Genomic DNA, 57,671 nt, shown 5'->3' on the forward strand with positions numbered 1-57,671 from the left:
TTGTTTCGTTCACTAGCTAGGCTAGCTACTTAAAACTTTATTGATTACGTTTTGCTTGTTCAGTTTTCAAGGTTCATTTGCTAGTTACTCTCAAGTAACTTTTTATAATTTAACATATTGTTAACATATTGTCAACTGTCTATGTTAATATTTTAAAAGTTGTTCGTTTGTTTCGTAACAACGTGTTTAAATATATCATCATAAAATAAAGTTTGCAAGCGTTTCATTAAAGTAAAACTATTCTTATTATTTAAAAGTGAGTTTCTTCTATAATAAAGGTGAAAGCAACTTTATATAAAGTAATGCTCTATGAATAATAAAAAAGATGAATAGAGTAACAATAAAATTTTTTATTCAATCATAAAAAACTCCATTGTTAGAATCCTTACTTAACAATGGAGTTTTTTTCAAAGTATATTTAATTTATCGTACCCAGATGAAATATGCTAGGAAGACAAAGAATAAACCATACATCATAGGATGAATTTCTTTTCTCCGTCCCGCTAACAACATTGTGATTGGGTAGAACACGAAGCCAATTGCAATACCCGTAGCTATAGAATAACCAAGAGGCATCATTAATACCGTAAAGAATGCAGGTACGGCAATCTCAAATTTATCCCAATCAATTAAACGTAATGACGAAACCATTAATACCCCTACAATTACTAGCGCAGGTGCTGTTACTGCTGGCGTTACTACTGCTAATAACGGAGAGAAAAATAAAGCTACTAAGAAAAGTACTGCTGTTACTACCGCCGAGAACCCAGAGCGAGCCCCAGCTGCTACCCCCGAAGTTGATTCTACATAGGCAGTAGTCGTAGATGTACCAAATAAAGAACCAATTGTTGTTGCAAGTGCATCTGCCATTAATGCGCGACCTGCACGTGGTAATTTATTATCTTTGACTAAGCCAGCCTGTGTTGCCACAGCCATTAAAGTACCTGCTGTATCAAAGAAATCTACAAACAAGAATGTTAATACAACTACTAAAAACTTCACGTTAAATAATGATTTAATATCTCCAAGTGGTTCTAGTGCCACCATGAATGTAGAATCCACACTTGGAATAGCAGAAACAATTGCTGTTGGAGGTTCAATAATACCTGTCACCATACCAATAATTGCAGTAATAACCATCCCTAAGAAAATACCGACACTGCGTAATTTAATAATCAGAATAACAGATAGAACGATGCCGAATACCGCTAGTAATGTAGAGCCAGTGAAAGTTCCTAAAGTTACTAATGTAGCTGGACTATCTACAACAATTCCTGCACCTTGTAAACCTACGAAAGTAATAAACAATCCTATACCTGCCGAAACAGCATATTTAAGCTGTACTGGTATAGCGTTAATAACTGTTTCGCGAATACCTGTTAGAGATAGGATGATAAAGATAATCCCAGAGAAGAAGACGCCAGTTAGACCAGTTTGCCACGGAATACCATAAGCTCCAACTACAGTAAAGGCGAAGAATGCATTTAATCCCATACCAGGAGCTAGTGAAATTGGGAATTTAGCGAAAATACCCATTATTAAAGAACCAACTGCTGCAGCTAATGCTGTTGCTACAAAAACAGCACCTTTATCCATCCCTGCATTTTCTAGAATACCTGGGTTAACAGCTAGAATATATGCCATCGCAAGAAAGGTTGTAATACCGCCTATTATTTCGCGGCGGTAATTAGTTCCTAATTCATCAAACATGAAATATTTTTTCATTATAAAAAAATCCTCCGTATGGTCGTCCTCAATATCGAAAACAAAAAAGACACGCTGACTAATCTACTAGTCGCATGTCTACGATATATTTCATCCACATTAATGTGTGAAATAAATTAGGGTTTATACATTCGCATATAAACCTCAATCGTAGTCAAGTTATTTACGGTAACTTGGTAGAAACTCACGGGCCCTATCCCCGACATTATACGACGACTTATTTAATTTACATTCGTAATATATCATTTCACTTTTTAGATTTCAACCCTATTTCCGAACAATTTTATAAAATAAAATACGAAAGTTCGTGTAAATTTCTTATTTAATGTTCATATTTTAATAAACTGCTACTAAAAAGCCTAAGTACTGAACAATTCTCCGAACGCAAACAATAAAAAACCCCTTAGAACTCACTCGAATTCTAAAGGATTTTATGGAAGGACTCAATTGCAGACAATCTTTAATTCATCACTTTACTTTGCAAAACCTGAATTCTTTTTTCTAACTTCTGTTTCCAATCTTCCGCCAATGCATCTACTGCTCCGATATGTTTCATCGCATCCGCATCTTTGTTTTTAAAATATACTTCGTTGCAATACAAAACCGAAACTTGGGCAGGATGCTTTTCTACTAATTCAATATTCGAGCTCGCACAGATTGTCCCCTCTTCTAGTACACGCCCAAGGAAGCCAGTATAACCAGTTTCAATCATACGTTTCAGCAATGTGTTTGATTCAGTATATTTGTCGATCGTGCTACAGGGAACACGCCCTTGTGTAATTTGAATGACAGCATCTCCTATTTTATAAATATCACCAATACAAGTATCCGCTTCTAGCATATTTGTAACCGTTAGATTTTCACCGAAAGCAGCAGTTGGTAGTGGTTTACCAAGTTCTTGTTCCCATTGTATGTAATGTTCCGCAGGATATAAACAAACTGCACGATCAGGACCACCATGATGTTTTTTATCAGCAACATCATCTCCGTCGAAGCCATGAGCTGACAAATAAACTTCTTGATTTTTTTGCTTTTCAATACCTGTAATCATTGAACGCCCTTTACTATCAATCAATTCTTTTGGCATCCCAACTGCTAATGTATGAATTATTGGTTTATTTTTTTCCATTTGAATCCCCCCCTAATCCGAATAGTATCATTTCTTTTGCATTCATTTAGTTTACTACACACAACACTTTACCAGCAATTTTTCCATGTTGAGATACTTTATTTAGCATAAATTCAGACATAGTGAAATCAAAAAAGCCCTAAAAACCTCTCAGGGCTTTTAGGGCGTTTGCTACTATTCCCACTCAATCGTTGCTGGTGGCTTAGATGTAATATCATACACTACACGGTTAACGTGTTTTACTTCGTTTACTAGACGGACAGAGATTTTTTCTAGTACATCCCATGGGATACGTGCCCAGTCAGATGTCATACCGTCGATAGATGTTACCGCACGGATACCGATTGCGTAATCATACGTACGTGCATCGCCCATTACACCAACTGAACGGATATCAGGTAATACCGTGAAGTATTGCCAAATGTCACGATCAAGGCCAGCATTGGCGATCTCCTCACGTAAGATGAAGTCAGATTCGCGAACGATTTCTAATTTTTCTTCTGTTACTTCACCAAGTACACGGATACCTAATCCAGGACCTGGGAATGGTTGACGCCAAACGATTTTTTCATCCAGACCAAGCTCTAAGCCTAATGCTCGTACTTCATCTTTGAATAAAGTTTTTAGTGGTTCGATTAATTGGAATTGCATATCTTCTGGAAGTCCACCAACATTATGGTGAGATTTGATTGTTTGTGCAGTTGAAGTACCTGATTCAATAATATCTGTATAAAGAGTACCTTGAGCTAAGAAATCCATACCTTCAAGCTTTGATGCTTCTTCATCAAATACGTAAATAAATTCATTACCGATAATTTTACGTTTTTTCTCTGGATCTGATACACCCGCAAGCTTGTCCATGAAACGTTTGCGAGCATCAATTTTAATAAGATTCATATCGAAATCTTCAGTAAATGTTTTCATTACTTGCTCAACTTCACCTTTACGGTTTAAGTTGTGGTCTACGAACATACAAGTTAATTGGTCACCGATCGCTTTGTGGATAAGAACAGCTACAACTGAAGAGTCAACACCACCTGAAAGCGCACATAATACTTTTTTATCGCCTACAATTTCACGAATTTTTGCGATTTCAAGTTCGATGAAGTTGGCCATTGACCAATCACCTTTTGCTTCACAAACATCGAATACGAATTGACGTAATAAATCATTACCATAAACAGAGTGACGTACCTCTGGGTGGAATTGAACAGCGTATAGTTTACGTTCTACGTTTGCCATTGCTGCAATCGGACATGATGCGCTCGTTGCGATCACTTCAAATCCAGCAGGAACTTCTGTTACATGGTCACCATGGCTCATCCACACGATTTGCTCAGTTGGTAACTCACCAAATAATTTATTGGAAGCAGTTACTTTGATTTCAGCTTTACCATATTCACGAGTTTCAGCGCCTTCTACTTTACCACCATTTGTATGCGCCATTAATTGCATACCATAGCAAATACCTAGGATTGGTAGGCCTAATTCAAAAATGGCTGGATCCACATGGAAAGCATTTTCATCATAAACAGAGTTTGGACCACCTGAAAAAATAATACCAGCTGCGTTCATTTCTTTAATTTCTTCAGCAGTTACTGTATGTGGATGTAATTCACTGAATACACCAAACTCACGGATACGACGAGTAATTAATTGGTTAAATTGGCTACCGAAGTCAAGTACAACGATTTTTTCTTGCTCTTTTAATAAAGGGCTAGCTGTCAAAATTTCCACCTCTTCTACTATTATTAAAGGATCATTCATTTGTTCAAAGAAAAACGCGAAGAAAGTAAAATCTTTCTACGCGTTCAAAAAGCTCATGATGATTTATAAAGGCGAATGCGTAGCAAAGTAAAGTGATTTACTATACCTCTCACCTAGCGAATACATCCGCCTTCATAGAGAAATCATTTGTGGTGATTTCGTAGAAACATCCGAACCTTATTATCGAACTTATATGAAAGCAATCCTTGCATTTAATTTTTTTCATTTTACTCTTTGTCTAAGTTAAAATCAACCGATAGTGCGATTGATTAAATATTCCCAACTTTCTTTCAGCTTCATGAAATCCACTTCTTGTTTATCCTTCCCATAAACATGTTGCTCATAAACAGCCGTTAGCTTTTGCATTTCATCTGTTTCTAAGGATGCATCCACACGTTCGGCAAACATGTGCAACGTTTCTCCATCTCTCATACGCAGTCCAATACGTGATAATTGCTTCAGAAGAATATGATAAGAGGAATCAAATGTAGACCAGTCGGCAGTCTTTTTACGATATGCTCGCACATGCATTTTAGGCAGCCATGTTTTGCGCTGCAAGTATAATGCAATCCCACTAATCAGTAATAATATTAAACCAATTCCCCAAACATAAGCGAACTTCTTCATCCATGCCCAGAGCATATCCAGACTAAACGTTGATTTACTTTGCTCTTTATTGGACACTTGTTCCTGCTGTTGTGGCTGTTCAGGTTTTTGCTCTGGCTGTAGAATTTCTTCCTGTTCTGATGTATCTAATGGTATATCATAATCAATGTTAGCATTGCCACTAAAGCCTATTGTAGGTTCAAACTCCATCCAACCTGTCCCAGGTATATATGCCTCTACCCATGAGTGTGCGTTGTCATTGGTAATTCGATACTCTCGCAGACCATCTGTCATTGGCCCTGCCGTACCAGGCGCAAAACCTTTGACCCAGCGAGCCGGTATGCCTATTGAACGCAAAAGCACTACCATTGACGTTGAGAAATTATCACAATACCCTACTTTTGTATCAAATAAAAACTGATCGACATAATCTTGATTTTCTGCCGGAATAGCCGCTTGGGTTTTATCATACCTAAACCCGTTTGTCCGAAAATAACCTTCCACTGCCTTAATTTGATCGTAAACCGTAGTTTCATCCTGTGTTATCGCCAACGCCAAATCTCTTACCCGTTGTGGCAATTCCACTGGCAACTGCATAAAGCGATCAAAAGATAAATCTAACGTTTCAAGTGTGGCTGGCAGAGATAATTGCAACTGTTCCATACTATAGACTGGCTCACTATATGATAATGTATAGTTTGATAACGATTTAGATGTATCATTCTGCTGCTCTATAGTCATCCGTTCCGTCTGCTCATCCTGAATAAATAATGTGGAATCTTGTGCCGAAACAGATAATAAACCATATGTTTGGATTAAAAATGGCATCGAGGCCGCAATGTCCAATTGAATTTGACGCTCGTTTTCAGGTAATCCCACTTGTAATGAGGTCATAATCGGCGCATTTGACTCATATACATTTTTCCCAAAGTTCCCCTCTGACAAAATCCATCCCTTTGAGGTATAAGTATCCTTCGTTTCAACACGCCAATAATGACGATCACGAGAAGAAGCAGTAAAAATTAATGTATTATCTCCTTGGAAAGGTCCACCTAATTGACTATCGTCTTGACCATAGCCGACTGATTTCATGCCTGCTCCATTCCCATCTTGCCCAGTAACACCTTGGATAAATGGCACAGGGTCTGCCCATGTCGGCCCTGTCTTTGGTAAAAAGAAGGCGATACTACCAAAAAGTATTACGGAAACAAGCATCGGAATAACAATTTTCCATTTTCCAAACGCATTGCTCGTTGCACCCGCTTGAAGCCATAAACGTTTGACAAATAGGACTCCTGTCATCATTAATCCTAGTATAACCACTTTAACAATAGCTGTTTTACCATTGTATTCACTAAACGTATCTAACGTAGCAATAAAGAATACTGTCATGACAAAAAAGTAAAATATATTTTTCCGCACGGAGACCCAATGGTGAATTAAATAAACAAGCATCCATATTAATACTAGAAATAGCACTGTTCTAAAAGCATCGGATACTAGTCCAAAATCACCTGAAATAATGGCGGCCATATTGCCTTTCCATTCTGCTAATAAGAAGGATATGGTCTTTCCAGAGAGCACTGGGCTTTCGCTATAAATAAAGACAATACACCAAATAATATAACCTAACTTTACAATTCCTGATAATACAGGATGCACTCGGAATAAACTTAAAGCTAGAGACAAGCCAATAAAGACTAGGAAGAGATGAAACCCTCCTGTATTAGTTAATTGCATAATGGGCATTAGCCATTCACGCAATATAAAGAAAACGATAATATAGGCGACTGCCAACTCTAAAAATTCTCCTAACGACTGTTTCACGGCTTCATCACCCCCGTGAAAACATGATAAAAATCTGTTGGATCTACATAGACCATTTGAATATGTTTATAACGTAACGTAACCTCAGATTGCACAGGTGGCTGTTTTGTCACGACAAAACAAATACAACTTTTCACTATATTCGCAAGAGTATGTAGGAATTCATCTGATACTTCATTAGTTACATAAAGCAATGTCGCAACTTGCTTAAAGGCTTGCTGGTCATAAAATCGAAATTTTACATTCTCAGTAGGTTTGATAGCTGCCAAATGATACATAACCTGATCTAACTGCTTTTCACCTTGTATAACCGGAAACACCTTCGTCATTTCTCCAGCAGCAATAAAGGAAATATCACCAAGTTCCTGCACGATCATATTGAGCATAGATGCAACTAGTTCAATCTTATCCTCAAATAACGTTGATTTCTTGGCATCAAGCACTAACATTAACTCAGAGGATTGTCTATCCTCAAATTCCTTCGATTGTAAGGTTTGGGTTTTTGCGAAAGATTTCCAATGAATCCAAGAAAAACGATCCCCTGGAACATATTCTCGTAATCCAACAGACATAGTAGTATCCTTAACTATGGAATAAGGGGACATCATTGGCCCAACATCATATTTTGTTTGCAGTGCCGAATATTTCATTTCTCTGAGCCTTGGATAAACTAAAATAGTTTGTTCTTTCTCAGCCACAACCATTTTTTTGGCCCAGCCAAAAAAATCATAGAAAGCTATCGTAACACCCAAATAACGGTGTTCACCACGAGGCATATTTACTAGTTCATAATGCCAGTTAAATTTTTTTCTAAAGCCCACAAATTTGATAGCAGCTGAACTTTGTAGCTTGGCCTGTACTAATCCCTCACTATCTACAAGTTCCTCCATCATCATATAAGCAAAAGGGAAACGTGTTTTTCTCTCGACCGAAATCGTTACCTTCCCTGACTGACCACGTTCTATGTGTGAAGGTTCAATTTTGCGCTCTACTACTAGGATACTTTCCCTAACAACAAAGAAAAATAAGGCGTACACTAAAAATGGACTTACGGTAAAAAACACAAACCAACTAACAAAACCACCTTGGAACATTGCAAAACAAAATGTTACAACCATTAAGAAAACCACTAATAGGAAATGTTTACTTTTCTCCAAAAAAGCTTTCCATTGCCTCATTGTTCTGCAAACCTTTTTGTTGGTACTGGCGTTTTGGCAATGATCCGTTCAATAATTTCATTGGCCGTTACATTATCGTAGCGAGCATCTGGTTTTAAAACTAGGCGATGACTGAAAACAAAAGGTACAAGGTATTGGACATCATCAGGTATGACATAGCTACGCCCTTTCATAAACGCGTAAGCTTGCGAAGCCTTCATTAAGGCTAATGTAGCCCGGGGACTTACTCCTAAATAAACATAGCTGTTTTCTCTAGTTTGAGTAGCAAGCTCCACCATGTAATTTTTTACTGAATCTTCAACGTACACTCCTTGAACAAGCTCTTGTAATTCAATTAATTGAGCTACTGACAATACAGCGTCGATCTTTTCAATTGCTTTGCCATTTTCCGCTCGACGTAAAATTTCTACTTCTTGCCCTCTAGTAGGGTAGCCCATCTTTATTTTCAACAAAAAACGATCAAGCTGGGCTTCCGGCAATGGATAAGTACCTTCGTGTTCTATCGGATTTTGCGTGGCCATTACAAAGAAAGGCTGATTAATGGCAAGTGTTTTACCATCAATTGTAACAGATGCTTCTTCCATCCCCTCTAGTAAAGCTGATTGCGTTTTTGGCGAGGTACGATTAATTTCATCAGCTAAAATAACATCGCCCATTATCGGTCCTGGACGAAATTCAAACTCCAAAGTCTTTGGATTATAAATAGAGATTCCCACTACATCGGAAGGTAATAAATCTGGAGTAAATTGAATTCGTTTAAACTGTGCATCAAAGGATTTGGCTAATGAACGAACCATCATTGTTTTCCCAACACCAGGCACATCCTCTAACAATACGTGCCCCCTCGCTAATAAAGCAACAAGGCTCAGCTCAGCCACCTCTCTCTTTCCAATCATTACTTTCTCTATATTTTCTAGCACATTTTGTATTTGAGAATTCATAAATTAAAAAACCTCCATTCCACCGAACAATTGTGTGAATTGCACGATAACTTATCATAAGCATATCGAAATATGTCTAGTAAAACAATTATCAGAAACTCCTTCCCTTTGATAACACTTAATAAACAAGGCTCGTTTGAACATAGTCAAACAAGCCTTGTTTATTATACAACGTCACTAATCATTAGAATGTTACAATTCTAATCTTTTTAACCATATCTCTTCCAAAGATGTAGAATTTTCTTGTGTAAAAATTTCAGTGATCGGACCAGAAATAATAATTTCCCCATCATGTAAAACTAATACATCATCTGCTATTTCTTCAGCAAATGACAGCAAGTGAGTAGAGAATATGACCGTATTTCCTTTTTTCTTTTCCTCTATCATCACATGTTTCAGTTGTGCTATCCAAAATGGATCAAGACCATTTGTCGGTTCATCCAAGATTAGCAAGGATCCACTTCCAAGTAAACTTTGCGCAAGATTTAATCGTTGAAGCATCCCTTTAGAGAACTGTTTAGCTGGTTGATTGCGAACATCCCACAAGGAAACACGCTTCAATATACGCTCTTGCTCATCTTGATCTACTTGTTTTAAAGATGCCAGCAGTTTAAAAATTTCTGCCCCCGTTAGCATGATTGGAAAATTTACGTCATCAGGCATATAACGAATTACTTGCGGTTTATGCCATATCATTTCTCCAGACTTTTTCTTTTCTTGTCCCGTTAGTAAACGGATCAACGTACTCTTCCCAGCTCCATTGCCCCCAACCAATGCTAGAATTTTACCCGAATGTAGTGTAAAGGTAGCTTCTTTTAAGCCTCTACCATTTCCATAGACATTGGCTACATTTTTTGCTTCTAATAGAATCATCGCTTTGGGTCCTCCTTTAAAAACTTCGTAGCCAGTATAAGTGGTAGAATGATCCAAAGAAGCGTCACTATCACATACATCACATGACCCTCAGGTGACGAATAAAATTTCGTTACACCATAAAATGCTGGACCAAGCACACTAGCCTGATGGGTGAATATAAAATAACCAAAGCGTAGCCATTCTACTGGATTAATATGTATCGATATAATGGTAAGTTTTTGTAAAACATGACCCGCTACAACTGCACCAAGAGCCATTAAAGCATAAGAAATGAGCAGTAAAAAAAAGGACCATACAACAAGTGACAGGGCTAGTGCAAATAATCTTGTTTTAGCCATTGCCCCCAGTACAATACCCAATGAGACAAATATAAAGATACATAATAACGTAAGGATTACTAAAATAATCGGTAACTGTACGCCATCCAATAGACCACCTAATGTTAAGACAACACCAAACGCCACAAGCACTACTAATAAAAAAGCAAGTGATATAGCCACATACTTCCCTATAATATATTGCGCTATTTTCATGGGATATGTTTTTAATAACGAAAACCAACCAGATTCTATATCGCCAGCTAAACTCATACTTCCAATGGTGATAATGAATAAGGGCAATAGAAACAATAACACATTTAAAAATGATGCTGTTTGACGTGTAAAGCCCTCCATATCAGGTAATGCCATTCGTTGAATGACTATAATGGCTACAAATACAAATGTAAAAAGAAAAGCTACTAGTTGCATCCAATGGCTTCTTAAAATTTGCTTTAGCTCTATTTTCACAAACATCATTTATGAATCCCCCAATTAAACGTCAGCAAATCTTGATAGGCTAATAATTGCCCCTCTCCTTCATTGGTCATCCATTCCTGTGCCTCAGCCTCTGTCGCAAACGCAAGAACGCCATAGTTCATCGGCGTCCAATAGCTTGGATTATATACATAGGTAGCTTTATAAACATCAATCCATTCATTATTTGCTTTATTTTTAATATAGGCTGCGCCAATTTCACCCTCACCATTTAGCGTAAGATAATCCATCAAACATCCAATATCATCAAAAATCTTATAATCTCCATTTGTTAATACAATTTGTCCAGCATATTCTTGATGAACGATACTCATATTACAAATTTCACAAATATCTGTTTCACTGATAATATCACGTGGGTTATATACTTTTCCGCTGCAACCGCCCAATATTGTACTACATATAACTAGAATGGTTATCCACCTTATCATACTAACATTCCTCTTTTCCACAGCCAAAATCCACCCATAGTTACAACCAAACCAATAATGAATTGTAGGATGTTAATCGAAAGCCCCTTCTCTTTCGTATGGCTAATTAATCTCGGTTCGTTATCTACAAGTAAATTTTGTTCTGTCTTATTCACTTGCTGATCAAGTGACGTCAGGATCATAACACTCGGTGATGCCACAAAAAATTGATAAACTGGTTGTCTCACCATCCATTGACCAAAGCTCGAAACAGCTACATATGGAACATCTCCAAAACCATCTCCTGCAACATCTATCCCTCTATAATCATCATAAAAATTGCGAACTAATCGCAAACCTTGTTGGTCTGATCTTGCTGTCAATATATTTCCAGTAAACTGATTATCCTTTATAATAGAGTGCTTATCTACCTTTGTTCCTTCTAAGGCAGTCTGATTCATCTGAAACCGATTTTCTTGTATTTGTATAACTGAACATTTTTGCAATGCTACGCCCACCCGATTATTTTGAAAGCTATTTTTTCTTACCTTTGCCTGTTGAGTGTCATACATTAAAAGACCATAGCTATTGAAATCATTATGGTTTCTAACTGTATTACTGGCTATTTCTAAGTCAGTAGTCATCATTACCATAAGACCTGTAACATTTTGAAAATATGAATTGAAATCCACCTTGACATCACTTGAATACATAAAATGCGTCCCATATCGACTATTTGTCACTTCGTTTTGACGCACATCGATTTGTTTTGCTTCTTCTACATATATTCCGTCTTGCACAAGATCAATAGCATTGTGTTCAATAGCAATGTCCTCACTTTTAAACACAGCAACCCCATTGCCTTTTTCAGCATAATGTAACTGATTACCAACAATCTTATTTTCAACTATTCGAATATGCTTAGAACGTTGAATATGGATACCCACTTGTATATTCTTTATCTCAATAGCTTTCAGTTTTAAATTCTCCGTTTCATTAACAACAATTCCTTTGTTTTTGGCAGAAATCATTATATTTTCGATAGAGACATTAGCCGTATGGTCAATTTTTAGTGCAGGTTCAGTATTTTGAGAATAAAGTTCAACCCCTTTTTCACCTAGGAGTTTAATCGGTTTCTTTACTATAAAATTTCCTTGGTAACGACCGGCAGGAATATGAACAATTTCTCCTGGTTTCGCTTGATCAATAGCCAATTGAAGATCAAACTCCGCATTCGCTGTTTGACTTGCCCATAGAAAAAACAATACGAACAAACATATTCGTTTCATCACGTTCACCACCTTATTCAGCATAAAAAGACTAGAGGAGAGCCCCCTAGTCTAGGCTTTTAATGGCCATGTCCCTCTTGCCCATGATTCATTTCATTTGAATGCATAGAACTAGAATCTCCACTTTCTTCCTTAGCCTTTTTTTCCATCATTTTCTTACGTCGTTCCAATGCGTCATCTTTAATTTTTTGTAGTTCTTCAACATAAGCATTCGGATTTTCTTGGATGTATGTATCTGCTTCCGCTTTGTTCACGAAGTAAATATAGCCCCAGTTCATCGGAGATTTCAGCTCTGTTTTCACAATTGTTACATCTTCGACCTTCGCCCACTCCTTCGTCACAAAATCACGGACGAATTTGGCATTTTTCTCTTCATTGGCAACCTCTGCATTTAACAAACAGCCAATATCATCATAAAATGCAATAGTTCCATCTTCTTTGATCGCTTGCGTTGAAAATACGCCCATCTCATGATCCTTCATGTATACCTTCATATTACACATTTCACAAACTGTATCTTCCTTTGGCTCTTGTAACCGTGAATCGACAAGCGAAGCAACTTGTACAGAATCATCCACTACTTCCGTTTCCATTTCGGTAGCATCTTGCTCTGATCCCTTCTCCTTTACCTGTGGTTTTTCGCCATTACATGCTGCAAGTAAAAATAATAATAATAATGCTGGTAACCATAATTTTTTCACAAATTTTTTCCTCCAATTTTAATTTTGTGTTGCCATATTCTACAATACAGATTAGTTGTGAAATTAGTAAAAAATCGAGGTGAAGATTTGGAAAAATTATCTTGAACATTCAATGAACATCTTCATTTCAAATAATTTGAATTTAGTGCTTCTTTTTCACTCGCATCAAAAACTCCCCACATGTTTAGCTGTGGGGAGTTTAGTCTTTATATGGAAGAACGGTAACTATTAAGTAACTTCTTTTGTCTGCTTAAACGACTAAGTTTTAACGCAGTTTCATTTAATTCGCGACGAATTTGCAAATCATTCGTACTATCCATATGGATGGGCGCAGTTTGCTGATGCTGTTTCTGTTGATTTGGTGTATTGATCGAACTGCGCTTCTTCTCTTTATTTCTTTGCAAACTATTTTTAAATAAATTTTGTGGATTTTGCCCAAAATTATGGCTAATATCACCTGCATGTAGATACTGATTTTCCTGACGAAAAACACTACTTGTCGTTGCATTTACTCTAGAAGTCCTCATATTAAGTTACCCTCCCTTACATTTTATAATCCTTATAGGTAATTATATCGAAATTATATGATGATATTTAACAACATAGAACCAAATTGCATAAAAAAAGAGAGAAAAGAGCTATTTTCAAAAGTGAGATTCACTTTTATAACCCTTTTCCCTAATTTTACTTCCAAAAAACATCAAATATTGTAATAGGCATATGGCGTTTATGTTGTGAACGCAAATAATACCCTTCTAGTAATTGGCGAGGTTCTTCTGGGATTTCCTTTCCCTCTAAATAATCATCAATTTGATCATAGGACACACCAAGAGCCACTTCATCTGGCAAAGATGGACGATTTTCCTCCAAGTCTGCTGTTGGTACCTTCGTATAAAGATGCTCTGGACAATTGAGTTCTGCCAATAACTGCTTCCCTTGTCTTTTATTTAAACGAAAGATTGGCATTAAGTCAGCTCCTCCATCACCAAACTTAGTATAAAAACCTGTAATAGCCTCTGCCGCATGATCCGTTCCTAATACAACTGCTCCATTCATTGCAGCAATCGAATATTGCACTTTCATACGCTCCCGCGCTTTTTCGTTCCCTTTGACAAAATCATTCAGCTCAACACCCGCATTTGCTAGGGCCTTCACACTCGCATCGACAGCATCTTTTATATTAACTGTATAAGACCCCGTTGGCTTTATATAGTCGATAGCGTCCTGACAATCTTGCTCATCTGCTTGCACTCCATACGGTAAGCGAATCGCCCAAAATGAATATTTCATTTCACCAACTTCTTTATTCAATTCATCAACAGCTAGTTGCGCTAGTTTTCCTGTTAACGTTGAATCCTGACCACCAGAAATACCAAGAACAAATCCTTTTACAAAACTATAATGTTTCGCATATTCCTTTAAGAAATCAATGGATTTACGTATTTCCTCCTGCGCATTAATAGTTGGTTGTACACGTAATTCTTCAATGATCTGTTGCTGTAAAGTCATCGTTCCATCACTCCCTATTTACATTTGCTTAACCATGTTATGAACTTCTTCAATATTGCGCATTTTATTATCCCAGCATTTTTGACTTAAATCGACTGGATACTCTTCAGGATTCATCGCACGTTTATATTCATCCCATAGCAGCTCTAAATTTCCGGCTGCATAGTCACGCATTTCCTCAAGCGTTGGGTTTGTATAGTTTATTTCGCCATGATGAATCACATGCTGATGTAAATTTTTCGCTTCGAAATTCGTGACAAATTTAGATACAAACGTGTGAATTGGGTGGAACATTTTAATACGGTCCTCCTCCTGAGGATTTTCATCCTGCATCGCGATGTAATCTCCCTCTGCTTTGCCATTCTTTTTATCGATAATACGATATACATTTTTGAGACCTGGCGTTGTTACCTTTTCAGCATTCGCTGATATTTTAATGGTATCCTCCAATTGACCTTCACTATTTTCAATGGCAACCATTTTGTAAACAGCTCCTAACGCAGGCTGGTCATAAGCTGTAATAAGCTTCGTACCAATTCCCCACACGTCAACTTTTGCCCCTTGAGCTTTTAAATTTAATATGGTGTATTCATCCAAATCATTTGAAACAATAATTTTCGCATCATGGAAACCAGCCGCATCTAGCATGCGACGAGCCTCTTTTGATAAAAACGCAATGTCTCCACTATCTAAACGTATACCAATAAAATTAATTTTGTCACCTAATTCTTTGGCTACTTTTATAGCGGTTGGAACACCAGATTTCAAAGTATTGTACGTATCTACAAGAAAAACACAATCTCTATGACGCTTTGCATAAGAATGGAAAGCATCGTAATCATTTTTATACGCCTGTACCAAAGCATGAGCATGTGTGCCAGACACCGGGATGTTAAACAGTTTACCTGCTCGTACATTACTAGTGGAAGCAAAGCCACCTATGAATGCTGCACGCGTCCCCCAAATAGCTGCATCCATTTCCTGAGCGCGTCGTGTACCAAATTCCATGGCCACTTCATTTTTAATAATTTGTTTAATACGGCTAGCCTTCGTTGCTATTAATGTTTGATAATTAACGATGTTCAATAATGCTGTTTCTATAAGCTGAGCCTCCACTAATGGAGCTTCAATTCGAACAATTGGTTCATTGGCAAAAACAAGCTCTCCCTCTACCATCGAATACATATCACCTGTGAATCGAATATCTTTTAAATACTCAATAAAGTCCTCTTTATAACCAACTTCCTCACGTAAATACGTAATATCAGATTCACTAAAACGGAAATTGCGTAAATAATCCAGCATTCGCTCTAGGCCAGCAAATACTGCATAGCCATTGCCAAAAGGTAATTTTCTAAAATACAACTCAAAAATTGCTTTTTTATTATGTATCCCATCAGCCCAATAGGATTCGGCCATATTGATTTGATATAAGTCTGTGTGTAGCGCTAAGCTATCGTCTGCATAGTTTGATCTCACAAGAAACCCCTTCTTCCGCTTTGATAATTAGTCCTAGTATACACTATATACCCAAATTCTTGCGTATGACATTCTCACTCCTCCATGTTAGGTTTTCTAACATTAATAGTCAGAAAATTTAGAACTGTTCATATTTTAGACACAAATTTTAGTACCGCTTTCATTCCCATTCTGAAACCTTTTTCTCACGAATATTTCGAGAACAAAAATAATTCATGTAATAAAAACTAACACGAACTTCCAAAAAGTAATTGCACTCCTGTTCAAGGCAATTTATCATGTAAATTAAAATTACGCAAGGAGCTGGTACAGATGAAAAAAATCGAAGTAATCATTCGTCCTGAGGTTTTTGGAGCCGTTCGGGACGGTCTTGCACAACAAGGAATTGCAGGGTTAAGTGTCTCTGAAATCGCAGGTTGTGGTCGTCAATTAGGGCGGACTGGTTTATTTCGTGGTAATACGTATGAAATCGAATTTTTACCTAAATTGAAATTAGAAATGATTGTAGATGATAGTAAAGTGGATGGCATTGTAGAAATACTATTGCGTGAAGCAGCCACTGGCAAGGTTGGGGACGGGAAAATCTTCATTTATCCAGTAGAACAAGCGATTCGTATCCGAACAAAAGAAGTCGGATCAATTGCAGTAGAATAAGGGGGCGATATAGATGGAAGAAATAATATTATCGGTTAATTTAATTTGGGTGATGTTAGGCACAATTTTAGTCTTTTTTATGCACGCTGGATTCGCTATGGTAGAGGCAGGATTTACACGTTCAAAAAATGCTGTTAACATCATCATGAAAAATTTTCTTACCATTTCCCTAGGGGGAATTGTTTATTTTTTATGTGGCTATGCCATTATGTTTGGTGACACTGTAGGTGGTATTTTCGGCATAAGCGGCTTTGCTTTAAACGGAGTCGATGATCTTTCATTCTTTATTTTCCAAGCAATGTTTGCTGCAACAGGAGCAACTATTTTATCTGGCGCTGTAGCAGAGCGTACTAATATTTTTGCTTATATAGGAATTATTATACTAATGTCATTAGTTGTTTATCCAGTTGTAGGCCATTGGGTTTGGAGTGGTCAAGGTTGGTTGACTGATTTAGGCTTTGTAGATTTTGCCGGCTCGACAGTCGTTCATTTAACAGGTGCTGTAGCCGCTTTTGTCGCAGCAGTTATGGTTGGACCACGACTAGGTAAATATGAAAACGGTCGAGTAAATGTTATTACAGGTCATAGTATACCATTAGGAGCATTAGGCGTATTTTTACTATGGTTCGGTTGGTTTGGCTTTAATGGTGCATCCACTTTAGCTGCTGATCCTGAACTTGTTCCAAATGTCATTGCTAATACATTTTTTGCAGCGGCCGCTGGTGTCGTAGCAACCGCCTTCTATACGAAGTTCCGTTATGGCCATATTGACGGCTCCCTCACATTAAATGGTGCACTAGCAGGACTAGTAGGAATTACAGCAGGTGCAGCGAATGTCAGCATTATCGGTTCTATTATTATCGGTCTTATCGCCGCTCCATTACTTGTTGAAGGTGTACGATTCCTTGAGTGGAAGCTAAAAGTGGATGATCCAGTTGGTGCAATTGCTGTACATGGTATTTGCGGTGTATGGGGGACACTAGCAGTTGGATTATTTGATAGTAACGGTCAAGGTTTATTTTATGGTGGGGGCTTGAGTCTATTAGGCATTCAAGCAGTCGGTGTTATTGCTACAATAGCCTGGGTTAGTGTTTCTGTAACAGCTGGTATATTTATCATCAAAGCTTTTGTACCATTACGGGTAACGGCTGAAGAGGAAATTGCTGGTTTAGACGTTATAGAGCACGGAGCTCCTGCCTACGAATTCCAAGATATTTTTAAGAGTTCTGCTGTTCGAGGAGAAACCTTTGCACATCGTTTAACACATTTTGGTAAAACCCAAAGCAACGTACAACAAGAAGAACAACACATATAACCAAAAGAAAAATCTGCTCTGCCTTTAATAAAAAGCAGGCAGATTTTTTTAGTAAACTAATGATGTTAAGCTTTCTCTAGTTCTAATAAAAATTGTTTTACATCTAGTCCACTACGAAAACCTGTTAATTGACCATTTTTTCCAATGACCCGGTGACATGGAATAATTGCTAAGATTGGATTTGCACCAATAGCACTGCCTACAGCCCTAACCGCTTTGGGGTTCCCAATACGTTCTGCGATACTTCCATACGATGTTGTTGAACCATAGGGTAATTCTTTAAGGGCGTCCCATACAGCTAATTGAAAAGGTGTCCCCTTCACATGGATAGGTACATCAAATTCTGTCAGTTCCTTATTAAAGTATGCTGTTAATTGTTCTTTATATGGTTGCAATTGCTCTTGATTTTCTTCAAAGCTATAACCTTTGAAAGGCTTTTTAGCCCACTCTTTAACCTCATCAAATGATGCATTAGGTGTTCCAATATAGGCAAGTCCATTATTTGAGGCCACAATATACATACTTCCTTGTGCAAACGTTAATGTATCAAAATACAATTTTTCCATTCCCTTTTCTCCCCATTTCTAAAATCTTATATTTAAAATGCATCTTTCCTTCATTTCATGCTACAGTTATTTTACTGACTATAGCAAAGGAGTTACTATATGAATACGCTATACGAGCCTGCCATTCACTTTCAACAAGTTCAATTCTCAGTAAATGACAAAATGATATTAAAGTCAATTACGGGGTCGTTTCCGAAAGGTCAAATTACCACTCTCGTCGGCCCTTCTGGTGCAGGTAAAACAACCCTGCTTAAATTATGTAATGGCCTTCTTTCACCGACAAATGGGCAAATACTTATTGATAATGAGCCCATCTCAAATTATGAGCCCTCAGCATTACGAAGACATGTTGGTATTGCCCTACAAGCTGCTCCTATGATTGCTGGTACTGTTAAGGAAAACATTGCACTCCCGCGGACATTGCAAGGAAAAAAACTTTCTCAACAGGAGGCCATTCAATATTTAGAGGATGTTGGCTTAGATGAAAGCTTCTTATATCAATCCACAAATGAATTATCCGGAGGACAACGTCAAAAGGTTTCTATAGCAAGAACACTTATTAATCAATCCTCTATTTTATTATTAGATGAAATAACCTCCGCTCTCGATCGCCAATCAGTCAAGGACATTGAAAAACTCATCGTCACTATTAATCAAAAATACAATGTAACGATGATTTGGATTACTCACAATTTGCAACAAGCGTTAACAATTGGACACTACACATGGGTCATGATGAATGGAGAGCTAATTGAAACTGGCAAGAGTGCTTTACTTAAAGCACCAACGAACCCACGTGTAGCTGAATTTGTTCAGGGGGCTAACATATGACATATACGTCCTTATCACTGACATTAATATTTGTTTGCATCCCTTTACTGCTATCCAAAACATTAAAATTAGGACTTGAAAAAGATACACTTATTGCAACTCTTCGTTCAATAGTTCAATTGCTTGCTGTTGGCTATATACTTAAATTTGTCTTTGATGCAAATAGTTATATGTATATTTTTCTTATGGTAGCTTTAATGATACTAGTTGCTACGTTTAATGCTCGAAAAAAAGGAGAAGGTATTAAAGGAATCACCTGGAAGATTGCACTGACGCTTGTGATAATAGAAATTATTACACAAGGTGTCTTACTGGGCTTCAACATTGTGCCAGCAACCGCTCAATATATTATTCCCATTAGTGGCATGTTAATTGGCAATTCAATGGTGTTATCCATTTTATTTTTAAACCGATTTACGGCTGAAATTACTAGCCATAAAGATCAAATGGAATTAATCTTGTCACTTGGAGGCACACCTAAACAAGCCGTTCATCGACAACTTATCAATGCCGTAAAAGCAAGTATGATTCCTACTATTGAAAGCCAAAAAACAATTGGCTTGGTACAGCTACCAGGCATGATGAGCGGTCAAATTATAGGTGGTGCCGACCCCATTCAGGCTGTACAATTTCAGCTTTTGATCATCTTCGCTCTTCTAACAACGGCAACATTATCAAGTATCATGATTGGTTTTTTAAGTTATCCTGCACTTTTTAATGAGCGTATGCAAATACTTGAAATGAAATAATTGTTAAGCAGATTTAATATAGTTTTAATAATTTATGATATACTAAAAAGAAAATGCAGTTAGGAGAATGACCATGTTATTACGCGATTTTTTCATCCATCTATCTGAAAACCAACTATTGAATAGTGCTGCAAAGAAATATGGCCTAAAATTAGGAGCACAAAGTGTAGTAGCTGGTACAAATATTGAAGAAACAATTGCAAGCATCAAAGAACTAAATGCACATAATATCTCTTGTACAGTTGATAACCTTGGGGAATTTGTTTCAAGTAAAGAAGAAGCAACTGCTGCAAAAGATAAAATCCTCTCTGTCGTAGAAGCTATTCATGAAAATGATGTAAAAGCACATATTTCATTAAAGCCCTCTCAATTAGGTTTAGATATTGATGTAGATTTCTGCTATGACAATCTGTATGAAATTGTTGAGAAAGCGGCTGCTTACGATATATTCGTTAACTTCGATATGGAAGACTTCGGGCGTCTTCAAACATCCTTTGATATGGTAGAAGAATTATCTAAAACATTTAGTAATGTTGGAACTGTCATTCAATCTTACTTTTACCGTGCAAAGGACGACATTGAAAAATTCAAGGACTATCGTTTACGTATCGTAAAAGGTGCTTATAAAGAGCCTGTTGAAGTTGCTTATCAGGATAAATTGGATATCGATTTAAACTTTATTGAGTTAATTGAATATCATTTATTACATGGTAAATTTACGTCCATTGCAACACATGACCATAATATTATTGCTCACGTTAAACGCTTTGTAGCTGATCATAATATTCCACTTGATAAATTCGAATTCCAAATGCTTTATGGATTCCGTACAGATATGCAAAAAGAGCTAGCAAAAGAAGGCTATAACTTCTGTGTATACGTTCCATTCGGCGAAGATTGGTATGGTTACTTTATGCGTCGCCTAGCTGAACGTCCTCAAAACCTTAACCTTGTCACAAAACAAGTGTTTACGAAAAAGACGAATACAGTTCTTGCTGTAGCAGCAGGTGCGTTCGTTCTTGGACGTTTAACAAAACGCAATAAATAAAACAGAAAAGAACCTTGCCGCAACCATGCGATAAGGTTCTTTTCTTATTTATTCCATCCTTTTTCTTTAAAGCGTGCGATGGCTTCAATTCGATTGCCTACGTTTAATTTTTCTAAAATCGTAGAAATATAGTTACGAACGGTACCAGCAGATAGGAATAGCTCTGCGGCAATTTCCTTTGTTGTTTTGCCCTCTGCCACAAGTGTCAGCACCTGGCTTTCTCGCTCTGTTAATGGATTTTCGCTATCATCCTCATAAACAAAATCAACGAGCTCTGGGGCATAAATCCGTTTACCATCCATTATCGTACGAATTGCAGAAACTAATTCTTCAATAGGGCTATCCTTTAATAAATATCCCCTTACACTAGCTTTTCTAGCACGCTCGAAATAACCCGGTCTAGCAAACGTAGTTAAAATAATGACTTTACAATCCGAGCCAGAGCCATGCATCTCTTCTGCTGCATCAAGGCCAGTTTTAACAGGCATTTCAATATCCATCACACAAATATCAGGCTGGTGCTCTTCAACAAGCATCACTGCTTCCTCACCATTTTTGGCTAAGCCAACGACCTCCATATCATCCTCCATACTAAGTAAAGAGCGAAGAGCGCCTAATAGCATCCCCTGATCTTCAGCAATCACAATTCGTATCATGTCACAAGCCTCTTTTCTATATGTTCTTCAGATTTTCTTTTACACTTTGATGCGTAATAGCCACTGGAATGGTTACCGATAATGTCGTTCCGTCAACACTTTCAATTTTAAAGGAACCATTGATAAACTCTAAACGCTCTCGCATTCCTTTTAACCCGTTCCCAGTCTTCCATGCTTGTTTTTTCGTAATCCCTTGTCCATTATCACGAACTACTAAGTAAACTTCTTTAAAATTTTGATGGAATGCTATTTCGCATTTTGTCGCACCACTATGTTTAACAACATTATTAACAGCCTCTTTTAAGCACATAGACAAAACATTTTCTACAAGTGGTGGCACTTGCAAGGCATTTTTATCGCCCTCAAAGACAAATTCCATCTCTGCTGCCTTTAGTATTTGAGAAATACGCATAAGCTCATCTTCAAATTTTGCTGTCCGCATGTCTGAAACCAATTCACGAACCTCTTTTAAGGCAATACTGGCAGTTTGGCGTATATCCTTAATCTCAACTAAAGCTTGCTGTGGATCACGCTCAATCAACCTTGATGCCAAATCACTTTTCAAACCGATCATAGACAATTTTTGCCCCAATGTATCATGTAAATCACGTGCAATACGTTGTCGTTCTTCAAAAACAATTAACTCAGCAATACGTTCATTGGCCGTTTCTAACTGTCCTTCTAGGTTCTCACGTTTGTTTTTGGAATAGATTGTTAGTGGTAAAAGAACAACAGCCAAAATAGTTAACACGACAAAAGGTAATTGTGATAAAAATAAGTGAAGCTCGACAAAAAAGCCAGCGCCTGTAGAAATGACTGTAAAGCCAATATGTAGACCGTACATGATATAGAAACCAACTGGTCTTCGTATATTTCCAATGAAAAATGCTGTAAAAATGGAAAGATAAACATAACCATATAAAATCGTCATGACAATATTAATAACCATTTCGAAGCTAATCCACATATATACAAGACCGCTTTTCGAATTCATGGAAAATCGATAAAAAATAAAATATAGCATTAAAAACGTAATGCCTATAGAGATTTCTATATAAGATGATTTTCTAAAAATAAAGAAAAACGGTAGAAAGCAAAAAATAATCCATAAATATATACTGAGCATAGGACTATTCGGAATAATACTATGCCATTTCCTCAACATAATCTCACGCTCTTTCCTACTTTTCCCTTATTATAACAAGAAAATTATTTTTTTGCCCATACATGCTTATTTTCTCGGCTATATTTAAAACAGCCATCTCTCTAATTGAGATGGCTGTTTCTAGCTAAGCGGCAATACTGCCTTTTGCTTTACGTTTTATAATTAATTCGACTTCTTTAAATGTGACAAATTTACTTTGCTCTTCATCATATAGCTTATAACGCAATGATTCTAAACTTGTACGTAAAGTAATCGTTGTCGCCGTATGTAATGGCGGCGTTTCATTATGAGCCTTTTCAAGATTATAGTTAGGTACACGAGGTGCCAAGTGATGAACATGATGGAAACCGATATTTCCAGTAACCCATTGCAAGATTTTCGGCAATTTGTAATACGAGCTACCTTCTACTGCGGCTTTCACATAATCCCACTCTGAATCATGTTCAAAGTAAGAATCTTCATAGGTGTGCTGAATATAAAATAACCAAATTCCTAAAGCACCCGCAATAAATAATGTTACACCTTGGACTAATAAAAACGCTTGCCAGCCCATAAAGAAGATTAAAGCGGCACAAACTCCAGCAATAACAATATTCGTTAAAATTGTGTTAGTACGTTCCTTTTGCTTTGCATCCTTACGATTAAAACGATTTAAAACAAGTACCATATATAAAGGTCCTAAACCAAACATTACAAATGGATTACGATAAAAGCGATACCATAATCGTTGTCCCTTTGAGGCTTGCATATATTCTTCCACAGTCATCATATCAATATCACCAATACCACGCTTGTCTAAGTTTGAGCTTGTTGCATGGTGAATTGTATGCTCACGTTTCCATTTTTCATATGGGAATGAAGTTAACACCCCAGTAAAAAATCCAACCCAGTCGTTTGCCTTTTTACTTTTGAAAAATGATCCATGTGTACAATCGTGAAAGATAATAAAAGTTCTTACGACAAAACCTGCTGAAATAACACTTAAACCAACTGTTAGCCAAGGTGAAACATCAACTAACAAGTAACCTGCCACCCACAAAGCAATTAACGGTACAATGGTATTAATCATTTGAAAAACACTTTTACGCGTGTCTGATTTAGCAAAAGGCGCTACATCTTGGCGTAATTTTTTTGTTTTTTCTTTTATTGTTGCCATCTTTTACTCCCTCGTTTCCTTTTTCTTATGACCTCATCATAAAATAAGAGTATAAGTCAGCAACAGACGCAAACATCACAAAAAGGATATGACATTTGTCATATCCTTTTATGAATCGGTCCAGTCAGATGTAGTTGATAGAACACAAGATCTAGCCATTGTTCAAACTTATAGCCTGCATTTTTTATGGTTCCTGCATATTCAAAGCCTAGTTTCTCATGTGCTTTAATACTACCAATATTTTCTCCATCTATACCTGCAACTAATGTCTTTACCCCTTTCTCCTTCGCTATCTCTATAAGCTGAAGCATAAGATTCGTTGCAATACCTTTTTGATAGTGCTCCTTATGTACATAAACGGAGTGCTCCATAGTATATTTATAACCCGGATAAGGACGGAATTGACTATAAGTTGCAAAGCCAGCGACCATCCCATTATCATCAAATACAAGCAACGGATTTCCTAATGCTTGCTGTTCCCTAAACCACTTCACTTTTTCATCTAAAGATTGAATTTCATATCGATAGACTGCTTTGCTTGTTAAAATTATATCATTATAAATTTCTAATACCTCAGGTATATCTTTTTCTTCCATCAATCGAATTATTTTCCTCACGTCCTTCCGACATTATCCTTATCTTCGATTGTAAGAAAAGAAGATATAGATAGACTTATCATTCCACTATCTATATCCTCAATTTTACGCCTTACACATTGAAATAACGAGCATCAGGGTGAGCAAAAACAATCGCCGATACAGATGCTTCTGGCTCCATCATAAAGCCTTCCGTTAAATGAACACCAATATCTTCTGGCTTTAGTAAACCAAATAATTTTTCTTGATCCTCTAAGTTTGGGCATGCTGGATAACCAAATGAAAAACGTTGTCCCTGGTACTTAGCCGCAAAACGATCGCGCATCGTGAAATCTGTCACATCTGGGAAACCCCATTGATCACGTATTTCTTGATGCATGCGTTCAGCAAAGCCCTCTGCTAATTCTAGTGCCGTCGACTGCAAGGCATGACTTTCAAGGAATTTGCCATCTTCTTTTAGCTGACGAGCTTTTGCCATAACTCCTTGCCCTGCTGTCACTACCATAAGGGCAATATAATCCATTTCTCCACTTTCTACCGTTCTTAAGAAATCAGCCAGGCATAAAAAAGGGTCTATCTGCTGACGTGGGAATGTAAAACGTTCAATTTCTGTCTTGCTATCCGCTGGATCATAAATAATTACATCATCTCCATCTGCTTGGGCAGGGAAAAATTGATATAAACCTGAAGGCTTTAATAAATCACTTTTTAAATAATCATCCACTAAATCTTTTAGCTCTGTAGCTCTTGGATCGCCAGCATCTAGTAATGGTTGCACTTGCCCTTTTAACCCCAAATGATGCCCCAACAATGTCCGCATATTCACATATGGATATAAATGAGAGACAGCGTATTCTTTCTTTACATGACGGCGTAAATCAGCAGGTAAAAAAACTGGTGCTTCCTTTACGGTACGCGCAGGTTTTATTGTGACCTCTTTGGCAGGACGAGCCGCTCTTTTTTCATCTGCCTCTAAACGTTTTTGTCGAGATTCCGCTATTTCTGCTAAGAAGTTTTCACGTGTCCCCTCACCCATTAGTAAATTTGCCTGCTCTAATCCTTGCATCGCATCCTTTGAATAAATAACAGGACCACCATATTCATCAGCAATTTTTGTTTCTGTAAAACGTCGAGAAAGTGCAGCTCCTCCTACTAAAATGGGTACATCAATTCCCGCTTCTTTGAAATCTTGAGCAGTAGTGACCATTTGCTGGGCAGATTTGACTAATAAACCTGATAATCCGATGAAATCTGGCTTTTCCTTGCGAATAGCTTCTATTAATTGAGCAGGCGTCACCTTGATACCTAAATCTACAACCTTATAGCCATTATTACTTAAAATAATATCAACAAGGTTTTTTCCAATATCATGCACATCACCTTTTACAGTAGCAAGCACCATTTTACCCTTACCAGCGCTCTCCTCGTTCTTCTCCATGTATTGCTCTAAATGGGCAACAGCAGCCTTCATCACTCCAGCAGATTGTAAAACCTCCGCTACGATCAGTTGGTTATCATTAAATAAACGACCAACCTCAGCCATCCCATTCATAAGAGGTCCATTTATGATATCAAGAGGTGTCTCAAATATTTCTCGGGCAGCCTCTAAATCAGCAATAAGTCCTTCTTTGGTCCCTTCCAATATATAGTAGGCTAAGCGACCTTCTACAGTTTTCGGAATATCAGCTTCCGTCTTTTCCTTCTTTTTGTCACGATAAAAATCGGTAAATACAGCTAATGTTTCATCATTTGTATTAAATAACAAATCATTGGCTAGTTTTATTTCTGCTTCTGGAATAGATGCGTACCGTTCTAGCTTCTCGGTATTTACAATGGCATAATCTAAACCAGCCTGTGTACAATGATAAAGATATACAGCATTGAGAACTTCGCGTCCAACCGGTGGTAAGCCAAACGAAATATTACTAACGCCAAGCACCGTTAAAGTACGAGGCATTTTTTCTTTGATGAGACGTATTCCTTCAATTGTTTCAAGTGCTGAGCCAATATATTGCTCATCCCCCGTTCCTACTGGGAACATTAATGGGTCAAAGATGATATCTTCAGGTTCAATTCCCCATTTTTCTGTTAGTAATTGATAGGAACGCTCAGCAATTTCAAGCTTCCGATGACGATCGACTGCCATCCCTGTCTCATCGATTGTTCCCACAACTAACGAGGCACCATACTTTTTCACTAATGGCAATACTGCATCAAATCGTTCTTCGCCATCTTCTAGATTAATAGAGTTAATGATGGCCTTTCCTTGCGAAAATTTGAGTGCCTCTTCAATAACCTTTTCGTCTGTGGAATCAATAACAAGTGGAACCTTCACTTTTTTTACGACCTCCTGCATAAAGCCACGGATATCTGCTAATTCATCCCGATCTGGGTTCGCTAAACAAATATCTATGACATGTGCGCCGTTTTTCACTTGCGCCCTTGCAATCTCAGCCGCTTCCTCAAACTTTCCATCAATAATTAAGTTTTTAAATTTGCGGGAACCAATAACATTTGTTCTTTCCCCAATAAATAACGGACGCATAGAATCATCGTATAGAAGTGGCTCGATCCCTGATACTACGTGACCATGCGTTTTTTCTGGTAGCTGACGAGGCTTTTCATCCTTTAAAGCTTCACGAATGGCCGCAATATGTGCTGGAGTTGTACCACAGCATCCACCTACAATATTGAGCCAACCTTTTTCTGCAAATCCTTTTAATTTTTGCGATAAAGATTCTGGAGACTCATGATAACATCCTTCCTCATCCGGTAAGCCTGCATTCGGATAACAGCTAATATACCCTGTTGACAGCTCTGCTAACGAGCGTATATGATCCGTCATAAATTCCGGTCCCGTTGCACAGTTTAAGCCCACTGATAGTGGTTGAATATGCTCGATGGAAATATAAAAAGCATCAATGGTTTGTCCTGCAAGAGTAGTACCCATAGGCTCAATCGTTCCAGAAATCATAACAGGTAGCTCTTTGCCAGTTTTCTCGAAAGCACGCGTTACCCCAAGGGTACCTGCTTTCACATTTAACATATCCTGACTTGTCTCTAGTAAAAGCACATCTGCCCCTGCTTCAATCAATGCCTTTGCTTGTACATAAAAATTTTCTTCTAATTCATCAAATGTAATACCACCTGTTACGGATAGTGTTTTAGTTGTTGGACCCATTGCACCAGCAACAAAGCGGGGCCAATCAGAAGTAGAATAATTATCTACTGCTTGGCGAGCAATCTCGACTGCACGTTTATTAATTTCCTCCGCTTTTGCACCCAGACTATATTCATTTAATACAAGTGGTGTTCCACCGAATGTATTTGTACAAATAATATCTGCTCCTGCCTCTAAGTATTTATGATGTATTTTTTCAATGACATCAGGTCTAGTTAGCACTAGATTTTCATTACACCCATCTAGCTCCTCCCCGCCAAAATCATCTGCTGTTAAGTTTTCATTTTGCAGCATTGTTCCCATCGCGCCATCAAGAATTAATATTCGTTTATCAAGTTGTTCTTCAATTAAGTGCTTAGCCATTTATACTTACCCCTTTTTTCTGTTCATCCAATTGCTCTATATATTTCATTAACTCTAATGTCACATCGTAGCGTAAAAATGGTGTAATGAGGTAAATTCCATTGAAATATTGCGCAGCCACTTCTACTAATTCCTTGGCAATTGCAATACCTTCAAGTGTGGCGCGTTCCTTATCTTCACCACATGCTTTCATTCTTGCTAAAGCATCTTCAGATAATTTAATACCTGGCACCTCATGATGTAAAAATTCAGCACTTTTATAACTCGTAACGGGCATAATACCAATATAAATCGGTGCTTGTAAATGCTTGGTTGCTTCATAAATTTCTATCATTTTTTCCTTCGTATACACAGGCTGTGAAATGAAGTAGTCTGCCCCATGCTCAATCTTTTTTTCTAAGCGTGCAACAGCACGATCTAAAACACGAACATTTGGGTTAAATGCAGCAGCCACAGAGAAATTTGCCTTTTTTCGGAGTGGTTTCCCTGAGAAAGAGACTCCCTCATTTAATTGTTTAATTAATTGGATAAGCTCCATCGAGGAGACATCATATACACTGGTGGCACCAGGAAAGTCTCCAACCTTCGTTGGGTCACCCGTAACAGCTAACACATCATGAATCCCTAATGCATTTAAGCCCATTAAATGCGATTGCAGGCCAATTAAATTACGATCTCGACAGGTAATATGAGTAAGAGGGCGTACACCATTCGTACTTTTCAATAAGGCACCCATTGCAATATTGCTAATACGTGGGGATGCCAATGAATTGTCTGCCATCATCACTACATCGGCACCTGCCTCATATAGTTGTTTGGCCCCTTCAAGAAATCCTTCTATTTCTAAGTGTCTAGGCGTATCCAACTCCACGATGACCGAGCGCTCACGTTTTACTTTTTCATGAAGTGGTTCATACTTAGCTGGCTCTGCATCACGAACAATCTCAATCTTTGCAGGTTTCGCATACTTTTCACTAACTGGTGATAGCTCCTCTAAATACTTCTTTGCGGCTGCAATATGCTTTGGTGTCGTACCACAACACCCCCCAATTAAGCGTACCCCTTGATCACGCAGCTCGACAGCAGCGCGACCAAAATAATCAGCCTCCGACTCATAAACAACACGCCCATCCTCTAAATCTAATAACGAAGCATTTGGATAGGCCGACATAAACGCCTTTTCTGGAAGTTCTACACCCTCAAAAGCTTGAATCGTATGATATGGACCTAGACGGCAATTGACACCTACTATATCTGCACCAAGAATCTCTAGCTCATGTAGTGCAATATTTAGAGACATACCATTTTGTAAAACACCAGGCTCATGCATAGATACTTGAGCAATTATCGGTATATTAGTTTTGGCGCGTAGCATTTTTAATGTTGCTGTTAATTCTTCAAAATCGTAATAGGTTTCGAGTAAAAGGCCATCTGGATTCCCTGCAAGTAGCACACTTGCCTGTTCTTCAACGGTCTTTAAAATGTCATTTAATGTGGCATCGCTTTTACGAATACCACGAATACCACCTATTGTTCCTAAAACAAATTGACCGCCATCTGCTGCTGCTCGCTTGGCAATAGTAATAGCTGCTTCATTAAATCGTTGGACACTCGATTCTAGTCCATAGCGAGCTAATTTAATGGCATTGGCACCGTATGTATTCGTTTGAATGATATCAGCACCAGCTGCAATGTACTCTCTATGAATCTTTTCAATTAATTCAGGTCTTTGAACATTCATTTCCTCATGGCAATACTCCAATCCATAGCCATACAACACTGTGCCTATTGCACCATCTGCCGTCAATACATGTGTTTTTAACCTTTCCAGCAATCCCATAAATCTAGCCTCTCTTCCTCTATCTCTGTATAATAAAAAGCCTTCTTTTATATAAAAAGAAGGCTTTAACGACTCATCATTATTGTTCCTTCTCATCTTCGACTCAACGGTCTTCTGGATTTAGCACCTGACAAAAAGTTGGTTGCTGAAGCTTCAATGGGCCAGTCCCTCTGCTTCTCTTGATAAGAATTATTAAGTATGAATTTTTTAAATAATTAAAAGAATCATATCGTTTACAGACGTATGAGTCAAGACTATTTCTCACAACAAAGAATTTTTCCGCTTAAAAACTTAAAGATTGGATAGTTCTTCCGCAAGCTCTTCACCAATTTTTTTCCCATTTTGAATGCAAGCACCAATACCTACTCCAAAATAAGAGCAACCTGCTATCGATAAATTCGGGTAGTTTTCATTTAGCTCTAGTAATAAGCCTTGCAGCGCTTCACGATGTGCTAAGTCATATTTAGGCATTTGATCAATCCACTTTGTAACATTCACAACGGTTGGTTTTTCATCGATTCCTAGGCTTTTTCGAACATCTTCTAAAGCAACCGCTGCCAATTCATCATCAGTCATATCACGTAACTGCTCATACGCCGGATTTATACTCTTATAGAATAGGCGCACAAGTAATTGATTGTTTTTCGATGTATGCTTCCACTTACGACTCGTCCAAGTTGCTGCATTACAAGTGACATCAGAATTATGAGATACAATATAGCCTGTACCATCCGCTGGTAAGTTTGCATCAGGCACATCAAAGCCCAGATAAATGGTAATGGCTGACGCTGTAGTAAACTGATTAAAATAATGTGTTAAGGAGTCGTCCTGCAATATACTTTGGACTGCCTCATTTGGTAGTGCTAGAACAACATAATCTGCCTCAATGTTTTGACCACTTGTTAAGGAAATCAAAAAGTGGTTCTCCATTTTTTTGACCTGACTTGTGGCTACACCTTTAATGATGTCTACATCTGTTAATGTTTGCTCTAATCGCTCAATTAAAGAGGATAATCCATTTTGAAATGAAATAAATTTTTTATTAGCTGCTTTAACAAATTGCTCACGATTCGCATCAAAACCTTTTATGATACTTCCATATTCATTTTTATAGTCAATTAAATACGGTAAAGTGGAGGCAATAGAAAGCTGGTGTAAATCACCAGAATAGACACCTGCTAGAACTGGTGCAATTTGATTTTCCACTAGCTCTTCACCAAGGTAATAAGTTAGAAATTCCCCTATCGAGCTTTCTTTTGTAAAGCCTGCATTGGGTAAAGTTAAATCTTTTAAAGCTTCTTGTTTGGCCTGATCAGAGATAAGTGTGCTTTCTTCAAGTGATGCCACACTCATAGGTATACCGAAAGTAGAATCCGCTGGGATGGCGTGCAGCTCGTTATTTGTATAAATATAGGATATACCTGTTTCGTTGTAAACGAGATGATCTTCAAAATCTAGCTCCTGCACTAGCTCCATTACACCTTTATGGCGAGCTACAATAGAATCAGCACCAGTTTCCATAATAAAACCTTGTTCATAGGCTGAATATAATTTACCACCTAAATATGTATTTTTTTCTACGAGCACTAGCTGAACATCTAAATTTTTTTCCTTCACTTGACGTTGTAGATAATGCATTGTGCATAACCCAGTAATACCGCCACCTAATACAACAACTGTTTTCATAGTAAACCGCCCCTATTTTTAGTTCTGTCTACAGTATAAACTTATTTTCATTGAAAATTACGTTAAACCCTTTACAAATTTAGCAAAAATAGAGCTATCTCAACCGTGAGATAACTCTAGCTCAAAAGAATGATACTTACTAAACACACATTACAATGAGTACTATAGTGTTAAATATTGTTACTAGTGGTCTAGCTTTTTAAATTTTGGGCAAAGCTAGCTAATTTTTCTGCTGAGTTCGTTACTTCAGTAAAAGAAGTACCCAACCCACTTAATATACCTGCAATTGCTTGTATTTTCGTCGCCATGCAATCATTTTGATCTTTTGCTTCTGTCATTGCACCTACTATATTTGTAAATTGACCTTCCGTGTGTAACATATTATCCTCACCAGATGCCACCTCATCTTGGATATTAATGAGAGATTGCTCTAACTTCTCTGTGCGTTCACTCGTTTTTTGCAGCAATAATGCAACAGCCGTGACAGATTCCTTTGTTTGAATGGATAATTTACGTACTTCATCAGCTACTACACTAAATCCCTTCCCTGCTTCTCCGGCACGGGCTGCTTCAATAGCGGCATTTAAAGCCAACAAATTAGTCTGATTGGCAATATTGGTAACGACACTCATAATCGTTTCCATTTCCTTCGACATATCAGATAATTGTTCAATATTTTCTTCTATATCATGAAGAGATTGAATAATATTGTGCATATTTTGTGATTGTTTCTTTAAACATTCACGTCCATCCAGTGCTTGGTTTTCAGCAAGAGTAGACACTTCTAGTGATCTCTTCGCCAATTGTTCAATATCCCCAGACTGCTCGCTTAGTCTGCAAAATGAACTATTGGTTTCCTGTGAAATGGCTGCAAGTAATTCAGAGGATTGTACAATTTGTCGTTCAATTACTTCTTTTTCTTGTTCCATGTTTTCTTTATGCTGTTCCACTGTATTTTCATATGCCTCTAAAACAAGTTGTTGCTCAAAATTACAAATTTTAGAAATAGCTCTTATTGTATTAAACTGATCTTGCGGATGACCAATATGCTGTTCAACCAAGTCTATAAATGAGAGAGATAAATCTTGGAATGCGCAAATATACCATTGTGTTCTAAGCCCAATATGGACGTGCACCTTTGCAATTTTCACACGCCTTTGGTAATACACCTCATCAATCGTTCCATTAAACATTTCAATAATATGCTGCCGTAACGTTACTTTAAGCTTTTCTACAGAACTATGATGACTAATGATATTTACCAAATGTTGTTCGGTACCGATCATATTGTAAAAACGGTTTACGATGTGGTCTACATTGTCCATAACATACGGCTGGAATGCTTTTAAATATTGTAAGTCCTGCTTCGTTACATTCAGCATTTCAATTTGCTTCACCATTAATTGGCGATTAGACAGATCCATTTTCACCGTATATTGCTGTAAATCCAACGCCTTCGTCTTACTCTGTTTTTGAAAAATCACTTATCTTCCCTCTTTCGTCCCGTTTACTTTATTAGGCTGAGAAACAACAAATACCTTTTAGCATATTGATTGATACAACAAAAAATACCGATAAATAGCTTAGCATATTACTATGAGCCCATTTGCTTCAGCTATTTCATTTGTCACACTTCTTCCTCCCAAAAAAGCAGTCACACATTGTTCTATCATGAATAAAAGGTAATTTGCACCCAACTAACAGATCTTCTCTATACATTGACTACAGTCGATTTATTTATGTTTGATTCATTTCAAAATTACTCATTTACCTTAAACATTTTAAAAAATACTGTCAATTTTATCATTACCATAATTTTACATAATATGTATATAAAGTCCTTGTTGTTACATTGTATGAATATCATCAAAAAAAAGCTACCACAATATTATTGGTAGCCTTTTGTTTCATTTGTTTGTTTGATTATGCTTATTTTTTTTACCTTTTTTCTATTTTTCGATCAATCATCATTGAATTTCACTATATTAATATTTTATACCTTCATTTTAAATAATCATAAATACCTAACATCTAGCTCTCTAACAATACAAAAGGTTCATTATATACATTCGTATAAATAATCTTATTGAGCTATGAAATTTTAATATAAAATTTACAATCCCTTAAGTTCCTCTACTATTTTAGCCGCTTCTTCTATGCCAGCATCTGCAGCAAGTCTATACCACTTAAGAGCCTCCTTCAGATTTCTAGCAATGCCTTCACCATTATTATATATATGACCAAGTTGTAGCTTTGCATCTGCATCCCCTTGTAGAGCAGCCTGTTTAAACCAATGAATGCCCTTTTCAATATTTCGGATGCCTGTTAAACCTTTACTCCAAATAAAGCCTAAATCATAAAAGGCATCGATATGAAATTGCTCTGCAGCTCTTTCATACCAAAATAGACCTCGATTTATATCTTTTGCTTGATCAAGGCGCCCCTCTAGATAAATACCCCCTAGACGATACTGCGCTTCCACATATCCTGCTTCGGCAGACTTTTTATACATATTAAAAGCTGCATTTGTATCTTTATTGACTCCTAATCCTTGCTCATAAATAATTCCTAGCGTAAACATAGCCTCTGCCACATTCTTACTAGCTGCAAAATCAAACCATTTTCTTGCCAGAGTAAAATCCAGCGGCACACCCTCTCCATTAAAGTACATATCCGCTAAATTATTGGCAGCATCGGCATGCCCTTGTAAAGCAGCCCTTTCATATAAAGAAAAGGCCTGCGTGTAATTCTCCTCAACACCGACTCCCTCAAAATAAAAATTCCCTAGCACATATTGAGCATCTGCATTTCCTTGGGCTGCGGCTAATTCGAACCATTTTAATGATTTTTCAGGTTGAAAACAATTCCCTTCCTTAGCATTGTAATACTCCCCTAGCTGATATTGTGCATCCGTGTCTTGATCTTCAACCGCCTCTTTATATAAATCAATCATTACCTCATGATCTAAATCTTCTTCATCTAAAATCTTGACTTGATCATCCTGATGGTCGAAATACCATTCAACAACATCAAGTACATCATCTACAACTTCTACTCTGCTTGTTAACCTTTCGAGGGATGAAATTTGCCAAATGAGTATATAGATTGGTTGTGGAATGGCATCACGCAACACATCATCATACTCTGCTAACAACGTTAAAACATTATCCTGCACAGATTGAGTTTGATCTGAATGGACAATTTGTAAATGTCGCTGTTGCTGATCTTTTAATAACCCTCGCACTATTTGATACAGTATTTTTTGCAAGGCTGTTAAGTTAACTTCAGTGAATGTTAGTAATGTAATATTTTGAGCAAACATTGTATTTTTTGTTTGCATGATTTCTTGTAGGGACTGAATGCGTTCCTTATTGCGCTTAGCTAAAATTTGCTCGTACATTGTTTTCCTCCCTTGCACATTATGTAAAAAACTGTCTTGCCATTATTATATGGAAGACAGTTGATTTTTGGTTACACATATGCTCGCAACAGTAAGCCTATGAATAGCGTAATGATCAAAAAAACTGTCATATGGGCCCACTTATTCATTTCTAATAAGCCTATAAATTCTCTTGTAAATGCATTAGGAACATAGTAAAAGGCTGTTTTTGAGCCAACTCCTTCTGCATCTAATTTTGCTTTTTTTGCATAGAGACTTGCGCGAAATACGTGAAAATTATTTGTCACAAATATGGAACGATATTTTTCTCCTTGAGCATGCTGATCCATTATGTTTTTCGTAAAAATCATATTTTCTTCTGTATTGGTTGACTGATCTTCCATTAGAACTTTATTAGCGGGAATATCATGAACATCTAATAAATATTTTTTCATAGCCTTTGCCTCAGATACGTTTTCATCAGTCCCTTGACCACCTGAGACAATGATAAACGGTCTTTCCCCGTACTTCTTGTATTGCTTTACCGCTTCATTTAAGCGACTTGCTAAAAGTGGTGGAACTCTATCCCCAATTAATCCTGATCCAAGAGCTATTATATAGTTTGGTTCATAGCGTATAGGTGTGAAATGATACAATACAGCGTATGCTAGGACACTTGTGTATAAAAACATGGTATAGCCAAAAATTAAAAAGGCATAGAAGAAAAGAATATGCCAAAGCACATTTTCAATCTGAATAAAAATAACGAATACATACCCTATCATCATAATAACAAAACTAAGCCCCATAATAGCTAACATTAAATTCCTTACTTTACGTCCTTCCTTCTCTAACAAAACCTTACTATTGAAAAACATAGCTATAGATAACATAAACATGATACTAGGAAAGCTTCCTAGTATAATAAAAATCCCCATTTCTGATATGATGCCCTGATTATTCGGCAGTAATAAAGGAAAATGTATAATGAGCACCCTGACTATATATACACCTATCAAACCCAGAGCTACCGCGTTAAGGAAACGCCTTTTTTCTGTCAGGTACAGCAATAAAAATATGGAGATGAAGAATATGAATGTAACTAGCATCGTTTCACCTCTTTCTATTATATAATTTTCCCAAATGCTACATCTGTCACTATTTGTTCAAATTTTTTGATATTGCTTATTTATAGAAGGTATTGGTTTTATTTTTTAATAAAGTTCATGTAATATTACTATATAAGAACTAGTTTATGACCAAACCAAAAATTATATTGGAGGAATGTAAGTAATGAAAAAAATTCTTGCCGCTCTATTTGCAGCGACACTGATATTTTCCACAGTTGGTGCAGCATTATTCATCTCTGACACACCAACAGCAGAGGCTAAGTCCTATAAATCAGGTAAAAAAGGCTTCTCAAATAATAACAATAGCTCAAATATCCAGAAGTCTCAGGACACTTCTAAAGATCAAAAAAATGCCACAACAAATAAAAACAATACCAACTCAACAAATAAAGCTGATACAACTAAAAAAGGTGGTTTCTTCTCGGGTGGTCTTATGAAAGGTTTAATGCTTGGGGGACTTGCAGGTTTATTATTCGGTAGCTTATTTAGCGGTATGGGTTTACTTGGAAACATCTTAGGATTGCTCATTAACGTAGCTGCAATTGCTGTTATTGTGATGCTAGTCGTAAAAATTATGAATATGTTTAAAGATAAAAAACGCAAAGAGGAAGCCCAATGGCACAAATAATTAACGAACAAGATATTATTAACGCTATTTGTTTATCTCAAGCGTATTATAAGAGCATTCGCCCAGAGGATGTTATCGTCGAATTGACATATGATGATGACACAGGCTTCGGTGCGGAGGTTGAAGTAAATGGTCAAATCGAAATACTCAATACAGGAGCCATGATTGGTGCCTTACGTGTTTGGATAAAAGATGTTCTACATGGTGATCCTTTTTCAACAGGTATTGAACTTGTTTTAGACGACGAAGAAGGCATTATAGCTAAACTTTCATAAAAATATAGCCGTACAATGAATCTTTCACCAGATTCATTGTACGGCTATTTTACTTTTTCAAACGTTTCTTAACCGCAACCGCTTCCTCCTCATTTAAGGAAAAGTCTACGATAGAGCGGCCAAGCGTGAGCAACATAATAAACATTACACCCGTACCTACAATAAGATAGATCATGGTAAAAATCTTGGAGAACGAGGTTGTTGGATATAGCCCCGTTTCTACGCCTGTTGGAATCAAGCTGACTACGGCAAAATACATGGCATCTAGCCAATGCCACCCCTCTGTCCCCTTGTAAAACAACGTACCCGATAGAATGATGAGGAATAGAGTTGTAAATAATGAAAGAAACTGGGGTCTTTTAAATGACCGCCACAATCCTTTAACTAATCTTTTGGTAGATAAAATAAATGATAACATCCTCATTTTCCTTTCTTTAATTCAGTAAACTCTATATAAGTACGAATTAAAAGTATTGCTTATATTCATATATTATCCTCTAACCCAGGTATTTACCTACTATAATTTTATCTAGACAAATCTTATTTCTTTTAATCATAAAAAAACACCCTATAACTATCATTAGAGGGTATTCAACACATTTATTTTTAAACCTGATCTAAATTGTAGTAATTTAGGACAAGTTCAATCTCATTTTTATCCTTATCGCTTATTAATGTTTAGTTTATGTCGCTATAGCATTTGCGGTATACAGTTGAACTGTGTAATGGCGCTTCAATCATTACGAAAATCTTTTCCAAAGAAAAACCGGTGGTGAACAACACTGTCAGGCAGGTCCTCGTCACTTGACAGGTAATGAAAACGTTGCTGAAAAAGTTGTATGACGAATAAAAACATAGAAGCTTTCATTTATCACGAAAACGTTAAAAGGTAGAGGCGCCATTTCACCTCTACCTTTGATGGTCTACTTATTGAATAATTGATTCAGATTCACCATTATTTTAGCTGCTTGCCCTCTTGTAGTTGAAGCCGCTGGTGAATACTTCTGTCCATCTCCGGACACAATTCCTAGCTCAAATAACATCGTGATGGCATGTTTTGTCTCTGCATTATAAGATGTAATATCTGTAAATGGTGAACTTCCTTGGACAATATAAGGCTGTTTAAATTGTTGCTCATAGGCACGCTCAATCATTACTGCTAATTCAGCGCGGCTTACAGGTCTTGCAGGGTTGAATTTCCCATCGGCCCCCTTAATAATGCCATGTGCATACGCTGCCGCAATTTCCGACTGTGTTTTCGCATCATATTTGGCGATATCTGTAAACGGCGTCTTTTCCTGTGTTGATATCCCCAGACTTCTCACTAGTATTGAAGCTACTTGTGCTCGTGTCACATTTTGATTAGGTTTAAATGTACCATCTGGATAGCCATTCATCATCCCCGCTTCTGCTGCTTGTTGAATATACTCTTTTGCCCAATGATGAGCTGTATCTGTAAAACGTATCGTTTCTCTAGTAGTGAAAGCCGCTGTTGGATTTTGAACACTTTCATTACCAGCAGCATCAATTGCTTTTATTGTAATAGTGTAGTCTGTATTCTCAGTCAGATCCGTAAGTGTCATCTCTGTTGTATCAGCAGTTACTGTTGAAGCTAATTTCCCATTTACATATACTTGGTAATTTTCCACACCTACATTATCCGTCGCTTCTCGCCAACTTATATCCACAGTTTTATGATCTTTCACATGTACTTGAATAGCATTTGTTACATCCCATAAGGAACTAGTTTTTATGATTGGTAAAAATGCCTCATTGGCTACTGCGAAATAACCGGCTTCACTTAAATGAATATTTTCTGGATTTGGAAGATAGCTTGGAACATCCTTTGCTACAATATCAGATGTTGGTACAAAAAATGCTCCAGCCTTTTCAACTGTCGTTTTAATGGTTGTATTCATTGTAGCCAATAGTATTTTAAATTGATTTTGTAGGCTCTCACCATAATAGGGGAACGAATTGTAATAGCCCATCACATAAACTTCTGCTTGTGGATTTAGTTTTTTTATTTCAGTTAAAATTGCTGCAATATTGGTTACAGCCTCTTTTGTAGCCTTTATAATGGCTAGTGTATCAATTCCCGCTGTCTGTGATTCTTTTAATATTGGCAGTAAATCATTAGCACCAATAGTTAACGTAATAATCTCTGCCTCTTTAATAGATGCTTTTAATTTAACCTGTTCAATGGGATAGCCAAAACCTGTCACTGTTTTTGCAACATCATTTTGTATATCTGCCAACACATTTTTTGTTGTATAGCCTGACATCGCAAAGCCTTTATTAAAAGAAGTAATGAAACCCTCTTTTTGTAAAGCTTGTGCAACATAATCTGGGTAGCCTAATCCGATTGCACCGACCTCATTCATCCCATGTGCAATTGAATCACCTAGAGCTACATAATCTGCCTGAGTAGTCCAACTTGGTGCTATGTAATCTCCTGTTTCTTCAGCATTCGCAACGACAGGTATCGTTAATTGTAATGCTAGCATACTAGTAGCTAAAAATCGGCATTTCTTTGAAAGTTTCATACACTCTCTCCCCTACCTAAAAAATAGTAATTGTTTTAACTATTTTACTAGAAGAAGGATAAAAATAGGTTAAAAACCCAGCAATGTTTTTTAATCATTTTTGCTATTCCATGTGTACCTTCCCATAAATTCCTCCACCACCAACTTCAATATCTAAATGACCTGTTCTTGCCGCATCAATTAATTTGGCTATTTTATGTGGCACTATTTGTTCAAGCTGTTCCATGGTAACTTGGTGTAAAATATTCATCTCTGTTCCGAAAGCATGTAGTAGTCGTTCCATCATTTTTGGGCCAATCCCTGGAATAAAATCGAGCGGTACTTGATGGATATACGGTGGTCTATTTTTTTCATGTGGAAAATTCTCTGATAACTCCTGAATACGTGTAGCAACGCCTTTTATGATTTGCGTACTTTCACAGTTCGTACAAATCATAGCCTCGTTACTAAGCTGTTCTCCACATTTACTACAAACTGTCTGATGATATTTACCTAGCAATGGATTTAAGCCATAATTGGCTATTATGGCTCGTCCCTGTTGATCACGGAGAGCCATTTGTAATTCTATAAAATTTGCATCTGCTAATCGTAATTTTTGATACTCACGTGCCAGTTTTCCAAGAGAATGAGCGTCAGAATTACTCACGAATGGATAGGATTGAAGCTCTTTAATCTGGCGTACCATGTTTGTATCTGAGCTTAACCCTAATTCAATGGCATCTATTAGCTGCGGATCAAAAACCTCTGTTAAACTGCGATGAACACCTTTCCCATATAAACTTTTAAATGGGGTAAATACATGTGCAGGGATAAATAGCCCTCCCAACTCACGGACCTTTTTTTGTAATGTCCTTCCTTCACAGTAAATTCGTTGTGAGCTTAAATGAATGTTTTTCATATGCTGAGACATCCAATCTGAAAATTGTTCCATTCGCAATAATGTAGGAAAGTAAGCAAGTACATGAATGGGACCATGACAATGATGGTCATAGATTTCTATTTCTGAACCAGGAATCAGTGTCGTTTCTTGAAAACGTAGTCCACCCTCTGCCAGCTCCACCAGTTCTCCTTGGTCAATCATCACTTTCATTTCTTCTATTACCTCGGGCGAATGGCAATCAATAATACCAATGATGTCCAGTCCCTTTCTTGCACTAGCAGTCTCCAATATACGGGCTAATGTCAACGTTTTACTGCCAGTAATTTTCACGGCACGCCCTTTGGCTGTACGACCAATATGAATATGTAAATCAGCATAGAATTCTTTCATGTTCATTCACTCCTTAAGCGCTACTTAAACGAAAATACCTTACATGACTGCAAGGCATTTCACATTTTATTATGATGGATGATGATTGGTTGTGCTATTATTTTCCTCATAAGCCCCAGAGCTGTGTGGGGGTGTAGATGATGAATCATAGGCAACTAATGTGACACCCATTTTTTTCTCCAGTTCATTAATTTTCGCAAGTTGCTGTGGATCTAATTGTGCAAATTTAATGTCTTCCATTGTCATCAATCCTTTCAAATATAAAGTTCCCCGAATTTAAAACAACTATACTTACCTAAAAATGACTGACTATCAGTCATTTTTCGTTGACATTCATTTTTCTCTCCTGTAACATACTAATAAAGATGGCAAAAGTGAGGGATATCATGTCAAAGGAAGAAAAAATTATTCAAGCAGCCATTGAAGTATTTCGAGAAAAAGGTATTGAAAAAACAAAGGTTTCAGATATCGTAAAGGCCGCTGGTATTGCACAAGGAACATTTTATCTTTATTTCCCATCGCGCCTTTCAGTTATGCCTGCTATTGCAAAAAATATGGTAGAGCGCATTATAGCGACTGTCGAAGAAGGAGTTTCAGATCATAAACCCTTTGAACAGCAGCTTGAAGAAGTGGTTGAAATGATTTTCTTAATTACGAAAGAATATGGAGATATCGTTGCACTTATTTATGCGGGTATTGCACAAACTGAGCATTTGAAAGAATGGGAAAACATCTATTCACCCTACTATCATTGGATGAGTAATTTCTTATTAACGGCTCAACAGCAAGGAGTCATACGAGATTCCATTAACCCATCACGTTCAGCCAAGCTTATCATTGGGCTAATTGAATCTGCTGCCGAACAAATTTATTTGTTTGACGATAGTAAGGATGAAACCATGCAACTGCTTAAACTTGAGCTTCTAGACTTTTTATATCATGCACTTGGCCTACGTCACGCATAAGTGGCGTTCTCTTTTACCTCAAAAATGACTGAATGTCAGTCATAATATTTTACTATGAAAGGAATTTATTTATGCAAAAAGAATGGATGTATGTAGGACTAACAAGTTTATTTGAATTGTTCTGGATATTCGGTTTTAATGTAGCAAATTCATGGTGGCATTGGATCATTATTGTATCTATTATCGCTATTGATTTTCACTTCTTATCAAAGGCTTGTGAAAAACTTCCTACTGGTACTGTCTATGCAATTTTCGCTGGAGCAGGTGCAATCGGAACGACCTTAATGGATATTTTTATTTTCAATGGTGACTTTAATGCGATTAAGGGGATATTTATGGTTATTTTAGTGTTGGGCGTTATTGGCCTAAAATTGGCGGATAATCCATCGAAAGATCCTAGTACGACAAAAGGAGTGGATGCATAATGGGCTGGGTATTCGTTATATTAGCAGCAGTGGCGGAAATAGTCGGTGTCATTGGTTTACGCTTTTATAGTCAACATAAAACCGTCCGAAATTTATTATTATACATCGGAGGCTTTGGTTTATCTTTTGCACTTTTATATGCTTCCTTCAATTATTTACAATTAAGTATCGCCTATGTTGTTTGGGTTGGTATTGGAACTGTAGGTGCCGTGCTTGTCAATATTATGTTCTTTGGGGAATCTAAAAACCTTGCACGAATCATCAGTATCGTTGCAATTATCATTGGAGTTGCAGGTTTAAAAGCAGTATCTTGATATTTGATTACAAAGGGCGCCCTCTTAATGAAGTGGCGCCCTTTTTATTTAGATGATGTTAAATGATTGAGGCAAGACAATTGTGATTACTAAATAGGGTTGGTCCTTCTTGCAAATTGTTCAGGGACATATGTAAGATACGGTTTACCCGTCAGTGTATGTGTTTGAATATCTGCAAATACTCCAAATACTTCTTGCAGTAATGATGGTGTAAGCACTTCTTCTGGTGTACCATGACAAACAATGCGTCCACGCTGTAAAACATAAATTTGATCACAGTACATTGCGGCGATATTCAAGTCATGCAAAGCGGCTACTACTGTTAGATGTAAGGTTTGAATTAAGTCCATCAACTGAAGTTGATGTTGAATATCTAAATGATTTGTTGGTTCATCTAATATAAGTACGTGTGCTTGCTGAGCAAGTGCTCTTGCCACCATGACACGCTTCTTTTCCCCACCGGAAAGTGAGCTAAAGCTTCGTTTCGCGAGATGCAATATACCCGTTTGCTTGAGAGCATTTTTAACAATTTGAAAATCCTGTTCCTGATCAAGCTCTAAAAGCTTTTTATGTGGAGTCCTTCCCATACTGACTAAATCGTGAACAGTAAAGTCAAATAATACAGGTGTTTCTTGACTCACAACGGCTAAATTTTTAGCAATGGCTTTACTAGATTGCTTTAAAATATCTTGTTCATTTAACAAGACTGTCCCACTTTCCGGCTTTAGGAGACGATACATATTTTTAAGCAAGGTCGACTTCCCACTACCATTAGGGCCGATTAACCCGACAAATTGCTTTTTCTTTATTTTTACACTTACCTCGTGAAGTATTTGCTGATCGTAAATGGAGAATGATACTTGTTTTGCTTCTAATGTCATAGAACTTAATCTCCTTCACCGAAAGAATAATTGTTACGACGGAGCAACCAAATGAAAAATGGTCCCCCACAGAAAGCTGTAATAATACCGATTGGCATCTCCTGTGGGGCAATTATAATGCGAGCTAAAGCATCTGCCCAGACTAAGAATATCCCTCCTAATAAAGCACTGACCGGTATTACATATTTATAGTTAGAACCGACAATTAACCGTACTATATGCGGAATAATTAATCCCACAAATCCGATAGAACCACTGACTGCTACAAGTACCCCCGTTAAAAGAGAGACAAGTAATATGAGCTGTATGCGAAATTGTTGAAGATTGACTCCTAATGTTACAGCAGCCTCTTCCCCAAGTAATAGCAAATTTAAATTTCGATAAAATAGCCATAAAAGGGCAAACACTATGAAAAAGATGGAAGCTGGAATAATAATATTACTCCATTTAGCTCCAGCTAAGCTTCCTAACATCCAAAACATAACGGCCTTTAATGCACCCTCTTGCTTTGACATCATTAATATAAAATTAGAAATGGCTGTTAATATAAAGGAAACTGCCATTCCTGCCAATAGTAAGCGAAAAATCGAGACCCTGCCACCTACGCGCGATAAGAAAAACACTAACCCAATCGCAAGCAAAGACCCTATAAAAGCTGATACAGAAAGTGCGTAAATACCTAAAAATGAAAAAGCACCTAAAATAATTACTGAAGTTGCTCCAACTGCTGCTCCTGAAGAAATTCCTAATATGTACGGGTCTGCAATGGAATTTCTTACAAGTGCCTGAATTGCTGCCCCTGCAATGGCTAAACCCGCTCCAACAATAGCCGCAAGGATGACACGGGGTACTCTTATTTGCCATATAATAATTTCCTGTGAGCGACTCCAATCCTGCTCTATTGTTTGTTGTATAAAGGGTAATTTTGAAAGAATTACTTTCCATACATATAATGGCGTCACAGAAACAGATCCTACCATCACAGCAAATGTCATGGATACGATTAATACTAAAAGAAGCACTAAAGAAAATAACATAAATTTTTTATTCATTCATTAAACTCCTACTAAGATGATGAATGAAGCAATTAAATATACTTTCGCATGATTTTGGCCAGATCCTCTTACTTCAGTTAGCACTCAATAAAAAAAGGGCATTTCGTGCAAAATATGCACAAAAATACCCTCGAATAAACAAAGTCAGAAAATCCAGCTATTGTCCGTAATTGCTTGCATCCTCGTGGGCATTACAGGTATTACTTATTGGCAGGTCTCCTGGCTTCGATTCATCATCCTATAATTAGCCTTCCCATTTTAATAGTGGCAAATAAACATGATAGGACTCCTCGTTACAGTTGCGGGACAGCATCGGACTTCCACCGATTTCCCTTTTAAGCGACATTGTTTCAAATGTCACACCAATAGTATGTGAAGTTATAAAATTATGACGATTCTATCATACATTTTTATAGATACTTAGTCTACAAGGAATTTCCAGCATACTTGAGTTAACAATGAACAAAAATTAAGTTGACACAAAAAACTTAGTTTTTTACACTATCGGTAAGTACTCTGAAATAAGAGGTGAAATCATGACAACAGCAACAAATCAAAGTCATCAAAAATTAAGAACTGTAGATATGGCATATATTGGATTATTTTCTACCCTTATGATGATCGGCGCCAATATAACTTCCTTTGTACCCTTTATGACAGTGGGAGGAGTACCGATTACTCTCCAAACCCTTTTTGCCATTTTAGCAGGACTTATTTTGGGTAGTAGAAAGGGAGCGCTTGCCTGCACAGTTTATATGTGCATTGGATTAGCAGGAGCCCCTGTCTTTGCTCGCTTTGGTGGAGGCTTTAGTCAACTATTAAGCCCCACATTTGGATTCATTATTACCTTTATTTTAGCAGCGTATATGGCTGGATTAATGGTAGAACGAAGTGGTACGAGAAAAAGCTATATTCTAGCGGCATTTTTGGCAACTGCTCTCAATTATTTAATAGGTACCAACTGGCTGTTTATTGCATACAAACTATGGGCCAGTGCGCCAGAGGGTTTTTCCTATAGATTAGCTTGGCTCTGGATGATCCCCCCACTTCCAAAAGATATTATTTTAGCTATTTTCGCTGGTTTTTTAGCGTACCGACTGCAAAAAACATTGAAAATCTTACCCATTCAATAACGCTTACACCCACTTCTTAAGTTAATGGACTAAAGAAGTTTTTTGTAATCGTTAATGTTCATCCTTTCTGCATATTTGTTTGTTACAGTAAGGGCAAATAGAAAGGAGAATCTCATATGACATTCAAACGAAGGTGGTCAGGTGGACTATTATTAGCAGTTGTTTTACTAACTTTATCAGCTTGTTCTGAAGATAAAACGGAGCCTTCATCAACTTCAAATAATACTCCAGAGTCGGAGCAACAAACAGAAATGGATCACTCCACGATGAACCATTCTAGCTCAGCAGAAGTACCAGCTACATTAAAAAAGGCTGAAGATCCAACATTTCCGGTAGGAAGTACCGCTTTGATTAAAGATGGGCATATGGAAGGGATGAAAGGTGCTGAAGCGACAATTGTTGGTGCCTATAAAACTACAGCCTATATTATTTCTTATAATCCAACATCTGGTGGCGAACGTGTAGAGAATCATAAATGGATTATCCATGAGGAATTAATTGATGTAGGAGAAGCGCCTCTATCCTCTGACACAGAGGTAAAAACGACTGCTACTCATATGGCAGGAATGAAAAACGCGACTGTCCGAATTGAAGAAGCTGTACCAACCACTGTTTATATGGTTGATTATATTTCTACGACGAATGGTGAAACAGTGAAAAATCATAAATGGGTAACAGAAGATGAGTTAACAGCGCAATAATCCGAACAACCTCTCCCAATAGATTTGGCAGAGGTTGTTTTCTAGTTTTTATGTTCTCAAGGCTTTCGATCCGCAAACTTATGCCATTTATAGCCGATTCCCCAAACAGTTTGCAAATAATCATCAGCAGGAAAACCGCTTTTTCTTAATTTTTCACGTAAATTTCGGACATGGGAATCGATAGTGCGATCCTCAATGGATACATGATATCCCCAAACTGTATTAATAAGATGTTCCCTTGAAAATACTTTATTTTGATAATCTAGAAATAAGGACATCATGGAAAATTCTTTTGGTGTTAATGGGATGGCTTCTTGTTGAAAATATAATTCAAAGGATTCTTTATCTAAGCGTAACCCCTCAAAGACAACGACTTTGTTTTCTACTTTGGTTCTCCTTAATACAGCATGTATACGTGCTAATAGCTCTTCCTCATCGAAAGGTTTTAATATATAATCATCTGCCCCAATGTTTAATCCTTTTACAATATCCGAGTGCTCTCCTTTTGCCGTAAGCATGATGATAGGTACATGCCAAAACTTCCTGATTTCTTGGCACACTTGAAATCCATCCATCTCTGGCATCATAATATCCAAAAGAACTAAATCAACATGCTCTTCCTCTAGATATATGAGCGCATCATGAATGGACGACATGGCTCTACAATGAAACACGGGCTCTAAATAAAGAGTCAATAAATCTAACATTCTTGGTTCATCGTCTATGCATAAAATGGTTTTCATCCGCTCCTACTCCTTTAAACGATAATTCAAAAACAGTCCCTTTATTTAGTTCACTTTTAACCGTCACTTCTCCCCCATGGGCCTGTACGAGTTCCTTAACAATTGCAAGACCTAATCCAGAGCCACCTAAAGCACGACTTCTAGATTTTTCTACACGGTAAAAGCGCTCAAAAATAAACGGTAAATCTTTGTTGGGAATCCCTCTTCCTGTATCACGAATAATAATCGTTAAAACACCATTGACCTTCTTAACATTTACCGTGGTAGTATCTCCCTGTCCGCAATAGGTCAATGCGTTATTTAATAGATTGATTATTATTTGCTCTAATCTTGCCTCATCTGCCCATAACGTTAAGCCGTTTTCACAGCATACCTCAAAGTGGATATCTTTTTCTTGAAAAGCAGGGCTTAATTTCCCCTTAATGCCAGTAAAAAAAGCCTGTAAATCTAGATTTTGTTTTTCAATTATAAAGGAGTTTTCATCCATTTTAGCTAGATCAAATAAATCCTTTATTAAACGAGAAAGTCTATTTGTCTCTTCCCGTATAATGGCTAAATATTTTTGTCGATCCTGCGCTGATAAATCACGTTTATAAAGAATATCGGTATAGCCTTTAATAAAGGTTATCGGTGTACGAAGCTCATGGGCAATACTAGATAAAAACTCTTCGCGTTCCTGCCTTAAATGATTTAACTCATTGGATAGTAGCTGAATGGCATTCGATAAATCTCCAAGTTCATCTTTGCCATTTGTAGAAAGAGCGACAGTAAAATCCCCTTTACTCATTTTCAAAGTGGCCTCTTTCATCTGAATTAATGGTTCCGCAAGTTTTCTAGATAACACAATGATGACAGCAATGGTTACTAAACCAGAGACAATGCCCACAATAAGAAAATGTTTATTTAAACGTTTCATTAAAGCATGGATTGAGTCTGTATTTTGAAACATAAAGACATAGCCAATCGTTGTCTGCTCTCTTTTCATTGGACTAATAGTAGCAATAGCTTTTACCTCTCGCCAGTTATCTTGTAGAATCTTTCCCTCGTATGGAATAGTCTCATCTATTTTCTTTATCAGCTCTTTGATTTCAGGATGTAGTTGCGAGGAGGCTAAAATGATCCCCTCAGCATCTGTCACCACTACATCTGTAGATTCTTCCGATTCCATCAGGACGACATGTGCTAATGTTTCGTTATTAAAGTTCTGTTCTAATATTGTGCGATGTGAGTTTCCTCTCGCTTGCAAACTTGCTAATTCTTCTTCGACTCTAGAATTAGTCAATGAGGCGTGTAAAAAAAACATCATAAATGTTTCAATACAAAATAATGTAATGAAAAAGATGATGCCTAGCTTTAGTGATAATTTTCTCATCTGTAACCACCATTTTAGAGTTTCTTACTAGTATATCGGCAAAATATGAAGATTTCATGCAGAAAAAAACTCGATCCAAACAGAAAAAGACCCATAAGTATACTATAAACTTATGGGTTAGGTTTTAAATTAAATGTATTTTTTTGACCAGTTTAAGAAATTATCGATGACTACATCTAAGAATTTCACTGTACCCTCATCCGTCAAATTACCTTCTTCATCAAATTTAGTATGCACAGCACCGATATAAACATCATTACCACTTAGTAATGGTGAATTAATACCAGGTGAGAATAATATATCACGCAGATGTAATTGTGCTTTAACAGTACCTAAATTCCCCATAGATGCACCCATTATAATAGATGGCTTGCCAATCATTACTTTATCTACACGAGATAACCAGTCAATTGCATTAACCATCACACCTGGAACAGTTCCATTATATTCTGGTGTTATCCATAACACTGCATCTGCAGCCTTTACTTTCGCTTTAAAATCAAGTACTGCTTGTGGTGCTTCATTTTCGATATCTTGGTTGTACATCGGTAAATCCTTCAGACTTAACACTTCTAGATCCAATTTCTCGGCATAACGTTTTTCAATAAATTGAGCTAATTGCATATTATAAGATTCTTTACGGATACTCCCTACGATGGCTACTACTTTCACGATGTTTCCTCCTAAATGTATATTATTCATAGTATTTATATAACTTTTGTAATTTTATACCACTTTAATAATAAGTGGCAAATTCTTCGACTGGCTTACGATAACCGCGTAAACGACGACTGCTTTCTTTTTCTTTCCCAATAGTAATCATGAGAGCTATTTCTTGCTCTTCGGGCACATTGAAAAGCTCACGCATTTTTTGATTATCGAAGCCTATCATAGGACAAGTGTCCCATCCGCGATTTTTCGCTGCTAGCATAAATAACATTGCTGACAAAGATGCATTTCGAATCGCTTCTTCTTTCATAAATGCATCGCCGCGATCTTCATAAAAGTGAGTATTCTCAGCAACTATTTCTTCTAACTCATATGTTGTGATAATCCCTAAGTCCACCATACCCTGACTTAGTTCAGCCGTGTTTTTATAAGCTTTTTTATCACCTAATACAAGAATGACCCCAGAAGCTGAATGTACTTTATATTGACCATATGCAGCTTCTCTTACTTTTTCCTTCATAGTCTCATCTAACACAACGATGTAATTGGCATGCTGTAAGTTAAAAGCTGACGGAGCAAGTTTAACATCCTCTAAAATTGGACGTATATCTTCCTCAGTCATTTTTACGTCCTTTAAAAAATTGTTCGCCGATCGACGCTTATCAATTAATTTGGAAAATTCCATTCATTAAACCCCCAATCCAATATGTAACCATTCAGTAGTGAAAAAATTCTCTACTGAATAAAATAATATTACTCATATTCTTTATCGAACGTAATGGAACTTCTTACAGTATCTATAGGGCGAACAAGGCCTTCAATTTGGGTACGTTTTGGTTCTAGGAATGGTGGTAATGAAAGTTTTTCTCCTAAAGTTTCGTACGGCTCATCCCCCATAAATCCTGGGCCATCTGTTGCTAACTCAAATAAAATTTGTGGCGCTACACGTGCATATAATGATTCAAAGAAATGACGATTTACATAGCCAGATGTGTGGAAACCAAAGCTTTCAAAACGCGCAGTCCATTCATCTAATACTGCACGATCCTCTACACGGAAGGCTGCATGGTGAACAGTACCAAAACCTTGGCGCGCTACTGGTAACACAGTGTTGTGTTCTACAATCACTTGGGCTCCATTTCCACCCTCACCTACTTCAAATAGATGGAAGTCACCCTCCTCCCCAATCTCGGTAAACAGCATTACTTTTTCTAAAACATCTTTAAAGTAATTGAAATTAGCTACGCGAATAAATACTGGTCCTAAACCTGTAATAGCATATTTAAGTGGAATAGGACCGACCTGCCAAGGCGTACCTGATGCAATTCCTGTATCATGCTCATCAGAAATAAGCTGATACTGCTGATCATCAAAATCCACGAATGATAATGTTTTTTTACCAAACTGCTCTTTAATACCAGTATGCTTTACATGCAATCGATCAAAGCGCTTTTCCCAATATTCTAAGGAAGCATCTGTTGGCACACGGAAGGAAGTCTTTGAAATTTCGTTCGTACCATGTACACCTTTTTGAATGTTAGGGAAATCAAAAAACGTCATATCTGTACCAGCACTACCTTTATCATCTGCAAAGAATAAATGATATGTTTGAATGTCATCCTGATTTACTGTTTTCTTCACTAAACGCATTCCTAATACATAGGTAAAGAATTTATAGTTTTCTTCAGCACTGCTTGTAATAGCCGTTACGTGGTGTACACCTTTTAAATGGTTCATAAAATTCTCCTCCTATTATCTCGAAATCGAGATATTTATTTAAATTTTTTTAATGTTCATTAGCATTTTTGCCAACCTTTTTAAGGGACAAAATCATTGTATCCAGCTCCTGAGGCTCCAATACTTCAAATATTTCATTTATTTTTTGTTCATGCTTAGGGAAAATCTCTTCCATTAAAATTTGTCCCTCATGTGTAAGCAATACATAAGTGACACGTCGATCTCTAGGGCAAGATTTGCGATATACATAGCCTTTTTGTTCAAGCTTATCAATTACATACGTAATACTACTGCTAGCAATTAATATTCTTTTGCCGATTACTTGAATGGGCTGCTCGCCACGATGATACAGAAATTCAAGGACTGAAAATTCGGTTTGATTTAAGTCAAATTGAAGTAAATCCCTTTTTGTTGCTTCCTGAATCGTTTGATATGCTCGGAACAAGACCGTAAATGCTTTTAAGTTACGATTGTCTTCCTTCATACGACTCCCTCACTTATTTCGAATTTAATTATCTTTAATTCGAGATAATAATAACATATCCATTTTTAATCAGCAATCATTTTGTTTCGTATTTTAATTGTGAGCTGAAAATGTTTGTGAACATCCTCTGCGGGTAGAAGGTAGTTGTAACTTATAAAGGAGGATTCTATAAATGAAAAAAGATATCAATCAAAAACAACATCAATTAGAAGCATTCCGAGTAAGTGATAAAAATCAACCACTCACAACCAATCAAGGGCTAAAAATAGCTGAGGATGAACATTCTTTAAAGGCTGGCAATCGAGGTCCTACTTTACTAGAGGATTTTCATTTTCGTGAAAAAATGACGCATTTTGATCATGAACGTATTCCAGAAAGAGTCGTTCATGCACGTGGATCGGCTGCACACGGGATTTTTGAAACCTATGAATGTGCAAGTGACATTACAAAAGCACAATTTTTAAATGGTAAAGGATCGAAAACACCTGTCTTTGTTCGTTTTTCGACCGTTGCAGGCTCAAGAGGCTCCGCTGATACCGTCCGCGATGCACGTGGCTTCGCTACAAAATTTTATACACAGGAAGGTAATTATGATTTGGTCGGAAATAACATTCCTATATTTTTTATACAAGACGCTATTAAATTCCCCGATTTCGTACACGCAGTAAAGCCCGAACCAAATAACGAAATTCCTCAAGCTCAAAGTGCCCATGATACATTTTGGGATTTTATTGCAAACAATCAGGAATCTGCCCATATGGTTATGTGGCATATGTCAGATAGATCAATTCCACGAAGCTATCGAATGATGGAAGGTTTCGGTGTGAATACTTATCGTTTCATCAATTCTGAAGGGAAGTCCCATTTTGTTAAGTTTCATTGGAAGCCTGTTCTAGGTGTTAAATCGTTAGTATGGGATGAGGCACAAATCATAGCTGGTAAAGATCCTGATTTCCACCGCAGAGACTTATGGGAATCCATTGAACGAGGGGATTATCCGGAGTGGGAACTCGGCGTGCAGCTTATTCCGCTCGAAGATGAATTCAAATTTAATTTTGACATTTTAGATGCAACGAAAATATGGCCTGAAGAAGAAGTTCCTGTCCGTATCCTTGGCAAAATGACGCTTAATAAAAATGTGGACAACTTTTTTGCTGAAACAGAACAAGCTGCATTTCATGTAGGACATGTTGTACCTGGCATTGACTTCTCTAATGATCCTTTATTACAAGGCCGCTTATTCTCCTATACAGATACACAGTTAATAAGATTAGGTGGCCCAAACTTTCACGAGATCCCTATTAATAAACCCATCTGTCCCTTCCATAATAATCAACGAGATGGCTATGGTCGACAAACGATTAATGTTGGGCAAGTTAGCTACCATAAAAATTCCTTAGCTGATAATACACCGTCCCCTGTCTCTGAGGAAGAAGGTGGCTATACACATTATGAGGAAAAAGTAGAGGGACATAAGGTACGCGCCCGCAGTGAAAGTTTTAAAGACCACTTTACACAAGCTAGGTTATTTTGGCTGAGTATGACAGAGATTGAAAAGGAACATATCATCAATGCTTTTAGCTTCGAACTGGGAAAAGTAAAAAGCAAAGCCATTCGAAAACAAGTTGTTGATATGTTTGCTCATGTCAGCCATTCCCTTGCTACAGCTATTGCAGATAATATTGGTATCGTACCTCCTGTACAAGTAGAGGTCCCGCACATAATGCAAACTTCCCCTGCTGTTAGCCAAATCTTGAATGCAGTAGAAAGTGTCAAAACTTTTAAAGTAGCGGTGATTGTAGCAGAAAATACGGAAGAAAATTTAAATGAGCTAATAGCTACACTGCTGAGCAAAAATATAGTAGTTGAATTAGTTAGTACAAAACAGGGGTTACTAAATGGCTTTGAGATTCATGAAACATTTGCCACTGCTTCTTCCGTACTTTATGATGGGATTTACGTTTCTGGTTCCTTCCATGATTTGAATCAACAAGCTAAAGCAGAGCAATTTATTGAAGAAGCCTACCAGCACTTTAAAACAATTGGCCTTGCTAAAAATGTATCGTTTTCACAGCATCTCGCCAATAAAAATGGGGTTGCTAATAACTTACCTTCTTTTATTCAACTCCTTGCAAAGCATCGACATTGGGAACGTTAGCGTTCATACATGTAAAAGCCAGCTAACGCTTTAGCTGGCTTGTCTCATTTTTAAGGTAGTCGTTTGAATTCCTTCTCATTTCCGTCCATAAACTCTACTTCGACTTCAATGGACTGATAGTTATCTTCAATATTAAAAACTTTAATTACTTGATCAATCACTTCATCATTTGGAGTGGTAGAATCAAAATTTAACTGCTTAAATAACGGCTCTAGTTTTGTATAGGCTTCATCACCCTGTAACTTTACATTTTGTCGATCATCCTGTAACTTCGCTGAGATACCTGTTTTTTTATTTTCATACTCTACCTCGTATGACTCCGTAGCAGAATAATCAACATCTAATGAAAACTCTAAAAAATTGAATGTCACTTGGTCTGTAGGCGTATCACCAGTCTGTTGTGAAGCATTCTGATCTGCCGGCGCATTAGTAGGTACATCCTTCACCTCTTCTTTGTTACAGCCATACAATATAACCATTACGAAAGAAATCGCTAATAATAATTTTAATTTCATCTAGTTGTACACTCCTTTCTTTTCATATTATTTCCCCATTCTGCTATAAACTAACCCCAAAAGGGCATCTCCTCTAATGAGGAAATGCCCTTTTTATGACATATAACTTAATAATAGAAGTTGCGATCAACTTTATTTTCTTGAATAGCCTTTGCTAAACGGACTGTTGAGACAGCTAAATCAGCATATGACACACTCTTCGTAGCATTAAAGTTATTTTGCTGTGCGTCAATCAGACCCATACCATTTGCTAATGCAATATAGCCTGTATACGCTGGATCAATTGAAGCTGCATCAGCAAAGTTTAATTTATAAATATCCTTATACTTAGCAACATTGTCTAATTGTAATAGTTTGATTGACCACTCTGCGAACTCTTGACGACTCAGAGTAGCATCTAATGCAAATTGATTAGCTGGCTGAATGATGCCCATTTTAACAGCTTGCTCTACTACCCCATAGAGAGGATGTTTTTTATCAATATTGTTGAAGGATTGCTTTTCTCCATCTCCACTACCATAGTAACCATATGTTAAGGAATGCAATAAAATTTTCAATGCTTCTCCTTTTGTTACAGCAGCGTCCGCATTAAAGTTTGCTATATCTTTTACATCTAACACATTTTGATTGAATAAATAGTTCAACTCTTTGGCAGCTGTTGGATGAGAAATAACTGGTTTCTCTGTGGAGCCATCTACATTATTTAGCCATTCACCAGACACAGCATCTATCTGGTTATATAAACTGCCATTGTAAGTAGGCGCATAGACTAAATCGTAATGTAGTTTACTCTCTGTATCTTGTTTTACATATTGTAATTGCAATGTAAGTGCTTTGCTATAAGCTTCTTTTGCTTTGTCAGCTGATATGACATTTTTAATCGGCTGCCAGTTATCTATCTTCTGCTTATTAACACTTAATGAGCGTAAGGTTCCATCAGCCCCAATCCCTACATGTAAACCATCTCCTACAACTGCAATTCCATTCATGATGCGTGGGAAGGTGAAGTAATAGTCCTTACTATATTGATCAAATACAGCATCCTCTATTGGCATTGAATATTCATGTAAATACGAAGGTGCCCATTCCTTTAAGTAATCGATTGCCTTCTTCAATGCAGCGTCCTTAGAAATAGCGTTTACTTTGTTATCTGTTAAAAAGTCTCTTGATAGGTCATGATACTGAACTAGCTCACCTGTCGCCTTATTAATTTCTAAAGAGCTACCCGATCCACCATTGCCATACATATACGTATAGTTTACAGAGTAGATCGTCTCACCATTGTCATTTTCTCTTTCATCTACTAAATCGATCGTAAGCTTTGCTTTACTCTCATCAACTTTTAAGAAATTTTTTGCGAATTCTTCAGCTTCAGTTGCCGTTATACCGTTCTTTCTTGGAGGTAGCGGTTGTGCTGAAATTTTTTCAACACTCTTTGTCTTCGGCAACTGTTCAGTGAAGCCATTTGCTGTCTGCCATTGCCCATTAAGAGCATGTACACCATTGAACCCTGTAACAGGCGCATAAACAAGCTTCACGTTACTTTGGTCAGATCTGTAATCATAATCAATATAATAACGAAGTTCCATAGCTAGGTTTTCACGAACTTGCGCCAACACATCTTCTTCTTTCTTTTTTTGATCTAAATTATCAAAAGAAGCTTTACTAATAGACTCTGCATTACTAGACATCCCGGTAACATCACCATTTGCCAGAACATTAATAGTTATACTTTGATCTCCAATAAGAACCCCATTATAAATTGGTGAATAGGTAAAGGAGTAAGTAATTGGTTCTGATAACGGTCTAGTAATATTAAAACCATATTCGTTATTATCATCTCGAAGTTTAAAATTATCCGAATTCACAAATTTACCCAGGAATTTTTGCGCAATTTTTTGTGCTTCATTCTCTGAATACTTTGCTGGATAGATTGCCTCTGCCATATTTGCAGGCTGATAATAAAAGTGTTCTAATTCTAAATCATCACCCTTAAATACAAAACTACCATGTACATCTTTACCTTTAATGGTTTTATAGAAATTTAGTTCATATCGCACCGTTGTATCATCTCTATAGAAATGTCCAGGTCCAGAATTAAAATCTTGATCCGCTACAAATTTGAACTCTTCCGGGAATAGTGAACGGAGCTTTTTTATCAGCATATTTTTTGTAATTTTTGTTTCAGTTGAAGCTACTTGAATTTCAATACGCTCCGATGATTCCTTTACATTTGCTGATGCCTGCGATATTGGTGCTAGCATACCAACAGAAAAAGCTGTTGATGTTAAAATGATTCCTAACTTTTTAAATTTACCCAAAATATCCCTCCTAAAATACAATTTACCATAATTATAATACAGATTCCTATATTTAGAAACAATTTTACAGATAATTACCAACTACGCCGAAAATACATTGGGTAAACCCTATTCTTCTATCGCATATCATTTCTTTACCACATCAAAGTTAGCACCAATTAATAGCCAATTTTGAGGGAATGGTAGTCCTAATTTCCAATAGCCGATCCCCCGAAGATTATATTGTTTAACAAGATTAAATTTAGCTTGAATGGATCTTGCATCTTCAAACCATACAATATGTGCCCTACCTTGTTCATCATAGTATTCAAAAAACGGAGCTTGTGCTCTCCAATCATATTGAATTGCCGCATTGTAACGTTTGGCAGTCTCAATAGCTCGTTGAGGACTCAATGCTTCTGCAATAGGCCCCCCCTGAACAAATGGTAACGTCCAATCATAACCATATAAATTTTGTCCCAGCATAATTTTGCCTGCAGGTATTTCACTCACCGCATACTTGACCACTTCCTCCACTTCAGGAAGTGGGGAAACAGCCATTGGTGGTCCTGCTGAATAACCCCATTCATAGGTCATTAGTAAAACAAAGTCCACTATCTCACCATGTGCCCTATAATCATGTCCCGCAGTCCATGGACCTCGATCACTTGCATTTGTTTTTGGAGCCAACGCAGTAGATACTGTGTAACCCTGAGCATGAAACTTCTCCACAGCTCTTCTTAAAAAATTGTTATAGGCTTCTCGTTGATCGCCTGGTAAATTTTCAAAATCAAAATGGATATCCTTAACGTCACCTAGCTTATTAGCCTCTGCAAGAATATTATCAAAGAGTAAATCCTGAACAGCCGTACTTTGAAAAATATCTCTCGCTAGCTCTCCACTAAAACTGAAGTTTTCCAGATTCGTAACAAC

Annotated in this window: 53 protein-coding genes and 4 riboswitches (1 of these 57 running past the window's edge); of the genes, 13 read left to right on the plus strand and 40 right to left on the minus strand. The window is 37.2% G+C overall.

What is annotated here, in order from left to right:
- Positions 1 to 423: 423 nt before the first annotated feature.
- The 14 genes from ACP3VS_RS17775 to ACP3VS_RS17840 form a co-directional block, all read right to left on the minus strand.
- Positions 424 to 1,725 carry an NCS2 family permease gene (locus ACP3VS_RS17775; protein WP_031416433.1) on the minus strand — a complete coding sequence of 434 codons (1,302 nt, stop codon included), beginning with the start codon at positions 1,723 to 1,725 and terminating at the stop codon, positions 424 to 426.
- A 131-nt stretch (positions 1,726 to 1,856) separates the two neighbouring features.
- Positions 1,857 to 1,958: riboswitch (purine riboswitch) on the minus strand.
- Positions 1,959 to 2,185: 227 nt separating this feature from the next.
- On the minus strand, positions 2,186 to 2,854 hold the full coding sequence (locus tag ACP3VS_RS17780) for an MOSC domain-containing protein (RefSeq protein WP_426389405.1): 669 nt from the start codon (positions 2,852 to 2,854) through the stop codon (positions 2,186 to 2,188).
- A 174-nt stretch (positions 2,855 to 3,028) separates the two neighbouring features.
- Positions 3,029 to 4,582 (minus strand): glutamine-hydrolyzing GMP synthase, encoded by a 1,554-nt coding sequence (gene guaA / locus ACP3VS_RS17785; protein ID WP_031416382.1) that lies wholly within the window; start codon positions 4,580 to 4,582, stop codon positions 3,029 to 3,031.
- Between the two features lie 154 nt (positions 4,583 to 4,736).
- Positions 4,737 to 4,838: riboswitch (purine riboswitch) on the minus strand.
- A 32-nt stretch (positions 4,839 to 4,870) separates the two neighbouring features.
- On the minus strand, positions 4,871 to 7,054 hold the full coding sequence (locus ACP3VS_RS17790; protein ID WP_036164153.1) for a DUF4129 domain-containing transglutaminase family protein: 2,184 nt from the start codon (positions 7,052 to 7,054) through the stop codon (positions 4,871 to 4,873).
- Positions 7,051 to 8,232: a DUF58 domain-containing protein gene (locus ACP3VS_RS17795; protein ID WP_197148556.1), complete on the minus strand. Its 1,182-nt coding sequence runs from the start codon at positions 8,230 to 8,232 to the stop codon at positions 7,051 to 7,053. Before ACP3VS_RS17795 ends, ACP3VS_RS17790 begins: the two co-directional genes overlap by 4 nt.
- Positions 8,229 to 9,173 (minus strand): AAA family ATPase, encoded by a 945-nt coding sequence (locus ACP3VS_RS17800; protein ID WP_012291998.1) that lies wholly within the window; start codon positions 9,171 to 9,173, stop codon positions 8,229 to 8,231. The genes ACP3VS_RS17795 and ACP3VS_RS17800 overlap by 4 nt, the downstream gene beginning before the upstream one ends.
- 192 nt (positions 9,174 to 9,365) lie before the next feature.
- The gene (locus tag ACP3VS_RS17805; protein ID WP_281486874.1) at positions 9,366 to 10,046 is read right to left on the minus strand and encodes an ABC transporter ATP-binding protein; all 681 of its coding nucleotides are present in this window, start codon (positions 10,044 to 10,046) and stop codon (positions 9,366 to 9,368) included.
- On the minus strand, positions 10,043 to 10,846 hold the full coding sequence (locus ACP3VS_RS17810; RefSeq protein ID WP_232900881.1) for an ABC transporter permease: 804 nt from the start codon (positions 10,844 to 10,846) through the stop codon (positions 10,043 to 10,045). The genes ACP3VS_RS17805 and ACP3VS_RS17810 overlap by 4 nt, the downstream gene beginning before the upstream one ends.
- Positions 10,843 to 11,295: a nitrous oxide reductase accessory protein NosL gene (locus tag ACP3VS_RS17815; RefSeq protein ID WP_281486873.1), complete on the minus strand. Its 453-nt coding sequence runs from the start codon at positions 11,293 to 11,295 to the stop codon at positions 10,843 to 10,845. Before ACP3VS_RS17815 ends, ACP3VS_RS17810 begins: the two co-directional genes overlap by 4 nt.
- Positions 11,292 to 12,563, minus strand: a complete 1,272-nt coding sequence (locus ACP3VS_RS17820) for a right-handed parallel beta-helix repeat-containing protein (protein ID WP_281487123.1) — start codon at positions 12,561 to 12,563, stop codon at positions 11,292 to 11,294. The genes ACP3VS_RS17815 and ACP3VS_RS17820 overlap by 4 nt, the downstream gene beginning before the upstream one ends.
- 59 nt (positions 12,564 to 12,622) lie before the next feature.
- Positions 12,623 to 13,264, minus strand: coding sequence for a hypothetical protein (locus ACP3VS_RS17825; RefSeq protein WP_281486872.1), 642 nt, complete (start codon positions 13,262 to 13,264; stop codon positions 12,623 to 12,625).
- A 206-nt stretch (positions 13,265 to 13,470) separates the two neighbouring features.
- Positions 13,471 to 13,791: a hypothetical protein gene (locus ACP3VS_RS17830; RefSeq protein WP_012291992.1), complete on the minus strand. Its 321-nt coding sequence runs from the start codon at positions 13,789 to 13,791 to the stop codon at positions 13,471 to 13,473.
- 157 nt (positions 13,792 to 13,948) lie between these two features.
- Positions 13,949 to 14,773 (minus strand): ammonia-dependent NAD(+) synthetase, encoded by an 825-nt coding sequence (gene nadE, locus ACP3VS_RS17835; RefSeq protein ID WP_031416370.1) that lies wholly within the window; start codon positions 14,771 to 14,773, stop codon positions 13,949 to 13,951.
- Positions 14,774 to 14,791: 18 nt separating this feature from the next.
- Positions 14,792 to 16,252 (minus strand): nicotinate phosphoribosyltransferase, encoded by a 1,461-nt coding sequence (locus ACP3VS_RS17840; protein ID WP_281486871.1) that lies wholly within the window; start codon positions 16,250 to 16,252, stop codon positions 14,792 to 14,794.
- Positions 16,253 to 16,564: 312 nt separating this feature from the next.
- On the opposite strand from ACP3VS_RS17840, the gene ACP3VS_RS17845 reads away from it, so the two are divergent.
- Positions 16,565 to 16,906 carry a P-II family nitrogen regulator gene (locus ACP3VS_RS17845; RefSeq protein ID WP_012291989.1) on the plus strand — a complete coding sequence of 114 codons (342 nt, stop codon included), beginning with the start codon at positions 16,565 to 16,567 and terminating at the stop codon, positions 16,904 to 16,906.
- Between the two features lie 13 nt (positions 16,907 to 16,919).
- Complete coding sequence (locus ACP3VS_RS17850; protein ID WP_012291988.1) at positions 16,920 to 18,221, plus strand: ammonium transporter; 1,302 nt, start codon at positions 16,920 to 16,922, stop codon at positions 18,219 to 18,221.
- A gap of 65 nt (positions 18,222 to 18,286) precedes the next feature.
- Here ACP3VS_RS17850 and ACP3VS_RS17855 read toward each other — a convergent pair whose 3' ends face one another.
- Positions 18,287 to 18,787, minus strand: coding sequence for a methylated-DNA--[protein]-cysteine S-methyltransferase (locus ACP3VS_RS17855; RefSeq protein ID WP_012291987.1), 501 nt, complete (start codon positions 18,785 to 18,787; stop codon positions 18,287 to 18,289).
- A 99-nt stretch (positions 18,788 to 18,886) separates the two neighbouring features.
- Here ACP3VS_RS17855 and ACP3VS_RS17860 point away from each other — a divergent pair, with 99 nt between their 5' ends.
- The 3 genes from ACP3VS_RS17860 (at position 18,887) to ACP3VS_RS17870 (ending at position 21,415) form a co-directional block, all read left to right on the plus strand.
- Entirely contained in the window at positions 18,887 to 19,618 is a 732-nt protein-coding gene (locus ACP3VS_RS17860) for an ABC transporter ATP-binding protein (RefSeq protein WP_036164149.1), read from the plus strand.
- Positions 19,615 to 20,367 carry an ABC transporter permease gene (locus ACP3VS_RS17865; protein WP_012291985.1) on the plus strand — a complete coding sequence of 251 codons (753 nt, stop codon included), beginning with the start codon at positions 19,615 to 19,617 and terminating at the stop codon, positions 20,365 to 20,367. Before ACP3VS_RS17860 ends, ACP3VS_RS17865 begins: the two co-directional genes overlap by 4 nt.
- A gap of 73 nt (positions 20,368 to 20,440) precedes the next feature.
- Entirely contained in the window at positions 20,441 to 21,415 is a 975-nt protein-coding gene (locus ACP3VS_RS17870) for a proline dehydrogenase family protein (protein WP_012291984.1), read from the plus strand.
- A gap of 44 nt (positions 21,416 to 21,459) precedes the next feature.
- Here the strand turns inward: ACP3VS_RS17870 and ACP3VS_RS17875 are convergent, their stop codons facing one another.
- From ACP3VS_RS17875 to ACP3VS_RS17920, 10 genes are all read right to left on the minus strand, one after another.
- Complete coding sequence (locus tag ACP3VS_RS17875) at positions 21,460 to 22,071, minus strand: response regulator transcription factor (RefSeq protein ID WP_031416364.1); 612 nt, start codon at positions 22,069 to 22,071, stop codon at positions 21,460 to 21,462.
- Positions 22,072 to 22,087: 16 nt separating this feature from the next.
- On the minus strand, positions 22,088 to 23,236 hold the full coding sequence (locus ACP3VS_RS17880) for a sensor histidine kinase (protein ID WP_418903501.1): 1,149 nt from the start codon (positions 23,234 to 23,236) through the stop codon (positions 22,088 to 22,090).
- A gap of 124 nt (positions 23,237 to 23,360) precedes the next feature.
- Positions 23,361 to 24,392: a fatty acid desaturase gene (locus ACP3VS_RS17885; RefSeq protein ID WP_012291981.1), complete on the minus strand. Its 1,032-nt coding sequence runs from the start codon at positions 24,390 to 24,392 to the stop codon at positions 23,361 to 23,363.
- A gap of 98 nt (positions 24,393 to 24,490) precedes the next feature.
- Positions 24,491 to 25,000, minus strand: a complete 510-nt coding sequence (locus tag ACP3VS_RS17890) for a GNAT family N-acetyltransferase (RefSeq protein ID WP_036164154.1) — start codon at positions 24,998 to 25,000, stop codon at positions 24,491 to 24,493.
- Between the two features lie 100 nt (positions 25,001 to 25,100).
- Entirely contained in the window at positions 25,101 to 28,532 is a 3,432-nt protein-coding gene (gene metH / locus ACP3VS_RS17895) for a methionine synthase (protein ID WP_012291979.1), read from the minus strand.
- A complete protein-coding gene (locus ACP3VS_RS17900) occupies positions 28,525 to 30,372 on the minus strand; it encodes a bifunctional homocysteine S-methyltransferase/methylenetetrahydrofolate reductase (RefSeq protein ID WP_031416357.1) in 1,848 nt (615 codons plus the stop codon). Before ACP3VS_RS17900 ends, metH begins: the two co-directional genes overlap by 8 nt.
- Positions 30,373 to 30,461: 89 nt before the next feature.
- Positions 30,462 to 30,561: riboswitch (SAM riboswitch) on the minus strand.
- 102 nt (positions 30,562 to 30,663) lie between these two features.
- Positions 30,664 to 32,058: a protoporphyrinogen oxidase gene (locus ACP3VS_RS17905; RefSeq protein ID WP_036164147.1), complete on the minus strand. Its 1,395-nt coding sequence runs from the start codon at positions 32,056 to 32,058 to the stop codon at positions 30,664 to 30,666.
- A gap of 191 nt (positions 32,059 to 32,249) precedes the next feature.
- A complete protein-coding gene (locus ACP3VS_RS17910) occupies positions 32,250 to 33,542 on the minus strand; it encodes a globin-coupled sensor protein (RefSeq protein WP_012291975.1) in 1,293 nt (430 codons plus the stop codon).
- A 629-nt stretch (positions 33,543 to 34,171) separates the two neighbouring features.
- On the minus strand, positions 34,172 to 35,458 hold the full coding sequence (locus ACP3VS_RS17915; RefSeq protein WP_036160398.1) for an SEL1-like repeat protein: 1,287 nt from the start codon (positions 35,456 to 35,458) through the stop codon (positions 34,172 to 34,174).
- A gap of 71 nt (positions 35,459 to 35,529) precedes the next feature.
- Positions 35,530 to 36,336 (minus strand): YdcF family protein, encoded by an 807-nt coding sequence (locus ACP3VS_RS17920; protein ID WP_230584424.1) that lies wholly within the window; start codon positions 36,334 to 36,336, stop codon positions 35,530 to 35,532.
- A gap of 394 nt (positions 36,337 to 36,730) precedes the next feature.
- On the opposite strand from ACP3VS_RS17920, the gene ACP3VS_RS17925 reads away from it, so the two are divergent.
- Together ACP3VS_RS17925 and ACP3VS_RS17930 are read left to right on the plus strand one after the other, a co-directional pair.
- A complete protein-coding gene (locus ACP3VS_RS17925) occupies positions 36,731 to 37,195 on the plus strand; it encodes a hypothetical protein (RefSeq protein ID WP_012291972.1) in 465 nt (154 codons plus the stop codon).
- Complete coding sequence (locus tag ACP3VS_RS17930) at positions 37,183 to 37,470, plus strand: DUF2653 family protein (protein WP_008176904.1); 288 nt, start codon at positions 37,183 to 37,185, stop codon at positions 37,468 to 37,470. Before ACP3VS_RS17925 ends, ACP3VS_RS17930 begins: the two co-directional genes overlap by 13 nt.
- A gap of 49 nt (positions 37,471 to 37,519) precedes the next feature.
- Here the strand turns inward: ACP3VS_RS17930 and ACP3VS_RS17935 are convergent, their stop codons facing one another.
- The 4 genes from ACP3VS_RS17935 to ACP3VS_RS17950 form a co-directional block, all read right to left on the minus strand.
- Positions 37,520 to 37,888: an ion channel gene (locus ACP3VS_RS17935; protein ID WP_031416348.1), complete on the minus strand. Its 369-nt coding sequence runs from the start codon at positions 37,886 to 37,888 to the stop codon at positions 37,520 to 37,522.
- A 505-nt stretch (positions 37,889 to 38,393) separates the two neighbouring features.
- The gene (locus tag ACP3VS_RS17940) at positions 38,394 to 40,016 is read right to left on the minus strand and encodes an S-layer homology domain-containing protein (RefSeq protein WP_012291970.1); all 1,623 of its coding nucleotides are present in this window, start codon (positions 40,014 to 40,016) and stop codon (positions 38,394 to 38,396) included.
- A 103-nt stretch (positions 40,017 to 40,119) separates the two neighbouring features.
- Positions 40,120 to 41,286: an endonuclease Q family protein gene (locus ACP3VS_RS17945; RefSeq protein WP_012291969.1), complete on the minus strand. Its 1,167-nt coding sequence runs from the start codon at positions 41,284 to 41,286 to the stop codon at positions 40,120 to 40,122.
- Positions 41,287 to 41,355: 69 nt separating this feature from the next.
- On the minus strand, positions 41,356 to 41,526 hold the full coding sequence (locus ACP3VS_RS17950; RefSeq protein WP_171821080.1) for a hypothetical protein: 171 nt from the start codon (positions 41,524 to 41,526) through the stop codon (positions 41,356 to 41,358).
- Positions 41,527 to 41,669: 143 nt separating this feature from the next.
- Between ACP3VS_RS17950 and ACP3VS_RS17955 the strand changes: the two genes are divergently transcribed.
- The 3 genes from ACP3VS_RS17955 to ACP3VS_RS17965 all read left to right on the plus strand — a co-directional run bounded on the left by ACP3VS_RS17955 (position 41,670) and on the right by ACP3VS_RS17965 (position 42,990).
- A complete protein-coding gene (locus tag ACP3VS_RS17955) occupies positions 41,670 to 42,251 on the plus strand; it encodes a TetR family transcriptional regulator (protein WP_031416345.1) in 582 nt (193 codons plus the stop codon).
- A 71-nt stretch (positions 42,252 to 42,322) separates the two neighbouring features.
- Positions 42,323 to 42,676 (plus strand): DMT family transporter, encoded by a 354-nt coding sequence (locus ACP3VS_RS17960; protein ID WP_012291966.1) that lies wholly within the window; start codon positions 42,323 to 42,325, stop codon positions 42,674 to 42,676.
- Positions 42,676 to 42,990: a DMT family transporter gene (locus ACP3VS_RS17965; RefSeq protein ID WP_012291965.1), complete on the plus strand. Its 315-nt coding sequence runs from the start codon at positions 42,676 to 42,678 to the stop codon at positions 42,988 to 42,990. The genes ACP3VS_RS17960 and ACP3VS_RS17965 overlap by 1 nt, the downstream gene beginning before the upstream one ends.
- 89 nt (positions 42,991 to 43,079) lie before the next feature.
- Here the strand turns inward: ACP3VS_RS17965 and ACP3VS_RS17970 are convergent, their stop codons facing one another.
- Together ACP3VS_RS17970 and ACP3VS_RS17975 are read right to left on the minus strand one after the other, a co-directional pair.
- Positions 43,080 to 43,871, minus strand: a complete 792-nt coding sequence (locus tag ACP3VS_RS17970) for an ABC transporter ATP-binding protein (protein ID WP_012291964.1) — start codon at positions 43,869 to 43,871, stop codon at positions 43,080 to 43,082.
- 5 nt (positions 43,872 to 43,876) lie between these two features.
- Entirely contained in the window at positions 43,877 to 44,923 is a 1,047-nt protein-coding gene (locus ACP3VS_RS17975; protein WP_012291963.1) for a FecCD family ABC transporter permease, read from the minus strand.
- Positions 44,924 to 45,118: 195 nt separating this feature from the next.
- Positions 45,119 to 45,308, minus strand: a riboswitch (cobalamin riboswitch).
- 154 nt (positions 45,309 to 45,462) lie between these two features.
- Here ACP3VS_RS17975 and ACP3VS_RS17980 point away from each other — a divergent pair.
- Positions 45,463 to 46,059: a biotin transporter BioY gene (locus tag ACP3VS_RS17980; RefSeq protein ID WP_031416340.1), complete on the plus strand. Its 597-nt coding sequence runs from the start codon at positions 45,463 to 45,465 to the stop codon at positions 46,057 to 46,059.
- A 116-nt stretch (positions 46,060 to 46,175) separates the two neighbouring features.
- On the plus strand, positions 46,176 to 46,760 hold the full coding sequence (locus ACP3VS_RS17985; RefSeq protein ID WP_012291962.1) for a YdhK family protein: 585 nt from the start codon (positions 46,176 to 46,178) through the stop codon (positions 46,758 to 46,760).
- A 56-nt stretch (positions 46,761 to 46,816) separates the two neighbouring features.
- Here the strand turns inward: ACP3VS_RS17985 and ACP3VS_RS17990 are convergent, their stop codons facing one another.
- The 6 genes from ACP3VS_RS17990 to ACP3VS_RS18015 all read right to left on the minus strand — a co-directional run bounded on the left by ACP3VS_RS17990 (position 46,817) and on the right by ACP3VS_RS18015 (position 51,765).
- A complete protein-coding gene (locus ACP3VS_RS17990) occupies positions 46,817 to 47,503 on the minus strand; it encodes a response regulator transcription factor (protein WP_036160392.1) in 687 nt (228 codons plus the stop codon).
- Complete coding sequence (locus tag ACP3VS_RS17995) at positions 47,475 to 48,875, minus strand: ATP-binding protein (protein ID WP_012291960.1); 1,401 nt, start codon at positions 48,873 to 48,875, stop codon at positions 47,475 to 47,477. The genes ACP3VS_RS17990 and ACP3VS_RS17995 overlap by 29 nt, the downstream gene beginning before the upstream one ends.
- A 129-nt stretch (positions 48,876 to 49,004) precedes the next feature.
- Complete coding sequence (locus ACP3VS_RS18000) at positions 49,005 to 49,547, minus strand: NADPH-dependent FMN reductase (RefSeq protein WP_036160389.1); 543 nt, start codon at positions 49,545 to 49,547, stop codon at positions 49,005 to 49,007.
- A 64-nt stretch (positions 49,548 to 49,611) separates the two neighbouring features.
- Entirely contained in the window at positions 49,612 to 50,229 is a 618-nt protein-coding gene (locus tag ACP3VS_RS18005; protein ID WP_012291958.1) for a nitroreductase family protein, read from the minus strand.
- Between the two features lie 68 nt (positions 50,230 to 50,297).
- Positions 50,298 to 51,281, minus strand: coding sequence for a ring-cleaving dioxygenase (locus tag ACP3VS_RS18010; protein WP_012291957.1), 984 nt, complete (start codon positions 51,279 to 51,281; stop codon positions 50,298 to 50,300).
- Between the two features lie 49 nt (positions 51,282 to 51,330).
- A complete protein-coding gene (locus tag ACP3VS_RS18015; protein ID WP_012291956.1) occupies positions 51,331 to 51,765 on the minus strand; it encodes a MarR family winged helix-turn-helix transcriptional regulator in 435 nt (144 codons plus the stop codon).
- 172 nt (positions 51,766 to 51,937) lie between these two features.
- Between ACP3VS_RS18015 and ACP3VS_RS18020 the strand changes: the two genes are divergently transcribed.
- Positions 51,938 to 53,923 (plus strand): catalase, encoded by a 1,986-nt coding sequence (locus tag ACP3VS_RS18020; protein WP_426389420.1) that lies wholly within the window; start codon positions 51,938 to 51,940, stop codon positions 53,921 to 53,923.
- Between the two features lie 50 nt (positions 53,924 to 53,973).
- Here the strand turns inward: ACP3VS_RS18020 and ACP3VS_RS18025 are convergent, their stop codons facing one another.
- The 3 genes from ACP3VS_RS18025 to ACP3VS_RS18035 form a co-directional block, all read right to left on the minus strand.
- Positions 53,974 to 54,438 carry a YusW family protein gene (locus tag ACP3VS_RS18025; RefSeq protein ID WP_012291954.1) on the minus strand — a complete coding sequence of 155 codons (465 nt, stop codon included), beginning with the start codon at positions 54,436 to 54,438 and terminating at the stop codon, positions 53,974 to 53,976.
- 107 nt (positions 54,439 to 54,545) lie between these two features.
- Positions 54,546 to 56,759 (minus strand): YcdB/YcdC domain-containing protein, encoded by a 2,214-nt coding sequence (locus ACP3VS_RS18030; protein ID WP_036160386.1) that lies wholly within the window; start codon positions 56,757 to 56,759, stop codon positions 54,546 to 54,548.
- A 126-nt stretch (positions 56,760 to 56,885) separates the two neighbouring features.
- On the minus strand, positions 56,886 to 57,671 hold the 3' portion of the coding sequence (locus ACP3VS_RS18035) for a glycosyl hydrolase family 18 protein (protein ID WP_426389422.1). The gene runs 387 nt beyond the window's last position; 786 of the gene's 1,173 nt are visible here — the last part of the coding sequence; the start codon falls outside the window, past its right edge — the gene reads right to left on this strand; it ends in the stop codon at positions 56,886 to 56,888.

The organism is Lysinibacillus sp. VIII_CA (genome assembly GCF_049943995.1).
Classification (GTDB): domain Bacteria; phylum Bacillota; class Bacilli; order Bacillales_A; family Planococcaceae; genus Lysinibacillus; species Lysinibacillus pinottii.

Bases quoted from the DNA above. Each gene is read 5' to 3' on its own strand.
- ACP3VS_RS17775 (WP_031416433.1), bottom strand. From the start codon at position 1,725: ATGAAAAAATATTTCATGTTTGATGAATTAGGAACTAATTACCGCCGC.
- ACP3VS_RS17780 (WP_426389405.1), bottom strand. From the start codon at position 2,854: ATGGAAAAAAATAAACCAATAATTCATACATTAGCAGTTGGGATGCCA.
- ACP3VS_RS17795 (WP_197148556.1), bottom strand. From the start codon at position 8,232: ATGAGGCAATGGAAAGCTTTTTTGGAGAAAAGTAAACATTTCCTATTA.
- ACP3VS_RS17800 (WP_012291998.1), bottom strand. From the start codon at position 9,173: ATGAATTCTCAAATACAAAATGTGCTAGAAAATATAGAGAAAGTAATG.
- ACP3VS_RS17805 (WP_281486874.1), bottom strand. From the start codon at position 10,046: ATGATTCTATTAGAAGCAAAAAATGTAGCCAATGTCTATGGAAATGGT.
- ACP3VS_RS17810 (WP_232900881.1), bottom strand. From the start codon at position 10,846: ATGATGTTTGTGAAAATAGAGCTAAAGCAAATTTTAAGAAGCCATTGG.
- ACP3VS_RS17815 (WP_281486873.1), bottom strand. From the start codon at position 11,295: ATGATAAGGTGGATAACCATTCTAGTTATATGTAGTACAATATTGGGC.
- ACP3VS_RS17820 (WP_281487123.1), bottom strand. From the start codon at position 12,563: ATGAAACGAATATGTTTGTTCGTATTGTTTTTTCTATGGGCAAGTCAA.
- ACP3VS_RS17830 (WP_012291992.1), bottom strand. From the start codon at position 13,791: ATGAGGACTTCTAGAGTAAATGCAACGACAAGTAGTGTTTTTCGTCAG.
- nadE (WP_031416370.1), bottom strand. From the start codon at position 14,773: ATGACTTTACAGCAACAGATCATTGAAGAATTACGTGTACAACCAACT.
- ACP3VS_RS17845 (WP_012291989.1), top strand. From the start codon at position 16,565: ATGAAAAAAATCGAAGTAATCATTCGTCCTGAGGTTTTTGGAGCCGTT.
- ACP3VS_RS17850 (WP_012291988.1), top strand. From the start codon at position 16,920: ATGGAAGAAATAATATTATCGGTTAATTTAATTTGGGTGATGTTAGGC.
- ACP3VS_RS17855 (WP_012291987.1), bottom strand. From the start codon at position 18,787: ATGGAAAAATTGTATTTTGATACATTAACGTTTGCACAAGGAAGTATG.
- ACP3VS_RS17860 (WP_036164149.1), top strand. From the start codon at position 18,887: ATGAATACGCTATACGAGCCTGCCATTCACTTTCAACAAGTTCAATTC.
- ACP3VS_RS17865 (WP_012291985.1), top strand. From the start codon at position 19,615: ATGACATATACGTCCTTATCACTGACATTAATATTTGTTTGCATCCCT.
- ACP3VS_RS17870 (WP_012291984.1), top strand. From the start codon at position 20,441: ATGTTATTACGCGATTTTTTCATCCATCTATCTGAAAACCAACTATTG.
- ACP3VS_RS17875 (WP_031416364.1), bottom strand. From the start codon at position 22,071: ATGATACGAATTGTGATTGCTGAAGATCAGGGGATGCTATTAGGCGCT.
- ACP3VS_RS17880 (WP_418903501.1), bottom strand. From the start codon at position 23,236: ATGTTGAGGAAATGGCATAGTATTATTCCGAATAGTCCTATGCTCAGT.
- ACP3VS_RS17885 (WP_012291981.1), bottom strand. From the start codon at position 24,392: ATGGCAACAATAAAAGAAAAAACAAAAAAATTACGCCAAGATGTAGCG.
- metH (WP_012291979.1), bottom strand. From the start codon at position 28,532: ATGGCTAAGCACTTAATTGAAGAACAACTTGATAAACGAATATTAATT.
- ACP3VS_RS17900 (WP_031416357.1), bottom strand. From the start codon at position 30,372: ATGGGATTGCTGGAAAGGTTAAAAACACATGTATTGACGGCAGATGGT.
- ACP3VS_RS17905 (WP_036164147.1), bottom strand. From the start codon at position 32,058: ATGAAAACAGTTGTTGTATTAGGTGGCGGTATTACTGGGTTATGCACA.
- ACP3VS_RS17915 (WP_036160398.1), bottom strand. From the start codon at position 35,458: ATGTACGAGCAAATTTTAGCTAAGCGCAATAAGGAACGCATTCAGTCC.
- ACP3VS_RS17920 (WP_230584424.1), bottom strand. From the start codon at position 36,336: ATGTTTATGTTATCTATAGCTATGTTTTTCAATAGTAAGGTTTTGTTA.
- ACP3VS_RS17925 (WP_012291972.1), top strand. From the start codon at position 36,731: ATGAAAAAAATTCTTGCCGCTCTATTTGCAGCGACACTGATATTTTCC.
- ACP3VS_RS17930 (WP_008176904.1), top strand. From the start codon at position 37,183: ATGGCACAAATAATTAACGAACAAGATATTATTAACGCTATTTGTTTA.
- ACP3VS_RS17935 (WP_031416348.1), bottom strand. From the start codon at position 37,888: ATGTTATCATTTATTTTATCTACCAAAAGATTAGTTAAAGGATTGTGG.
- ACP3VS_RS17940 (WP_012291970.1), bottom strand. From the start codon at position 40,016: ATGAAACTTTCAAAGAAATGCCGATTTTTAGCTACTAGTATGCTAGCA.
- ACP3VS_RS17945 (WP_012291969.1), bottom strand. From the start codon at position 41,286: ATGAAAGAATTCTATGCTGATTTACATATTCATATTGGTCGTACAGCC.
- ACP3VS_RS17950 (WP_171821080.1), bottom strand. From the start codon at position 41,526: ATGGAAGACATTAAATTTGCACAATTAGATCCACAGCAACTTGCGAAA.
- ACP3VS_RS17960 (WP_012291966.1), top strand. From the start codon at position 42,323: ATGCAAAAAGAATGGATGTATGTAGGACTAACAAGTTTATTTGAATTG.
- ACP3VS_RS17965 (WP_012291965.1), top strand. From the start codon at position 42,676: ATGGGCTGGGTATTCGTTATATTAGCAGCAGTGGCGGAAATAGTCGGT.
- ACP3VS_RS17970 (WP_012291964.1), bottom strand. From the start codon at position 43,871: ATGACATTAGAAGCAAAACAAGTATCATTCTCCATTTACGATCAGCAA.
- ACP3VS_RS17975 (WP_012291963.1), bottom strand. From the start codon at position 44,923: ATGAATAAAAAATTTATGTTATTTTCTTTAGTGCTTCTTTTAGTATTA.
- ACP3VS_RS17980 (WP_031416340.1), top strand. From the start codon at position 45,463: ATGACAACAGCAACAAATCAAAGTCATCAAAAATTAAGAACTGTAGAT.
- ACP3VS_RS17985 (WP_012291962.1), top strand. From the start codon at position 46,176: ATGACATTCAAACGAAGGTGGTCAGGTGGACTATTATTAGCAGTTGTT.
- ACP3VS_RS17990 (WP_036160392.1), bottom strand. From the start codon at position 47,503: ATGAAAACCATTTTATGCATAGACGATGAACCAAGAATGTTAGATTTA.
- ACP3VS_RS17995 (WP_012291960.1), bottom strand. From the start codon at position 48,875: ATGAGAAAATTATCACTAAAGCTAGGCATCATCTTTTTCATTACATTA.
- ACP3VS_RS18005 (WP_012291958.1), bottom strand. From the start codon at position 50,229: ATGGAATTTTCCAAATTAATTGATAAGCGTCGATCGGCGAACAATTTT.
- ACP3VS_RS18010 (WP_012291957.1), bottom strand. From the start codon at position 51,281: ATGAACCATTTAAAAGGTGTACACCACGTAACGGCTATTACAAGCAGT.
- ACP3VS_RS18015 (WP_012291956.1), bottom strand. From the start codon at position 51,765: ATGAAGGAAGACAATCGTAACTTAAAAGCATTTACGGTCTTGTTCCGA.
- ACP3VS_RS18020 (WP_426389420.1), top strand. From the start codon at position 51,938: ATGAAAAAAGATATCAATCAAAAACAACATCAATTAGAAGCATTCCGA.
- ACP3VS_RS18025 (WP_012291954.1), bottom strand. From the start codon at position 54,438: ATGAAATTAAAATTATTATTAGCGATTTCTTTCGTAATGGTTATATTG.